The 57,671-nt window shown below is 72.3% G+C and carries 44 protein-coding genes and 1 pseudogene (1 of these 45 running past the window's edge); 35 read left to right on the plus strand and 10 right to left on the minus strand.

Annotation, left to right across the window (positions count from 1 at the left end; translation table 11 throughout):
* From EXU48_RS21395 to EXU48_RS21405, 3 genes and pseudogenes are all read right to left on the minus strand, one after another.
* A pseudogene (locus EXU48_RS21395) lies at window positions 1–845 on the minus strand (hypothetical protein); the annotation flags it as partial.
* A gap of 5 nt (window positions 846–850) precedes the next feature.
* Window positions 851–1,231: a hypothetical protein gene (locus EXU48_RS21400; protein ID WP_133109733.1), complete on the minus strand. Its 381-nt coding sequence runs from the start codon at window positions 1,229–1,231 to the stop codon at window positions 851–853.
* Window positions 1,232–1,260: 29 nt separating this feature from the next.
* Window positions 1,261–2,955: a phage tail sheath C-terminal domain-containing protein gene (locus EXU48_RS21405; protein WP_133109734.1), complete on the minus strand. Its 1,695-nt coding sequence runs from the start codon at window positions 2,953–2,955 to the stop codon at window positions 1,261–1,263.
* A gap of 197 nt (window positions 2,956–3,152) precedes the next feature.
* On the opposite strand from EXU48_RS21405, the gene EXU48_RS21410 reads away from it, so the two are divergent.
* From EXU48_RS21410 to narI, 7 genes are all read left to right on the plus strand, one after another.
* Complete coding sequence (locus tag EXU48_RS21410) at window positions 3,153–3,812, plus strand: Type 1 glutamine amidotransferase-like domain-containing protein (protein WP_133109735.1); 660 nt, start codon at window positions 3,153–3,155, stop codon at window positions 3,810–3,812.
* A 129-nt stretch (window positions 3,813–3,941) separates the two neighbouring features.
* Window positions 3,942–5,555, plus strand: coding sequence for a peptidoglycan-binding protein (locus tag EXU48_RS21415; protein WP_133109736.1), 1,614 nt, complete (start codon window positions 3,942–3,944; stop codon window positions 5,553–5,555).
* Between the two features lie 131 nt (window positions 5,556–5,686).
* Entirely contained in the window at window positions 5,687–6,967 is a 1,281-nt protein-coding gene (locus tag EXU48_RS21420; RefSeq protein WP_133109737.1) for an MFS transporter, read from the plus strand.
* Window positions 6,964–10,707 carry a nitrate reductase subunit alpha gene (locus tag EXU48_RS21425; protein ID WP_133109738.1) on the plus strand — a complete coding sequence of 1,248 codons (3,744 nt, stop codon included), beginning with the start codon at window positions 6,964–6,966 and terminating at the stop codon, window positions 10,705–10,707. Before EXU48_RS21420 ends, EXU48_RS21425 begins: the two co-directional genes overlap by 4 nt.
* Window positions 10,707–12,389, plus strand: a complete 1,683-nt coding sequence (gene narH / locus EXU48_RS21430; protein WP_133109739.1) for a nitrate reductase subunit beta — start codon at window positions 10,707–10,709, stop codon at window positions 12,387–12,389. The genes EXU48_RS21425 and narH overlap by 1 nt, the downstream gene beginning before the upstream one ends.
* Window positions 12,386–13,048: a nitrate reductase molybdenum cofactor assembly chaperone gene (gene narJ, locus EXU48_RS21435; protein ID WP_133109740.1), complete on the plus strand. Its 663-nt coding sequence runs from the start codon at window positions 12,386–12,388 to the stop codon at window positions 13,046–13,048. The genes narH and narJ overlap by 4 nt, the downstream gene beginning before the upstream one ends.
* Complete coding sequence (narI, locus tag EXU48_RS21440; RefSeq protein WP_133109741.1) at window positions 13,045–13,782, plus strand: respiratory nitrate reductase subunit gamma; 738 nt, start codon at window positions 13,045–13,047, stop codon at window positions 13,780–13,782. The genes narJ and narI overlap by 4 nt, the downstream gene beginning before the upstream one ends.
* Window positions 13,783–13,810: 28 nt before the next feature.
* Here narI and EXU48_RS21445 read toward each other — a convergent pair whose 3' ends face one another.
* Both EXU48_RS21445 and EXU48_RS21450 read right to left on the minus strand, forming a co-directional pair.
* Window positions 13,811–14,317 carry an SRPBCC family protein gene (locus EXU48_RS21445; RefSeq protein ID WP_133109742.1) on the minus strand — a complete coding sequence of 169 codons (507 nt, stop codon included), beginning with the start codon at window positions 14,315–14,317 and terminating at the stop codon, window positions 13,811–13,813.
* Window positions 14,314–14,649 carry an ArsR/SmtB family transcription factor gene (locus tag EXU48_RS21450; protein ID WP_133109743.1) on the minus strand — a complete coding sequence of 112 codons (336 nt, stop codon included), beginning with the start codon at window positions 14,647–14,649 and terminating at the stop codon, window positions 14,314–14,316. Before EXU48_RS21450 ends, EXU48_RS21445 begins: the two co-directional genes overlap by 4 nt.
* Before the next feature lie 85 nt (window positions 14,650–14,734).
* Between EXU48_RS21450 and pnuC the strand changes: the two genes are divergently transcribed.
* The 13 genes from pnuC to treZ all read left to right on the plus strand — a co-directional run bounded on the left by pnuC (window position 14,735) and on the right by treZ (window position 35,254).
* Entirely contained in the window at window positions 14,735–15,364 is a 630-nt protein-coding gene (pnuC, locus tag EXU48_RS21455) for a nicotinamide riboside transporter PnuC (RefSeq protein WP_133109744.1), read from the plus strand.
* Window positions 15,361–16,422 carry an AAA family ATPase gene (locus tag EXU48_RS21460; protein WP_133109745.1) on the plus strand — a complete coding sequence of 354 codons (1,062 nt, stop codon included), beginning with the start codon at window positions 15,361–15,363 and terminating at the stop codon, window positions 16,420–16,422. The genes pnuC and EXU48_RS21460 overlap by 4 nt, the downstream gene beginning before the upstream one ends.
* Complete coding sequence (locus tag EXU48_RS21465) at window positions 16,419–18,056, plus strand: MoxR family ATPase (RefSeq protein WP_133109746.1); 1,638 nt, start codon at window positions 16,419–16,421, stop codon at window positions 18,054–18,056. Before EXU48_RS21460 ends, EXU48_RS21465 begins: the two co-directional genes overlap by 4 nt.
* Window positions 18,053–19,150, plus strand: coding sequence for a hypothetical protein (locus tag EXU48_RS21470; protein WP_133109747.1), 1,098 nt, complete (start codon window positions 18,053–18,055; stop codon window positions 19,148–19,150). The genes EXU48_RS21465 and EXU48_RS21470 overlap by 4 nt, the downstream gene beginning before the upstream one ends.
* Window positions 19,147–20,901 carry a VWA domain-containing protein gene (locus EXU48_RS21475; protein WP_133109748.1) on the plus strand — a complete coding sequence of 585 codons (1,755 nt, stop codon included), beginning with the start codon at window positions 19,147–19,149 and terminating at the stop codon, window positions 20,899–20,901. Before EXU48_RS21470 ends, EXU48_RS21475 begins: the two co-directional genes overlap by 4 nt.
* The gene (locus EXU48_RS21480) at window positions 20,898–21,488 is read left to right on the plus strand and encodes a hypothetical protein (RefSeq protein ID WP_133109749.1); all 591 of its coding nucleotides are present in this window, start codon (window positions 20,898–20,900) and stop codon (window positions 21,486–21,488) included. The genes EXU48_RS21475 and EXU48_RS21480 overlap by 4 nt, the downstream gene beginning before the upstream one ends.
* Window positions 21,481–22,881 carry an AMP-binding protein gene (locus EXU48_RS21485; protein WP_133109750.1) on the plus strand — a complete coding sequence of 467 codons (1,401 nt, stop codon included), beginning with the start codon at window positions 21,481–21,483 and terminating at the stop codon, window positions 22,879–22,881. Before EXU48_RS21480 ends, EXU48_RS21485 begins: the two co-directional genes overlap by 8 nt.
* A gap of 50 nt (window positions 22,882–22,931) precedes the next feature.
* The gene (locus EXU48_RS21490; protein WP_133109751.1) at window positions 22,932–24,641 is read left to right on the plus strand and encodes an FAD-dependent oxidoreductase; all 1,710 of its coding nucleotides are present in this window, start codon (window positions 22,932–22,934) and stop codon (window positions 24,639–24,641) included.
* Between the two features lie 225 nt (window positions 24,642–24,866).
* Entirely contained in the window at window positions 24,867–27,014 is a 2,148-nt protein-coding gene (locus tag EXU48_RS21495; protein ID WP_133109752.1) for a DEAD/DEAH box helicase, read from the plus strand.
* 79 nt (window positions 27,015–27,093) lie between these two features.
* Window positions 27,094–28,689 (plus strand): molybdopterin-dependent oxidoreductase, encoded by a 1,596-nt coding sequence (locus EXU48_RS21500; protein ID WP_133109753.1) that lies wholly within the window; start codon window positions 27,094–27,096, stop codon window positions 28,687–28,689.
* Between the two features lie 51 nt (window positions 28,690–28,740).
* Complete coding sequence (glgX, locus tag EXU48_RS21505) at window positions 28,741–30,978, plus strand: glycogen debranching protein GlgX (protein WP_133109754.1); 2,238 nt, start codon at window positions 28,741–28,743, stop codon at window positions 30,976–30,978.
* Window positions 30,975–33,476, plus strand: a complete 2,502-nt coding sequence (gene treY / locus EXU48_RS21510; protein ID WP_133109755.1) for a malto-oligosyltrehalose synthase — start codon at window positions 30,975–30,977, stop codon at window positions 33,474–33,476. Before glgX ends, treY begins: the two co-directional genes overlap by 4 nt.
* Window positions 33,473–35,254, plus strand: coding sequence for a malto-oligosyltrehalose trehalohydrolase (treZ, locus tag EXU48_RS21515; RefSeq protein ID WP_133109756.1), 1,782 nt, complete (start codon window positions 33,473–33,475; stop codon window positions 35,252–35,254). Before treY ends, treZ begins: the two co-directional genes overlap by 4 nt.
* On the opposite strand, the gene EXU48_RS21520 is transcribed toward treZ, so the two are convergent.
* Entirely contained in the window at window positions 35,244–36,146 is a 903-nt protein-coding gene (locus EXU48_RS21520) for an aminodeoxychorismate lyase (protein WP_165962942.1), read from the minus strand. The genes treZ and EXU48_RS21520 overlap by 11 nt on opposite strands.
* 238 nt (window positions 36,147–36,384) lie before the next feature.
* Between EXU48_RS21520 and EXU48_RS21525 the strand changes: the two genes are divergently transcribed.
* From EXU48_RS21525 to EXU48_RS21560, 8 genes are all read left to right on the plus strand, one after another.
* The gene (locus EXU48_RS21525) at window positions 36,385–37,425 is read left to right on the plus strand and encodes a siderophore ABC transporter substrate-binding protein (protein WP_133109758.1); all 1,041 of its coding nucleotides are present in this window, start codon (window positions 36,385–36,387) and stop codon (window positions 37,423–37,425) included.
* Window positions 37,426–37,432: 7 nt separating this feature from the next.
* On the plus strand, window positions 37,433–38,419 hold the full coding sequence (locus EXU48_RS21530; RefSeq protein ID WP_133109759.1) for an ABC transporter permease: 987 nt from the start codon (window positions 37,433–37,435) through the stop codon (window positions 38,417–38,419).
* Window positions 38,412–39,464 (plus strand): iron chelate uptake ABC transporter family permease subunit, encoded by a 1,053-nt coding sequence (locus EXU48_RS21535; RefSeq protein ID WP_133109760.1) that lies wholly within the window; start codon window positions 38,412–38,414, stop codon window positions 39,462–39,464. The genes EXU48_RS21530 and EXU48_RS21535 overlap by 8 nt, the downstream gene beginning before the upstream one ends.
* Complete coding sequence (locus EXU48_RS21540) at window positions 39,461–40,216, plus strand: iron ABC transporter ATP-binding protein (protein ID WP_133109761.1); 756 nt, start codon at window positions 39,461–39,463, stop codon at window positions 40,214–40,216. Before EXU48_RS21535 ends, EXU48_RS21540 begins: the two co-directional genes overlap by 4 nt.
* Window positions 40,217–40,247: 31 nt before the next feature.
* Window positions 40,248–40,676 carry an HIT family protein gene (locus EXU48_RS21545; protein WP_133109762.1) on the plus strand — a complete coding sequence of 143 codons (429 nt, stop codon included), beginning with the start codon at window positions 40,248–40,250 and terminating at the stop codon, window positions 40,674–40,676.
* 192 nt (window positions 40,677–40,868) lie between these two features.
* A complete protein-coding gene (locus EXU48_RS21550; protein WP_133109763.1) occupies window positions 40,869–42,884 on the plus strand; it encodes a DUF222 domain-containing protein in 2,016 nt (671 codons plus the stop codon).
* Window positions 42,885–42,952: 68 nt separating this feature from the next.
* The gene (locus EXU48_RS21555) at window positions 42,953–43,453 is read left to right on the plus strand and encodes an HNH endonuclease signature motif containing protein (protein WP_133109764.1); all 501 of its coding nucleotides are present in this window, start codon (window positions 42,953–42,955) and stop codon (window positions 43,451–43,453) included.
* 62 nt (window positions 43,454–43,515) lie between these two features.
* Window positions 43,516–43,995 carry a hypothetical protein gene (locus tag EXU48_RS21560; RefSeq protein WP_133109765.1) on the plus strand — a complete coding sequence of 160 codons (480 nt, stop codon included), beginning with the start codon at window positions 43,516–43,518 and terminating at the stop codon, window positions 43,993–43,995.
* A 55-nt stretch (window positions 43,996–44,050) separates the two neighbouring features.
* Here EXU48_RS21560 and EXU48_RS21565 read toward each other — a convergent pair whose 3' ends face one another.
* Window positions 44,051–45,292 (minus strand): carboxylate--amine ligase, encoded by a 1,242-nt coding sequence (locus EXU48_RS21565; RefSeq protein WP_133109766.1) that lies wholly within the window; start codon window positions 45,290–45,292, stop codon window positions 44,051–44,053.
* Window positions 45,293–45,485: 193 nt separating this feature from the next.
* Here EXU48_RS21565 and EXU48_RS21570 point away from each other — a divergent pair, with 193 nt between their 5' ends.
* From EXU48_RS21570 to EXU48_RS21585, 4 genes are all read left to right on the plus strand, one after another.
* Window positions 45,486–46,064, plus strand: coding sequence for a DUF3000 domain-containing protein (locus tag EXU48_RS21570; protein ID WP_235857188.1), 579 nt, complete (start codon window positions 45,486–45,488; stop codon window positions 46,062–46,064).
* Window positions 46,061–47,347, plus strand: coding sequence for an HRDC domain-containing protein (locus EXU48_RS21575; RefSeq protein ID WP_133109767.1), 1,287 nt, complete (start codon window positions 46,061–46,063; stop codon window positions 47,345–47,347). Before EXU48_RS21570 ends, EXU48_RS21575 begins: the two co-directional genes overlap by 4 nt.
* A 175-nt stretch (window positions 47,348–47,522) precedes the next feature.
* Complete coding sequence (locus EXU48_RS21580) at window positions 47,523–48,749, plus strand: thiolase family protein (protein WP_133109768.1); 1,227 nt, start codon at window positions 47,523–47,525, stop codon at window positions 48,747–48,749.
* Window positions 48,746–50,806 (plus strand): 3-hydroxyacyl-CoA dehydrogenase NAD-binding domain-containing protein, encoded by a 2,061-nt coding sequence (locus EXU48_RS21585; RefSeq protein WP_133109769.1) that lies wholly within the window; start codon window positions 48,746–48,748, stop codon window positions 50,804–50,806. Before EXU48_RS21580 ends, EXU48_RS21585 begins: the two co-directional genes overlap by 4 nt.
* On the opposite strand, the gene EXU48_RS21590 is transcribed toward EXU48_RS21585, so the two are convergent.
* The 3 genes from EXU48_RS21590 to EXU48_RS21600 all read right to left on the minus strand — a co-directional run bounded on the left by EXU48_RS21590 (window position 50,779) and on the right by EXU48_RS21600 (window position 54,734).
* The gene (locus tag EXU48_RS21590; RefSeq protein ID WP_133109770.1) at window positions 50,779–51,786 is read right to left on the minus strand and encodes a ribose-phosphate diphosphokinase; all 1,008 of its coding nucleotides are present in this window, start codon (window positions 51,784–51,786) and stop codon (window positions 50,779–50,781) included. The two genes, EXU48_RS21585 and EXU48_RS21590, sit on opposite strands and share 28 nt — an antisense overlap.
* Window positions 51,787–51,883: 97 nt before the next feature.
* Window positions 51,884–52,540: a YqaJ viral recombinase family protein gene (locus tag EXU48_RS21595; protein WP_133109771.1), complete on the minus strand. Its 657-nt coding sequence runs from the start codon at window positions 52,538–52,540 to the stop codon at window positions 51,884–51,886.
* Between the two features lie 67 nt (window positions 52,541–52,607).
* The gene (locus EXU48_RS21600) at window positions 52,608–54,734 is read right to left on the minus strand and encodes a glycogen debranching N-terminal domain-containing protein (RefSeq protein ID WP_133109772.1); all 2,127 of its coding nucleotides are present in this window, start codon (window positions 54,732–54,734) and stop codon (window positions 52,608–52,610) included.
* 139 nt (window positions 54,735–54,873) lie between these two features.
* Between EXU48_RS21600 and EXU48_RS21605 the strand changes: the two genes are divergently transcribed.
* The 3 genes from EXU48_RS21605 to EXU48_RS21615 form a co-directional block, all read left to right on the plus strand.
* The gene (locus EXU48_RS21605) at window positions 54,874–55,917 is read left to right on the plus strand and encodes a LacI family DNA-binding transcriptional regulator (protein ID WP_133109773.1); all 1,044 of its coding nucleotides are present in this window, start codon (window positions 54,874–54,876) and stop codon (window positions 55,915–55,917) included.
* Window positions 55,918–55,948: 31 nt separating this feature from the next.
* Complete coding sequence (locus EXU48_RS21610) at window positions 55,949–57,232, plus strand: extracellular solute-binding protein (RefSeq protein ID WP_133109774.1); 1,284 nt, start codon at window positions 55,949–55,951, stop codon at window positions 57,230–57,232.
* A gap of 76 nt (window positions 57,233–57,308) precedes the next feature.
* Window positions 57,309–57,671, plus strand: partial view of a carbohydrate ABC transporter permease gene (locus tag EXU48_RS21615; RefSeq protein WP_133109842.1) — the 5' portion only. 645 nt of this gene lie beyond the right edge of the window; the window shows 363 of its 1,008 coding nt (coding positions 1–363); the start codon lies at window positions 57,309–57,311; its stop codon lies off the right edge, out of view.

Below are 57,671 nucleotides of genomic sequence, written 5' to 3' on the forward strand. Positions count from 1 at the left end.
CACCCCGGCTCCGGCGGCCCGTCGCCGACCGGTGCCGGGCCGGCGGGCTCGGACCGGCCCGCCGGGCCGGCCGTGTCGACACGGCCGGCCGGGTAGACCCGGGACCATGGTGGAGCCGGTGTGCCCGGGGACGTTCCGCCGTCGGGCCCTGCCGCCGCTGCGTCCGGCGGCGCCGACCACGCGCCGAACGGCACCACCACGTCGGGACGTGGGCTCGTCCCGTCGGGTCCGCGCACGCCGGCCGGGGCCTGCGCCACCGCATCGGGTGAGTACGCGCGCGCGGCCCGCGTGAGGAGGTCGCGCGCCAGTGCGTCCCGCACGGCCCCCGCGTCCGTCGGGAGGTCCGGGCCGGCCACGCCGTCGAGCCGGATCCGGGTCCAGCCGGGAGCATCGTCGTCGGTCGCCGGGACCAGGGCATCGACGAGGCGGTCGAGGACATCGGCGTCCGCGCCGAGCACCTGCTCGGCGGCCCAGCCGAAGCCCCGTGCTGCCAGGGCGGCCACCTCCGCGAACCCGGGTGTCCGGCCCACCGTCCGGGCACCCGCCAGGTGCAGGGCGAGCGCCTCGAACACTACGCGCGGGTGCTCGTCCCCCCGCGCGGGTTCCCCGGCGTCCGCGGAGCGGGCGACCGCCAGCACCGCGGCGGCAACGGCGGCGACGTCACCCGGAGCGACGGCGTCGGACTCGGCGACGACGCGCGAGCGTTCGCCGAACCCGAGCGGACGCAGGACCGTGCCACCCACGCGCAGCCCGCCGCCCGATCCCGTCGGGGCCACCTCGATTGTTCGGTCGCCCACCACGGCCCGCCCGGCGCCGAGGTCGAGCACGACTCCAGACGCGGACATGTCGGTCAGTTCTCCTCACGCACCCGGGCGGCGCTGAACGAGTAGACGGCCTCACCTGTGCCCCCGACGGTCAGGTCGAAGGTCTTCGCGGTGAGGAAGCACTCGTCGAACGTCACCGTCGACGTGGTCTCGCCGTGGCGCAGATTGGCCACGATCTGGAACAGCTGCTCCCCGGTGAGGGCGTCCAGCGCGACCGACGCCGACGCGACCCGGAGGCGACCGTCGACGTCGTACGCGCCGGAAGTGACGCCGACCCGTTCCGTGCTGCCGAGGGCGTACACGTTGCTGCGCGCCCGCCGCATCCGGTAGTCGATCCCCTGAACGCCCTCCACCGGCTGGCCGTCGACGAGCACCGAGCTCTCGGTCGCCGCGAATACCGTGGCCATGTCCTGTCACCCTCTCCTGGGTTCCGCGGTCAGTTCTTGACGCGGATGGTGGCGTACACGTAGTCGATGGCCCGGACCGGGCGCACCGCGATGTCCACCCGCACGATGCCCTGTGCGAAGTCGGCCTGGGTGGAGTAGACGTCCACGATGAACGCCGGGTCGGTGCCGTCGGTGCTCGGCACCAGGGCGCCGGCCCGCTCCATCCGGGTGAACACGGCGACGAGCTGCTGCTTCAGTGCCGTACGCGCGTCCGCGGAGTTGAGGCGGCCGATGAAGTTCTCCGCCGTCGCCTTCGTCTCCCGGATGCAACGGTCCGCCACCCGGGTCACCGAGATCTGGTCGCCGCTCGTGTCGATGCCCTTGAGCACGACCACGCCACGGCCGACGCGTTGCTGCACCACGAGCAGGTTCGTGGACGGCCCGAGCAGGCGGTTGAGCTCGCTCTCGCGGTAACGCGCCGGCGCGATCCCGAGCAGCGGAGCGCCCTTGAACGTGGGCGACTCCTGCGGCTCCATCCGCCCGATCAGGCCGGCGACCACGCCGGCGGCGCCGGCGGGTGCCACCAGCACGAACCGCCGGTTGCGGACCGCGGCCGCGTGGTCCCGGATCGCGTCGAGGTCCGCCGCGTCCGCCGGGCGTACCGACCCGAACGCGATCCGCGGTGCCCCGGCATCGGTCATCACGACCGCGTGTGCGAGCAGGGCTTGGTGGATCGACACCACGGCGTCGGTGGCGAGGGTCGGTTCGAAGGAGGCGAGCACGAGGTCGATCCGGGGGTCCTCGGCGAGAAGGTCGATGGCGGCCCGGTAGGCGGCCAGGTTCGGGGAGGCACCGTCGGTGAACGCCACCGGCGCGGAGGTCGCGCGTGGCAGCCGTTCCCCCTCGGCGAGGGAGCTGCGGGCGGTCGCCCGGACGAACCGGCTCTGGGCGGAGAGGACGGCGGGCAGGTGCCGGGCCGAGTCCGGGTCCATGGTCAGGTGCTCGTGCAGCTCCTGCCGGGCGCCGTTGCGGAGCACTTCGACCGAGATCTCGTCGTCGGATCCCTCGATGGTGACGCTGACGCCGTCGGGCTCCGCCCCGCGCGCGAGGTTGACGTCCATGAGGATGGTGCCGGGCGCCCCGTCCTGCGGCACGGCGACCGTGCCCTCCTCGGACAGCGGATAGCTGCCCTCGGCGGGGTCGTCACCCTCGAACCCGGGCTCGACGGCGACCACATGGGCGGACCTCGCGTTGACCACGTCGAACAGGTCGAGCGACTCTCCGGGCTCGACCACCAGGTCGTCGAACCGCTCCACCTCCGCGCCGTCGAGCAGGATCCGCAGGGTCACCCGGACGACGTCGCCGGCCGCGTTGGTGACCGCCCGGACATCCGCGGAGAGCCGGTCCGCCCACGCGCCGCTGGACCGGGCCCGCAGCCGGACCGCCGGATTCCCGGCCGGGTTCACCAACGTCGCGCGGGAGGGAGCGCCCCCCGTGACGGCGGAGACCACGACCTCCCGGGCGCCGCTGAACAGTGCGTGCGCGGCCTCGGGCATCGACGCGACGGTGCCCGGGCCGAGCAGGTCCTGCAGTTCGGCCACCCTGCTCACACCCACCAGCGCGGGCTGCGGTGGCGGTCGGTCGACGATCCCGACGACACCCACGATGCCGGCCGCCGCGGGCAGCGGCGGCAGGACGTCGAAACTGGCTTCGACCGAGACTCCCGGGACGACGAGTACGGGCATGGTCCGCTCCCCACAGTGGAAGCGAGCGGACGTGGGTCAGGTCCACACGAGGCGTGAGCGTCCGCTCAGGGTGACTCCTATGGTCCTCGCGCCCGGGGGGCGTCGCTATGCCCTTTCGGGCATCCGGAAGTGCGATGAGTTCCGGCACCGGCCCGGGTCTGCACCCACGTCCACCCTCCGCGTGCCCTGGAGCCACCATGAAACTCCTGCTCACCTCGGGCGGCGTCACGAACCCGAGCATCCGTTCGGCGCTCGAGAAGCTGCTCGGCAAGCCGATCGGCGAGTGCGCCGCCCTGTGTGTCCCGACGGCGCAGTGGGGCCACCCGATGTGCGGCCCGGCATCGGTTCGGGGTCTGATCGCCGCCGATCACGACTTCCGCCACTTCACCGGCCTGGGCTGGGCCTCGCTGGGTGTCCTCGAGCTTACCGCGCTGCCCAGCATCGGTGCCGACCGCTGGGTGCCGTGGGTCCGGGAGGCGGACGTGCTTCTGGTCGACGGCGGCGACGCCACCTACCTGGCCCACTGGATGCGCGAGTCCGGCCTGGCCGACCTGCTGCCGTCACTGCCGGACACGGTCTGGGTCGGGGTCAGCGCCGGCAGCATGGTGATGACGCCGAGGATCGGGCACTACTTCGTGGAGTGGCCGGGAGCGACGGACGACCGCACGCTCGGGGTCGTCGATTTCTCGATCTTCCCGCACCTCGACGCCTTCCCGACGAACACCATGGCGGCCGCACAGCGCTGGGCTGCCGAGATCGACGGTCCTGCCTACGCCATCGACGAACAGACGGCCATCGCGGTCGTCGACGGCTTCGTCGAGGTGGTCTCCGAGGGGAACTGGACGGCGTTGGCCTGAGCGCCGGGAGCGGCCCCGGTCAATCGGAAAGCGCATACCCAAGTTCGGGACAACATCTGGCAACCGGTACGCCTCCTCCTCCGGGCGGCACCCATCATCGGGGTTCCGCCAGACTTCAAGGAGGAAGTTGTGCAGATCTCACGTCGAGGATTCCTACTGGGTGCGGCCACCGTCGGCGCGGTGGGCGGATCGTCCGTCACCGCCGCCCACGCCGGACCCGGGACCGTCGGTCGGCCCTCCCCGGCACCACGCGCCCCCGGAGCCTGGACCTCGGAACTCGTCCGGGTCACCGGGCGCGGCGGGCTCGTGTATCCCCGCCGCGACGGGCACCGGATCCCGGACTTCGGGCACGCCGGGTACCACCGAGGCGGCCGGGAGCTGCCGGACGTGCCCGTCGCGCACTCGATCGCTCCGTTGCCGGGCGGCGCGGACAACCACGACCACATCGAGGCCGCGATCGCCGTGGTCGGGGCCCTCCCGGTGGGCGCGGACGGCTTCCGCGGGGCCCTGCTCCTCGAGGCGGGCACGTACCCGGTGAGCCGGACCATCGACCAGCCCTACAGCGGCGTGGTCATCCGGGGTGTCGGGGACGGGCCCGACCCGGCGACCAACACGATCATCCGGCCACAGGACGGGGACCCGGAGCGCAGTGCCGTCATCATCGGCGACAACGGGGACTGGGACGGTGCGGTGCCCGGCACCCGCACCGACATCGTCAGCGACCTGGTCAGGGTGGCAGACGCCTCCTTCACCGTCGCGGACGCCTCCGGCCTGGCCGTCGGCGACAACCTCATCATCGTCCACCCGTGCACGCAGGAGTGGATCGACGCCGTGGACGGCGGCGGCACCGGCGCGGACGACCCGTGGACCCCGGGCCAGCTCCCGATCATCTTCAACCGGTACGTCACCGCGATCAGCGGAAACCGGGTGAGCGTCGACGTGCCGCTGTTCACCACCCTTGACCGGTCCCTGTCCCAGAGCTACGTCTACGTGTGGGACCAGGCCGGCCGGGTCACCGAGGTCGGCATCGAGGACGTGCGCGTGGACGTCGCCTACGACGGCCCGACCACCCAGAACGGGTCCCACGCCAAGCACGCGATCCGGATCCGGCAGGCCGAGGACGCCTGGGTGCGGCGGTGCACCGTGCTGCACTTCAGTCAGTCCGGCATCGTCACGGGCACCACCACCCGGGCCACGGTCGTCTCCTGCCACGCCCTGGACCCGGTCTCCGAGATCACCGGGAGCATGCGCTACAACTTCAACCTGGAGCGCAACTCCCAGCAGGTGCTGTTCAGCGACTGCCATGCCAGCGAGGCCCGGCACGCGTTCGTCTCGAACGGGACCAGCTCGGTCTCCGGCGCGGTCTTCCACCGGACCACCGCCACCGGGTCACATACCTCGAGTGAGGGGCACCGGCAGTGGACCCAGGGCCTGCTGTTCGACAACCACACCGAGATCGCACCGAACAGCGAACGCACCATCGGCCTCTACAACCGCGGCGACTACGGCACCGGTCACGGCTGGTCCGCGGTCCACTCCGTCGCCTGGAACACCGACACCGCCGGTACCCAGTTGATCATCCAGCGCCCACCCACCGGCCAGAACTACGCGATCGGGTGCTCCGGGGACGTCAGCGGCGACGGCCCGTTCGCCCATCCCGAGGGATGGATCGAGGGCACCGGCCGGGATCGGCTCGTGCCCGAGTCGCTCTACGAGGCCCAGCTGGCGGACCGGCTCCGGTAGCCCATGCCGGGCGCGCCGGACGTTTTTACACGGCGCGCCCTTGCGGCCCTTGCTAGGTTCGATCCGAGGTTGATCGTGCGGCCAACGAACGGCGGGGATCGATGTCCGGATCGAACACAGCAGATGGGGCAATGACGCCCCTGGAGCGGGGCCAGCGGTCGCGAGCGACCGTCATGCTGGTCCTGGCCACGGTCGGGTTCGGCGTGAACTTCTGGGCCTGGTCGCTGATCTCGCCACTCGGCGGCGACTACGGCGGCCGGCTCGGCCTGACCGGCTTCCAGCAGTCCACCCTCGTGGCCATCCCCGTGCTGGTCGGATCGCTGGGGCGGATCCCGATCGGGGCGCTGACCGACAAACTCGGGGCGAAGTTCATGTTCCCCCTGGTGAGCGTGCTCACCATCGTCCCCGTGCTGTTCATCGCGTTCGTCGCGGACTCCTACGCGATGATGCTGCTCGGCGGCTTCTTCCTGGGCCTGGGTGGCACCACGTTCGCGATCGGGGTGCCGTTCGTCTCCTCCTGGTACCCGGTCTCCAAGCGCGGCGCCGCGCTGGGGATCTTCGGAATGGGCACGGCCGGGACCGCCGTCTCGGCGTTCACCACGGTGCCGCTCGCCGACGCCTTCGGGCGGGAGGCACCGTTCGTCCTGGTCAGCGTGATCCTGGCGATCTACGCCGTCGCGAGTTATCTGCTGCTCCGGGAGTCCCCGGACCGTCCCGAGCCGACCGGCTCCTTCATCGCGAACACGGTCGCAACGATGCGGCTGGGGGTCACCTGGCAGCTCGCGGCGCTGTACGCGCTCGGATTCGGCGGCTTCGTCGCGTTCAGCGTGTACCTGCCGACCTACCTGGTGAACGCGTACGGGCTCACCGGCACGGACGCCTCGTTCCGCACGGCGGTGTTCGTGATCCTGGCCGTGATCGCCCGCCCCGTCGGCGGCGCCCTCTCGGACCGGGTCGGTGCGATCAAGGTGCTGCTCGTGAGCTTCGTGGCCACCGGCGTGTTCGCGGCCATCGACGCCATCGGGCTCCCGCTGGTGCCGATCCCGACGGCCGCGTTCCTGGGCATGGCCGCCACCCTCGGTGCCGCGTCCGGGGCCACGTTCGCGCTCGTCGGGCAGGTGGCCCCGCCCAACAAGGTCGGGTCCGTCACCGGCGTGGTCGGCGCCGCCGGCGGCCTCGGCGGCTTCGTGCCGCCGCTGGTCATGGGCGCCACGTACGACGCCCTCGGCAACTACACGCTCGGCTACGCCCTGCTCGCCCTGGTCGCCTTCGGCATGGCCGCCTTCACCTGGGGTCCGGTGCGCACGGCGGCGCGGCGTCGGGCCGAGGCCGCCGCGGCGTCCGAGAGCAGCGGCCACCCGGCCACGACGGACCCAGGCCCCGCAGCACCGACCGGAAGGAACCCGTCATGACGACGCAGCAGACCCCGCCCGGGCTGGACACCGGGATAGTGGAGGGCCTGCTCAAGGCCCGGCGGTTCTTCCAGCCGAAGGAGGTCTCCCCGGACCTACGCACGCTGCACCAGCAGGGTGGTCGGGACGCGGACACGTTCTACCGGGACCGCTGGTCCCACGACAAGGTGGTCCGCTCCACCCACGGGGTCAACTGCACCGGATCCTGCTCGTGGAAGGTGTACGTCAAGGACGGCATCATCACCTGGGAGGCACAGCAGACCGATTACCCGAGTGCCGGCCCGGACCGCCCCGACTACGAGCCCCGGGGCTGCCCGCGCGGCGCCGCGTTTTCCTGGTACACCTACTCCCCCACCCGGGTCCGCTACCCGTACGTGCGCGGCGTCCTGCTCGAGATGTACCGGGAGGCCAGGGCCCGCCTCGGCGACCCCGTGCTCGCGTGGCGCGACATCACCGGCGACCCGGAGCGGTCCAAGCGGTACAAGTCGGCCCGCGGCAAGGGCGGCCTGGTCCGGGCCGGCTGGGCCGAGGCGATCGAGATGATCGCCGCCGCCCACGTGGCGACCATCAAGGACTACGGGCCCGACCGGATCGCCGGGTTCTCCCCGATCCCGGCGATGTCGATGGTCTCCCACGGCGTCGGATCGCGGTTCTACTCCCTCATCGGTGGCGCGATGTTGTCCTTCTACGACTGGTATGCGGACCTGCCGGTCGCCTCGCCGCAGGTGTTCGGGGACCAGACGGACGTGCCGGAGTCGGGCGACTGGTGGGACGCCGGGTACCTGATCATGTGGGGCTCGAACGTGCCCGTGACTCGCACCCCGGACGCGCACTGGATGGTGGAGGCGCGCTACCGCGGCCAGAAGGTCATCGCGGTCGCACCGGACTACGCGGACAACGTGAAGTTCGCCGACGAGTGGCTCGCGCCCGTCCCCGGCACCGACGGTGCGCTCGCGATGGCGATGGGGCACGTCGTGCTGAAGGAGTTCTTCGTCGACCGGCGTGCCCCGTACTTCGTCGACTACACCCGTTCCTACACCGACCTTCCGTTCCTGATCCGGCTCGATCCCGACGGCGAGGGTTACGTCCCGGGGAAGTTCCTCACCGCCGCGGACCTGCCGGCGGGCACCCCCGGCCGGGGTGAGCACGACGAGTTCAAGACCGTGGTGCTCGACTCCTCCACCGGGGCCCCCGTGGTCCCGAACGGCTCGCTCGGGTTCCGCTTCGGCGACGAGGGCGTGGGCAAGTGGAACCTCGAGCTCGGCGACACGGTCCCGGCGCTCAGCATCGCCGACGCCGCCGCTGCCGGTGCTCCGCCCGGCCCGGACACGGTGCCGGCCGCGGTGCCCGTGAGCCTGCCCCGGTTCGACACCCCCGACGGCGCCGCTGCCGCGATCGTTCGCGGCGTCCCGGTGCGGCGGGTCGGCGGGCACCTGGTCACCACGGTCTTCGACCTGCTGCTCGCGCAGTACGGCGTCGGGCGCCCCGGTCTGCCGGGCCACTGGCCGACCGGCTACGACGACCCCTCCTCTCCGTGCACGCCGGCGTGGCAGGAGGCCATCACCGGCGTGCCGGCGAAGAAGGCCGCGAAGATCGGCCGGGAGTTCGCCGCGAACGCCGAGGAGTCCCAAGGCCGGTCGATGATCCTGATGGGCGCCGGCACGAACCACTGGTTCCACTCCGACGCCATCTACCGGGCGTTCCTCACCCTGACCACGATCACCGGGAGCCAGGGCCGCAACGGTGGCGGCTGGGCGCACTACGTGGGCCAGGAGAAGGTCCGCCCATTGACCGGCTTCACCCAGTACGCGAACGCCCTGGACTGGTCCCGCCCGCCGCGGCACATGATCCAGACGGCGTACTGGTTCCTGCACACCGACCAGTTCCGCTACGACGCGTTCACCGCGGACGAGCTCTCCGGCCGCCCCGGCGGCCGGTGGGCCGGCATGACGACGGCGGACATCCTCGCCCAGTCCGCCCGACTCGGCTGGTCCCCGTCCTACCCGACGTTCGACCGCAGCTCCCTTCAGGTGGTCGACGACGCGGAGGCCGCCGGTCAGGACGTCGCCACCTACGTCCCCGCCCAGCTCAAGAGCGGGGACCTGCGGTTCGCCGCGGAGGACCCGGACGCTCCGGAGAACTTCCCGCGGGTGCTCGGCATCTGGCGCTCGAACCTGCTCGGCAGCTCCGCGAAGGGCGACGAGTACTTCCTGCGGCACCTGCTCGGGACCGACCACGCCGTGAACGCCACCGAGACGCAGGAGGACAAGCGCCCACGGGACGTGGTCTGGCGTGACGACGCGCCCGCCGGGAAGCTCGACCTGCTGTTCACCCTCGACTTCCGGATGACCTCCACCACGGTGTTCTCCGACATCGTCCTGCCGGCGGCCACCTGGTATGAGAAGCACGACCTGTCCAGCACGGACATGCACCCGTACGTGAACTCCTTCAACCCCGCGATCGCGCCGCCGTGGCAGGCGCGCACCGACTTCGAGGCGTTCCACAACCTCGCCGCGGAGTTCTCCCGGCAGGCCGGCGAGCACCTCGGCACCCGCAAGGACCTGGTCGCCGTCCCCCTCACGCACGACACCCCGGACGCGCTCGCCACGCCGTCGGGCATCGTGAAGGACTGGAAGTTCGGCGAGTGCGAGCCGATCCCCGGCAAGACGATGCCGAAGCTCGTCGTCGTCGAACGCGACTACACCGCCGTCGCGGACAAGATGCGCTCGGCCGGCCCGCTGCTGGAGAAACTCGGCGCCACCACGAAGGGGATCACGTTCGACCTGGCCCACGAGGTGGACCTGCTCCGGGACCTGAACGGTCCGGCCCGCGGCGGCGTCGCGGAGGGCCGGCCTGCTCTTGAGCAGGACCGGCAGGTGTGCGAGTTCATCCTGTCCCTGTCCGGTACCACGAACGGGCACCTGGCCACCGCCGGGTTCCACTCCCTCGAACAGCGCACCGGCCAGCAGTTGGCGGACCTGGCCGCCGAACACGAGGGCAAGCGGATCCGGTTCGCCGACACCCAGGCGGCACCGACCCCGGTGATCACCTCACCGGAGTGGTCCGGCTCGGAGAGCGGTGGCCGGCGCTACTCGGCGTTCACGATCAACGTGGAACGGTTGAAGCCGTGGCACACCCTGACCGGGCGTCAGTCGTTCTACCTGGACCACGACTGGATGACCGAGATCGGGGAGAACATGCCGGTCTACCGTCCGCCCCTGAACATGGCGGTGCTGTTCGGGGAGACCGCCATCGGCCAGAGTGCCGACGGTACCGCGGGCGCCACGATCGCAGTTCGCTACCTCACTCCGCACAACAAGTGGTCGATCCACTCCGAGTACCAGGACAACCTGCTCATGCTGAGCCTGTCCCGCGGCGGGCCGGCGGTGTGGATGTCCAACCTGGACGCCGAGAAGATCGGGGTCGCGGACAACGACTGGATCGAGTGCGTGAACCGCAACGGGGTGGTCGTGGCCCGGGCGATCGTCTCGCACCGGATGCCCGAGGGCACCGTGTACATGCACCACGCGCAGGACCGGCTCATCGACGTGCCGCTGTCGGAGAAGTCCGGCAAGCGCGGCGGCATCCACAACTCGCTGACCCGGATCATGATGAAACCCACGCACCTGGTGGGCGGGTACGCGCAGTTGTCCTATGCGTTCAACTACATCGGTCCCACCGGCAACCAGCGCGACGAGGTCACGCTGATCCGCCGCCGTTCCCAGGAGGTGCAGTACTGATGCGCGTCATGGCACAGATGGCCATGGTGATGAACCTGGACAAGTGCATCGGATGTCACACGTGCTCGGTCACGTGCAAGCAGGCGTGGACGAACCGGTCCGGCACCGAGTACGTCTGGTTCAACAACGTGGAGACCCGCCCCGGGCAGGGCTATCCGCGCACGTACCAGGACCAGGACACCTGGCAGGGCGGCTGGACCCTGACCAAGCGCGGCCGGCTCAAGCTCAAGGCCGGCGGCCGGCTGAAGAACCTCGCCACGATCTTCGCCAGCCCCAAGATGCCCTCGATGAGCGACTACTACGAGCCGTGGACCTACGACTACGAGTCCCTGACCACCGCCCCGGCCCAGGGGCACACCCCGGTGGCCCGGCCCAAGTCGCTGCTGTCCGGCAAGGACATGAACATCAGCTGGAGCGCGAACTGGGACGACAACCTGGCCGGCTCCACCGAGATCGTGCCCGGTGACCCGGTGCTGGCGAAGGTCTCGAGCAAGGTGAAGCTCGAGTTCGAGCAGACGTTCATGTTCTACCTGCCGCGGATCTGCGAGCACTGCCTGAACCCCGCGTGTGCGGCGTCCTGCCCGTCCGGCGCGATCTACAAGCGCGAGGAGGACGGGATCGTCCTGGTCGACCAGGACACCTGCCGCGGCTGGCGCAAGTGCGTCACCGGGTGCCCCTACAAGAAGGTCTACTTCAACCACCGCACCGGCAAGGCGGAGAAGTGCACGTTCTGCTTCCCGCGCATCGAGGTGGGTCTGCCGACGGTGTGCGCAGAGACCTGTGTGGGTCGGCTGCGCTACATCGGGCTGGTCCTCTACGACGCCGACCGGGTGCTCGCGGCCGCCTCGGTGCAGGACGAGAAGGACCTGCTCCGCGCCCAGCGGGACTGCTTCCTCGACCCGCACGACTCGGCGGTGATACGCGCCGCGGAGGAGGCCGGGATCGCCCACGACTGGGTGCTCGCGGCCCAGCGCTCCCCGATCTGGAAGCTGATCAACGACTTCGAGGTGGCGCTGCCGCTGCACCCGGAGTACCGGACCATGCCGATGGTCTGGTACATCCCGCCGCTGTCGCCCGTGGTCGACGTGGTCGCCGAGACCGGCGAGGACGCCGAGGACGAGGGCAACCTGTTCGCCGCGATCGACACGCTGCGGATCCCGGTGGAGTATCTCGCCGAGCTGTTCACGGCCGGCGACCCGGTGCCGGTCACGGGCGTGCTGCGGCGTCTGGCCGCGATGCGCTCCTACATGCGTGAGATCAACATGGGCCGCGAACCGCAGGAGTCCATCGCGTCCGCGGTCGGGATGACCGGGGCGGAGATCCAGGCCATGTACCGGCTGTTGGCCCTGGCCAAGTACGACGAGCGGTATGTCATCCCGCCCACGCACGCCGAGCAGGCACACGGGCTCGAGGAGCTGGCCACCGAATGCTCACTGGACTACGACGGCGGACCGGGCATGGTCGATTCCGGCCCGTTCGGTGAGGGTTCGGGTTCGCAGACGCCCCTCGCGGTCGAGAACTTCGCCGCCCTGCAGCGGCGCCAGACCTCCGACTTCGGCACCGACCCGTCCGACAAGGCCGCCCGGGTGAACCTGCTCAACTGGGACGGCAACGGCAGCCCGTCGGGACTCTTCCCACGGCGGCGCAGCGAAGATCGAGCCGACGAGGCGGACCGTTCATGAGGCAACTGCTGACCCTGCGCCGTGACCGGCCCCGCGCCGGTGAGGGCACCGACGCGCTCATCTACCGGGTGGCCGCGTTCCTGCTCGAGTACCCCTACGGAAGCGTGACCGACCGGCTCCCAGCGCTCGCGACCGCCGTCGGGACCTTGCCCGAGCCGGCCCGCAGCGACCTCGGCGGCCTCGTCGACCACCTGGCCGCGGGCGACGACCAGGCGATCGGCGCCGAGTACGTGCGCACCTTCGACCTGGACCGGCGCCGGGCCCTCTACCTGACCTACTACGCGTTCGGGGACACCCGCAAACGCGGCATGGCGATGCTCGACTTCAAGTCCGCCTACCGGCAGAGCGGCCTCGAGCTTTCCGACGACGAGCTGCCCGACCATCTGTGCGTGGTGCTGGAGTTCGCGGCCACCACCGATCTCGCCTGGGGCCGGGAGCTCCTGATCAAGCACCGGGCCGGCCTCGAGGTCCTGCGGGTCGCGCTACGGGACGTCGGCTCGCCGTACGCCGGCGCGCTCGCCGCCGTCTGCGCCACCCTCCCGCCGCTCGCCGGCGAGGAGGAGAAGGCCATCGCCACCCTCATCGCCGCCGGGCCGCCGGAGGAGGAGGTCGGCCTCGAACCGTTCGCCCCGCCGTCCTACATGGGAGACAGACGATGAGCACGCTGCTCTGGGTGATCGTGCCGTACGTGGTCCTCGCGATCTTCATCGTCGGGCACGTCTGGCGCTACCGCTACGACAAGTTCGGATGGACCACCCGGTCCTCCCAGCTGTACGAGGACCGGTTGTTGCGGTGGGCCAGCCCGCTGTTCCACTTCGGGATCCTGTTCGTGTTCCTCGGCCACGTGATGGGCCTGGTGATCCCGAAGAACTGGACCGACGCGATCGGGATGTCGGAGGAGCTGTACCACTTCCTCGCGATCTCGGTCGGCGGTATCGCCGGGTTCTGCACCCTCGTCGGCCTGACCCTCCTGATCTACCGCCGCCGCACCACCGGGCCGGTGTTCCGGGCGACCACCCGGATGGACAAGGCGATGTACGCCGCGCTCGCCCTGGTGATCCTCCTCGGCCTGTGGAACACCGTCGCCGGCGGGGTGCTCAACCTCGGTGGCCACTACAACTACCGCACCGGGGTCTCGGAGTGGTGGCGCAGCATCTTCTACTTCCAGCCGAAGCCGGACCTGATGGCGCAGGCGCCGCTGGGCTTCCAGCTGCACGCGATGACCGCGATGGCGCTCTTCGCCATGTGGCCGTTCACCCGGCTCGTCCACGTGTTCAGCGTGCCGCTGTTCTACCTCTGGCGGCCGTACGTGGTGTACCGCTCCCGCAGCGACCGCCTCGGCTCACGCAACCAGCCGCGCGGGTGGGACCGGGTGGACACCCCGCGCCGCTGACCCACGCGCCGCGGCGGTGCCACGCGTCTCAGCCGTCCAGTTCGACGGCGAGCTCCTCGACGAGGTCGTAGCCCTCCTGCATCCCGACCTCCATCCCCGAGGAGATGATGACGTCCCTGGTCTCCTTGGAGTTGCAGGCGGTCAGCACCTCGAGCGTGGTCCGACCGTCGGTCTCGGCGAACGTGTAGGTGATCAGCGTCGCCTCGCCCGCCCCCTCGCCGCCGGGCATGCCCTCGAATATCTCGGTGCACACGATCCGTTCGTCGGGCACGATCTCGTGGTACTCACCGTGGAAGCCGACCTCGAAGCCGCCCTCGGCCACCAGGGCATACCGCCACGCCCCACCGACCCTCAGGTCCACCTCGGCGACGGTCACGTTGCCGCGCTGGCCGGCCCACCACCGCCTGATCAGGTCCGGCTCGGTGAACACCCGGTAGACGAGGTGCCGCGGCGCGTTGAACTCACGCGTCACGAGGATCTCGGTGTCGCTCGGCAGCGTCAGCACCGCCGTGCCCTTCGTCGTCGTCTGGCTCATGACTCCCTCTCCTTCAGTTCCTCGAGCACGGCGTCCACCGCGTCGAACCGTTCGTTCCACTGTTGCTCGTAGCGACTGACCCACTCGTGGATCGGCCGCAGAGCCTGCGCGTTCGTGCGGTACAACCGCCGACGCCCCACCTCTCGCACCTCCACCAACCCCACCTCCCGCAGGACCCGCAGGTGTTTGGAGGCCTGCGGTTGGCCGAGCCCGAGCACCTCGACGAGGTCCCCCACCGACCGTTCGGAGTCGGCGAGGGCGTCGAGGATGTCGCGCCGCAGCGGCTCGGCCACCGCGTTGAACGCGTCCGCCGTGGTCGCTGCTCGAGCCATGGGTCAAACATATACCCATATCGGCATACGTCAAGCTCGAGATCACCGAACGGGTGCGAGCGCCCGGTCGGCTAGTCTCGCGGGCGTGGACCTCGCGGAGATCGTCGGCTTCGTCACCGGCGCGGTCTGCGTCTGGCTCGCGGTCCGCCAGAACGTGTGGACCTTCCCGGTCGGGCTCGCGAACAATGCCGCGTTCGGGGTGCTGTTCGCCGGCGCCGGCCTGTACGCGAACGCGGCCCTGCAGGTTCTGTTCGCCGTGGTCGGCGCCCTCGGCTGGTACTGGTGGACCAGGCGCGGGCCCGACGGCGCCGGTCTCGTCGTGCGGCGCACGCCGCGGTGGGCCTGGGGCGCCGCGGCCGGGGCGACGGCGGTGCTCACCGCCGCGGGCGTGGTCGCCCTGGCCGCCTGGACCGACTCGGGCGTGCCGTTCTGGGACTCGCTGACGACGGCGACGTCGGTGGTCGCGCAGGTGATGCTCGGACGCAAGTGGCTGGGCAACTGGTTCGTGTGGGCGGCCACGGACGTGGTCCTGATCGGGCTGTATGCCTCGCAGGGCCTGTGGCTGACCGCCGTGCTCTACCTGGGCTACCTCGGTCTCTGCGTCGCCGGGGTGCGCCGGTGGCGGCGGGCGCTGCGCGACGCCGGGGCGCACGGCCCCGCGGCCACCCGGCCCGGTGCCGCCTCAGCCGATCCCGAGCCGGCGGCGCACCGATGACGTCGCCCTTCCGCCACGGCCTGGTGCTGGGCAAGTTCTACCCGCTGCACGCGGGTCACCTGAACCTGATCCGCACCGGCCTGCGCTCCTGCGACACCCTCACGGTCCAGGTGCTCGCCTCCTCCGTCGAGTCGGTCCCGGCGTCCGTCCGGGCGGACTGGATCCGAACCGAGGTGCCCGGGGCCCGGGTGGTCCACGCCGTGGACGACGCCCCCGTGGACTACGGCTCGGACGCCGCCTGGGACGCGCACCTGGCGGTCATCACCTCGCTCCTGGACGCCCCGGTGGACGCGGTGTTCACCTCGGACGCCTACGGGGCGGAACTGGCCGACCGCCTGGACGCCCGGTGGGTGCGGGTGGATCCGGCCCGCCACGACGTGCCGGTCTCCGCCACGGCGGTGCGCGCGGACCCGGCAGCGTACTGGTGGGCGCTGCCGGCGCCGGTGCGCGCACACCTGACCACCCGGGTGGTCGTCCTCGGCGCGGAGTCCACCGGCACCACCACCCTGGCCCGGGACCTCAGCGCCCACTACGGAACGCCCGAGGTCGCCGAGTTCGGCCGCACCTGGAGCCGGATCCGGCCCGGCGGGCTGAGCGCGCCGTGGCACTCGAGCGAGTTCGACCTGATCGCCGCCGAGCAGGCCCGGCTCGAGGACGCGGCCGCCGCCCGCACCCCGCGGCCGCTCCTGGTCGCGGACACCGACGTGCTCGCCACCCGTGTGTGGCACGAGCGCTACGTCGGCGCGCCGTCGGCCTCGGTGGCCGACCTGGCCCGGAGCCGCCGGCCGGACCTGTACCTGCTCACCGGCGACGAGATCGGCTTCGTCCAGGACGGTCTCCGGGACGGCGCGCACCTGCGCCACGCGATGACGGCCCGGTTCCGCGAGGTGCTGAACGCCTCCGGGGTGCCCTGGCGCGAGCTGCACGGCTCCCCCACCGAACGGCTCACCGCCGCCGTCGACCTCGTCGACGCCCTCGACCACGGCCGCCCGCTCACCGACCCGCTGCCCCAGGCCGGCACCGACGCGCACCGCGCAGGAAGCAGGACCAGCCGATGACGCCCGACGTCCCCCGATCCCACGGAGAGGGCACCCACGGCGGCCGACCCTCCGCCGTCGGGCAGGGCCCGCGCAGCGGCGTCTCCGCCGCCCCCACCCTGCCCGGCGCCGGCACGTCGGGCACCCACGACCTCACCGTCGACGACCTGTTCGCCCCGCTCGCGCCGGAGGCGGCCGCCCCGACCGGACTCGACGAGAAGCTCCGGCAGGCCTACTTCTGGATCGTCAACCACGCGATCATCTCCCCGCACTACGACATCGAGTTCGAACGCCCCGGCGCCGCCGGCCGGTCCTTCGCGCTCGGCGACAGCGCCGCCGAACTGCGGCTGCCGTCGGCCCAGTCCTACTCGAGCTTCGTGCTGCTGCCGCTGCTCACGTTCGCGGTGCGGGGCCGGTGCCTGCTGCTCGGTGGACCGGGCCGCGGCAAGACCGCGTCCGCGGTGCTGATGGGGATCCTCGCCGGGTACCCGATCCGGGACGTCCGCCGGGCCATGCAGCACGGCCACCCGCAGCTGACCGTGACCGACATGTTCGGCACCCCGCTGCCCAAGGACCTGATCTCGGCCGACTCCCTCGGCGAGGTCGACGTCGCCTGGCGCACCTGGCTCGGCATGCGGGTCAAGATCGTGGACGAGTACAACCGGATCCCGACCCGGACCCAGTCGGCGCTGCTGACCGTGCTCGCGGACGGTTACGTCGAGGTGTACGACCAGATCTACTCCACCGGGGCCTCCGCCTGGTACCTGACCGCCAACGACGACGCCGGCGGCGGCACCTACCAGGTGGTGGAGGCGCTCAAGGACCGCATCGACGTGGTCGCCCACGCACTGCCGTTCAACACCCGGTTCCTCGACCAGCTCGTGGACCGGGCGGCGCGCCGGCTCCGCCCGGAGGAGTCGGTGCCGCCCGGGATCGTCTTCACCGAGGCCGAGCACGACGCCCTCGACAGCGCGATCCGGGCCCTGCCGCTGCCCGCCGCCGTGCGCCGCCGGATCGAGTTCTTCGCCGCCCAGCTCGAGTTCCTGGAGCGGGCCGGCGCCCAGTTCGAGTACCGCACCAAGGACACCGCCCGCCTCGCCGGGGCGGACGTGCACCAGATCGCCGCGCAGGACACCGGCCGGGACCGGCTCTCCGACGTCGGCACCTCCACCCTGAACGGCCTCTCGGTCCGGTCCCTGCAGTCATTGATCTCGTACGCGAAGGCGATGGCCTTCTTCCGGGGCCGCCCCGAGGTCGGCATCGACGACGTCCGCGCGGTGCTGCCGTTCGTGCTGCACGACAAGATCAACCCGGACCTGCGTGCCGGCGCCTTCGACGGCGAGGAGGGCGCCCCCCTGCGCACCGACCGGATCTCCTGGCTGCGGGGCATCTTCGACGACGCCTGCGCCCAGTACGACACGATGGACCGGGATTCGTCCGACGACGTCGGGGCGATTCTCGACGAGCTGCACGCCGGCCTGGACGGGGTCGACGCGGCCACCGTGCGGGTCCGCCTGGCCAGGATCGAGCGGGTGCTCGACTCCTGGTCGATGGCCCGCAAGCTCTACGGCCACCTCTACGACGACGCGCTCGCGCTCAAGTACGCGCACCAGAGGTACACGAACTACCTGACCTGGCTGTCCTCGGCCCCATGAGCGCAGCCGGATCGAACCCCGCGAGCACGAACGGCGGCGCCGCTGCCGGGTGGCGCTCCTGGGCGCTGGGCCGGCGCGCCCGGGTCGACGACGTGCTCGCCCGCGCCCTTGCGGCCGGCGCCGGGCGCGCCGACCTGCACGGGGCGCTCACCGACGTCGGGGTGATGCTCGACGGCGTCGCCGCGGCCGGTCTTCCCGCGCAGCGTTTCGACGCCCTCGCCGGCGCGTGCCTCGAGCGCGCCGTCGCGCGGGTCGTCGCCGACCGCTGGCACGCCCGCGACCCGGCGACCACGGTCCTGCTCGACTGGGTGCCCCGGCTCGCGCCCGCCCTGGGCGCGGACCCGGCGCCCGCCCTGACCGACCTCACCACGGCCGTGACCCGGCTGCGCGGCACCGTCGACCAGGCCGGATGGCGGGAACTGGCCGGGGCCGCCCTGGCGTACGAGTCCGACCCGACCCACCTGCGGGCCGCGTTGACCGTCGCCGCCTGGCGGTGTGGCGCCGTGCGCTGGCGGGGCGCCGCGTTGGCCGCGGCCGGCCACCTGCCCGAGCCGGTCCTGGCCGGGGCGCTCCGGCTCGGGAGCGCATCGCCCGGGGGCGCCGCGTCCGGCGCACCGTGGGAGGCGCCGCCGCCCGCCGCCGACCCCCGGGCCGTGCTCGCCCGGAACGCGAGGGACCCGTGGTGGTGGCCGGGGCGGCCGGGCCCGTGGCGGATCGGCGGCTTCCGCGGCTTCGGTGGCCCGTGGATCCGGATCCCGGAACTGCTCGGCGGCGACGGCCTGCGCTGGTGGGTGCGCACCGAGGCAACACCGACCGATGGTGCTGCCGGCGCCGACGACATCGGCCCGGACGGGTACACCGGGCACACAGGGCACACGGGGCACACGGGGGCCGGCGCTGCCCCGCCGGCCCACCGGTACTGGGTGGTGCACGCCGACGTGCACGGCTCGCACACCGCGCCGGCCGCACCACCGGCGCACGGCGACCGGCCCGACTGGGCCGGTTCGAGCCGACAGGGCCCGAACACCCGACCCGGCGCCGCGACCGTGTCCGCGCGGGACCACTCCTACTACCTGCACGTGCGCCACCGATGAGCCGCGGGGCGCGTGATCGCGCGGCCACGGCGCGTCGCTGGGACGAAGCGTGGCCGGACGCGCTCGCCGCGTGGGGCAGCCACCTGCGCCTGGCCGGTCCGAACCTGATCGGCAAGGTGAACCGGCCGTCCGGGATCCGCTCGTTCGCCTGGTTCGACCTGCGGGCCGTCCGGGTCTCGATCGCCCTCGACCTCGCCACGAATCTGGGCCTGGCCGAGCTGCCCACGGAGATCCTGGCGCACGAGATCGGCCATCACGTGCTCTCGCCGGGCGACCTCGGCACCGCCGCGCGCGTCCTGGCCCGGATGCAGATGGGCCTCGTGGACCGTGACGACCTCGCCCCGGTGATGGCGAACCTCTGGTCGGACCTGCTCATCAACGACCGCCTGCAGCGCCGCGCCGGGCTGCGCATGGACGAGGTGTGGCGGCGCATCGGACCGCCGCACCGGGACGACACCGTCATGCGCCTGGTGATGCGGGCCGACGAGCTGCTCTGGTCGCTGCCCACGGGTTCGCTCGCCGGCCCGGACGTGCCGGGCCGGCCGGTCGAGCGCGAGGCCCAGCTGCTGGCCCGTGCGGTCCGGGCCTACGCCGACGACCCGGTGGGCGGGGCGGCCGGGTTCGGTGCCCTGGTCCGCCAGCTCGTGGGCGACCCGGAGGACATGCGGCTCGACGCGATCCGGCTCCTCGTGTGCCACCAGGAGCAGGGGGGCGGCGCGGTCCCGGCCGGGCTGGCCACCGATCCCTCGCTGGCGGCCCCGGCCGTCCACCCGAGCCTCGACCCCCGGGTGCTGCCGGGAGCCCGTGCCGCCGACGACCCGGAGCACGCAGGCACGGCCGCGACGCCCACCCAGGCCGGTGTGCGCACCCTCGACCGACCGCACGGACTCGAGCCGGCCGCCTACGCCGCCCTGCTGGGCCGGCTCGGCCTGGTGTCCGACCCGGCCCGCGCCGCGGCCTCCTGGTACCGCGAGAACGCCGGCCCGCACCTGGTTCCGTTCCCGAGCACGCTGCGGCCCGTCCACCCCGACCCGCTGCTCGGTGGGTTGACGGACTGGGACGTCGGGGAGGACCTCGGGCAGATCGACTGGCCGGGGTCGCTGGTCCGCAGCCCGGTCCCGATCCCGGGCGTCACCCTGCAGCAGCGGGAGCACCTCACCGACGTCGGCATCGAACCGGACCGGGAACCGGTCGACCTCGACCTGTACCTGGACTCCTCCGGGTCGATCCCGGACCCTCGGCGGACCCGTTCGCCGCTCGCCCTGGCCGGGGCGATCATGGCCCTCTCGGCGCTGCGGGCCGGCGCCCGGGTGCAGGCGACCACCTGGTCCGGTCCGGATCAGGTCGCGGGCACCGACGGCTTCACCGAGAACGCCGACGAGGTCCTGGCCGCCGTGGTCGCCTACTTCGGTGGCAGCACGGCGTTCCCCCTGGAGCGCCTGGTCGCCACCCACCTCGACTCCACCGGCGAACCACGGCGCCGCCACATCGCCGTCGTCTCGGACTCGGGCATCAACTCGATGTTCCTCGAACGCGGCACACCGACGCCCGGGGCGGCCCAGTGCCTCGCCGCCGCCGGCGCCGGCGGCTCCCTGATCCTGAACGTCCCGGTGAACACCCGCGGGCGGTACGCCGAGATGGCCGGCGACTACGACGTGTACACCGTCGCCACCTGGGAGGATCTGGTGCCGTTCGCCCGGGCCTTCGCCGCCCGGGTCTGGGACCTCGACCGAACGGAGCACGACCGGTGACGCATTCGACGTGGCAGCGTCCGGACCCGGCGAGCACCGTGCCAGGTCCGTCCCTGCCGGACCTCATGCACGATCTGGCCGCCACCCCGCCGGACGTGTGGGACCCCGACATCGACACCCTCGCCCTGTGGGCGGACACCGTGTCGGACGTCGCCCACGGCGAGTTCGACGTCGAGGCCGTCCTCGAACTCGCCACCGGGCCGCGGTCCGCCGGCCTCGGCGTGATCGCGGCCCTGCTGCACGGGCCGGCGCTACGCCCGTGGACCGGCTGGTGGGAGGCGGCCCGGCTGACGAGCGTGGCCCAACGGATGGTCGGCACGCTCGCGGCGCACGTACCGCCGTCGGCCTGGGTGGCGGACGCCCGCTCCCGGGAGGAGGCCGCCCGGCTGTTCCTCGACCTCCTCGGCCTGCGCCCGGCCGGGGAGAGCGCGACGGTCGCGGCGGACCGGCTCACCGCGATGAGCAGCCCCGCCCTGGCCGCCGCGCTGGCGGAGCTCGCGCAGGAGCAGCGGCGGGCCGCCGAGCTCGCCGCCCGGCTCGCCGAGAAGCGGGCCCGCGAGGCCGCGGCGAGGACCACCTATGTCTGAGGCGCCGCACCACGACCACGACCCGGTGCTCGGCGAGTACGAACCGTTCGCGGACACCGCCCTCACCGATGCCGAGCGGTGGCCGACCCTGACCGGCGCCGGCGCCGGCCGCCTGTCCGCGCTGCGCGGCCACCCGCGCGCACCCGCCTGGGTGCACGAGTGCGGCGACCGCCTCGACGCCGGCGACCTCGTCGCGCTCGCGGACCTGCACACCCGGATCCATCACGCGGAACCACCCGAGGCCGGCTCCGCCACGCCGTCGTGGGCCGCGGACCTGCTCCAGCGCGCGGCCACCGCGGTGCCCCACTACCGGCGTGCCTGGCGCCAGGGCCCGCCGCCGTTCCCGGACGTGCCGACGATCACCCGCGCGGACCTGGCCGCCGACCTCGCCTCCTTCGTCCCGGTGGACGTGCCACTGGACGACGTCCTCGTCGGCACCAGCAGCGGCAGCACCGGCGCCGCCCTGGTCCTGCCCCAGCACGCCCGCACGATCGGCTCCGACCTGGTCCAGCTCCGCCGGCTGGTCGCGCTCACGGGGACGCACTGGGCCCCGGAACCCGAGCGGCTCGCCGTGCTCAGCGTCGTCTCCCAGGAGACCGCGTTCACCTACGCCAGCCTGCTGTCGGCCTTCGACCTCGCGGGCCTCGCCCGGATCAACCTGCACCCGTCGGCGTGGCGCCGGCCCGGTGACCGGGAGGCGTTCCTGACCGCCATGAACCCGCAGGTCCTCACCTCGACGCCGTCGGCACTCGTGGATCTGGCCGACCTCGACGTCACGCTGCACCCGCTCGCCGTGATCAGTGGCGCCACCTCCCTGTCGAGGGCCGCGCGGGACCTGCTCCGGGCCCGCTGGGCGGCACCGGTCATCGACGTGTACGGACTGATCGAGACCGGGCCGGTCGCCGCCTCGGTCGACGGCGGCCCGCACCGGCTGCTGCCACGTCGCCAGCACGTCGAGGTACTCGACGCGAAGGGGCGACCGGTCGGCGTCGGGCAGACCGGAGAGGTCGTGGTCACCTCGGCCGAGAACCCGTACCTCCCGCTGCTGCGCTACCGCACCGGCGACCACGCGCGCCTCACCGCGGACGGCGCCCTCGCCGACCTCGAGGGTCGCGTCCCGGTCCGGTTCGCCACCCCGGACGGCACCTGGGTGGACGCGGTCGGCCTCACCCAGGTGCTCCAGGCCCACGGCACCCTCGCCTGGCACCTGCACCAGGACCCCGGTGGCGACCTCACCCTGCGTGCCGTCGGCGGCACCGAGGAACCCCTGCTGCGCAGCATCGAGCGGCTCCTCGGACGCCGCCCGAGGAGCATCCGGCTCCCCCGCCCGGCCGACCTCGGCCCCGGGAAGGCCCGGCGCTTCAGCAGCGCCTTGCCGGGCGCCACCCCCTAGCTGCCCGGCGGTGGCGACAAGCGACCTGCCGCGGGCGTACCTTCTCACGCATGACCTCCGAGCCCGCCGCCGCGGCCGAGTCCCCCGTCATCGTCATCGTCACCACCGCCGACCGGCAGCCCGTCCTCGACTCGGAGTTCTCCAGCCGATACGCCCGGGACTACGACGTGCACACGGTCGTCGAGGGGCCTGCGGCGAAGGCCGTGCTCGTGGACCTGGTCACCGGTGGCCGGGACGTGGCGCTGGTAGCCGTCGACTTGGACGTCGCCGGGGACGCCCAGGTCCTGATGGACGCGCTCCGGCTCAAGACACCGCGCAGCCGCCGGATCATCCTGGCCGCGCCGAGCGCATTCTTCACCGGGCTGCAGACCTTGCGGACGGCACTGGCCCAGGGGCGCATCGACAGCTACCTGATGATCCCGCAGGGCCCGCGCGACGAGGAGTTCCACGGCGCCGTCTCCGACTTCCTCTCGGACTGGGCCTGGTCCTCCCGGGCACCCGAGGTCACCCAGGTCTCGATCGTCGAGGACGGCACCCAGGCGGAGGTTCCCGGAATCCGCGACTTCCTCGACCGGATGGGCCTGGCCTACGCCCGGTTCGCCCCGGACAGCGAGACCGGTCGCCGGCTGCGCGCGGCCGTCGGCGAGGACGCCCCGTTGCCGATCCTCGAGAGCCTGGGCCGCCCACCGCTGGCCGGCGCGACCCAGCGGTCGGTGGCCAGCGCGTTCTACGGCACCCCGGACGACCTCGGCCCCGATCACCTCGCCGACCTGCTGATCGTCGGAGCCGGCCCGGCCGGTCTCGCGGCCGCCGTGTACGGCGCGTCCGAGGCGTTGAACACCGTGGTGCTGGAGGCGGACGCCGTCGGCGGGCAGGCCGGCACCAGCTCGATGATCCGCAACTACCTCGGCTTCCCCCGAGGGGTCTCCGGGATGCGGCTGGCCCTGCGGGCCCGGATCCAGGCGACCCGGTTCGGAGCGCGGATCTTCACCGGCCGCGACGCCACCGGTCTGCGACCGGGGTCGGCACCGGGTGAACCGCACGTGGTGTTCCACGAGGACGGTGAGCTGCGGGCCCGGGCGGTCCTGCTCGCCTGCGGGGTCAGCTACCGCCGCCTCGGTGTGCCCGGCGTGGAGGAACTGATCGGCCGGGGCGTCTACTACGGGGCCGCAGCGAGCGTGGCCCGGGACATGGCGGGCAAGGACGTGTTCGTGGTGGGCGGCGGCAACTCCGCCGGACAGGCCGCGCTGCACCTGGCCCGGTTCGCGCGCAGTGTCACCATCGTGGTGCGCCGGGACGGGCTCGCCACCACCATGTCCGCCTACCTGATCAAGGAGATCGGGACCCACCGCCGGATCACGGTGCGCACCGGGGCCCGCGTGGTCGGGGGTGGCGGGCAGGGCTACCTCGAGTGGCTGGAGCTCGCCGACGCCACGGGCCCGTTCGAGGTGGCCGGCACCGACGACACGGGGCGCGAGCGGGTGCCCGCGGACGGCCTGTTCCTGCTGCTCGGCGCGGATCCCGGTTGCGGCTGGCTGCCCGGTGCGGTCGCCCGGGACGCGCGGGGCTTCGTGCTCACCGGCCGCGACGTGCCGGCCGAGCACTGGGTCGACGGCCGGCCGCCGGCGCCGTTGGAGACCACGGTCCCGGGCGTGTTCGCCGCCGGTGACGTGCGCGACGGTTCGATGAAGCGGGTCGCCGCCGCGAGCGGCGAGGGCGCCTCCGCGGTGGCTCAGGTGCACGCCTACCTGACCCCCTGAGCCGCGCTCCCGGCCGGGTGTGAGGCGGGCCACACCGGCGGTCGTCGCGTGGGTATGCACGAAGAGGCCGTTTTCCCGTACCATCGGCGGTAGCGCAGGTCCCCAAAGCGCGTCGGCCCGACCGTCGATCATGACGTCGGCTCTGAAGTCCGTCGCCGCATCCGGGACGCCACGCCTCACGAGGATCGGACCCGTCGTCCGGTGCTCGTCCATTCCAGGAGGAATATGCCGTCGAACGGCCGTCGCCGTACCTCGGGTCGCAATGGGACCCGTTCTGCCCGCCAGAACGACCCCGCGCCCCTGCTTCCGATCCTCGCGCGCCGGGTGCGCGAGGTGGAGGCGAAGTCCGCCAACGGCAAGGTGGGGCCCACGAACCGCACCAAGTTCCAGGTCATCGCGCTCCTGGTCCGCTCCGAGCGGGCCAGGATCAAGGCGGACGAGTCGCTGTCCGGCGGCACCCGCACCGAGCTGATGAAGCGCCTCGACGGCGTCGCCACGATCCTCGCGCGCACCGCCGCCCAGGACACGTCCCTGCTGTCCCTGCTCGAACCGAACGGGACGCCGTCGGCCGCCACCCAGCGGATGCGCCTGGACTGGCTGATCGAGTCCGGTGCCGAACTCAGCGACGAGGAACGCCAGATCAAGGCCCCGGTGCAGCGCCGTGAGGAGGTCGTCCCCGAGCAGCTCGCCGCGAAGCAGGTGGTGCCCGTGGCCGTGCGGGCCCGGGTCCGGGCGAACCCGTTCCTCGAACCGGACCTGTCCATCTCCGCCGACTCCGAGCCGGTGGGCTACCTGTCCGGCTGGGACCTGATCGACCCGCTCTACCGCGCCTTCGAGCAGGGCGCCGGTGGTGGCGCCGCGACCATGACCCTGCCCCCGGTCCCGAAGATCGACCGGTTCTCCCCGCCCGGGCTCGAACTGATGCCCCACCAGATCCAGCTCCTGGAGAGCGTGCGACGCGGCCATCGCTCGTTCCTGCTCGCCGACGAGCCGGGCCTCGGCAAGACCGCCCAGGCGGTCATCGCGGCCTCGGTCGCGGACGCCTTCCCGATGCTGGCCGTGGTGCCGAACGTGGTGAAGATCAACTGGTCCCGCGAGGTGCAGCGGTGGACCCCGCAGCGCCGGGTGACCGTGATCCACGGCGACGGCCGGGACATGGACGCGTTCGCCGACGTGTTCGTCGTGAACTACGCGATCCTGGACCGGCACCTGTCCTGGTTGTCCACCCTCGGCTTCCGTTCGATGGTCGTGGACGAGGCGCACTTCATCAAGAACCTCGCCTCACAGCGCTCCCAGCACGTCCTGTCCCTTGCCAAGCGGATCCGCGAACGCGAACCGAGCCACAGCCCGCTGCTGATGGCCCTGACCGGCACGCCACTGATCAACGACGTCGAAGACTTCAACGCCATCTGGCAGTTCCTCGGCTGGACCGACGGCCAGCAGCCCTCGCCGCGGCTCACCCGACGGCTGGAGGCGACCGGCTTGACCCCCGCGGACCGCGGCTTCTACCCGCAGGCGCGAGCCGCCGTCATCGACCTGGGCATCGTGCGTCGGACGAAGTTCGCCGTGGCCAAGGACCTGCCCGCCAAGCGGGTCGCGGACCTGCCGGTGGAGCTCGACGGCGACATCGGCCGCTCGATCCGCGCCGCCGAGCACGAGCTCGGCCAGCGGCTCGTGAACCGGTACCTACGCATGCTCGAGGCCCGCGAGGGGGGCATCCCCAACCACCACGAGCCGGACCTCGACCTCATGCGCCGGGTCGCGCAGGCCGAGCTCGACTCGACCGCCCCGACCGCCGACGGCGACAACGTCTTCACGATGGTCCGCCGCATCGGTCAGGCCAAGGCGACCCTCGCCGCGGACTACGCCGCCCAGCTCGTGCACTCGGTGGGCAAGGTGGTCTTCTTCGCCAAGCACATCGACGTGATGGACACCGCGGAGCGGATGCTCGCCGACGCGGGCCTGCGGACGGTCTCGATCCGCGGTGACCAGACCACGGCGCAGCGTCAGGCCGCGATCGACGCGTTCCAGAAGGACGAGGAGGTGTCCGTGGCTGTGTGTTCCCTGCTCGCGGCGGGCGTCGGCCTGAACCTGCACGCGTCCTCCAACGTGGTCCTCGCGGAACTGTCCTGGACGGCCGCCGAGCAGGACCAGGCCATCGACCGGGTGCACCGGATCGGTCAGGAGGAGCCGGTCACCGCGTGGCGGATCCTCGCCGCGCACACGATCGACACCAAGATCGCCGAGCTCATCGACGCGAAGCAGTCCCTGGCCGCTCGCGCCCTGGACGGCAGCGACGAGGAGATCGTCAGCAGCGACTCGGTGCAGCTCGACGCCCTCGTGCACCTGATGCTGCAGGCCCTCGAGGGCTGAGCGGGCTCGAGCAGAGCCGGGCAGACCTGCCCATCGGTCCTGGCGGCTGCGCGCCACGCCGGAGCGTACCCTCGGGTGCATGGGCGTCACCACGATCTCGCCGACTGCCCCCGCCACCGCCCGCCGGAGCGCGGGGGTCGCGGGCGTGCTGGCGGCGGCGCTCACCCTGACCGTCGGCCACCTGGTCGCCGCGATCGTCGATCCGGACGCCTCGCCGTTCATCGCCCTCGGGGGCGCCGTCGTGGACGCCACCCCGGCCTGGCTCAAGGACTTCGCGGCCTCCACCTTCGGCACCGCGGACAAGACCGTGCTGTTCGTCTGCATGGCCGCGGTCGTCCTCGGGCTCGCCTACGGCGTCGGTAGGCTCGCGCTCACCCGCCCGACGGCGGCCGCGGTCTGCGTGGTCGTCCTCGCCGGGATCTGCGGTGTGGCCGCCATGGGCCGGGCCGGCACCGGGATGCTCGCCTGGCTGCCGTCGCTGGTCGGTGCCGGGGCCGGGGTGATCGCGCTGCGCGCGATGGTCGAGACGCTGCGAACGCCCGCGGCCCTGCCCGACGCCGACGAGGACTCGACCGGTGCCGCACCGGCGCAGCACGGGTACGCCACGCCGGACCGGCGCGAGTTCATGCGTTCGGCCACCATCGTCGGCGTCGTCGCGGCGGCCTCGGCGATCGCCGGGGCCATCATCGGCGCCGCGCGGTCGACCGCCCAGATGGCCCGGGACCTGCTCGACCTGCCCGCCCCGGCGACGCCGGCCCCGCCGCTGCCGGAGGGGGTGCAGTCGGCCACGGCGGGTGTCGGCCCGTTCGTCACCCCGAACGAGGACTTCTACCGGATCGACACCGCCCTGATCGTCCCCGACGTCGACCCCGCGACCTGGACGCTCCGGGTGCACGGACTCGTCGAGAACGAGATCGAGCTGAACCTGGACGACATCCTCGCCCGGGACCTCGTCGAGACCCGGGTGACCCTCACCTGCGTGTCCAACCCGGTGGGCGGTGACCTGGTCGGCAACGCGCTCTGGCTCGGGCTGCCGATCCGGGAGGTCCTCGCCGAGGCGGTCCCGACCGCGGACGCGGACATGGTCCTGTCCCGCAGCGTCGACGGCTTCACCGCATCCACCCCCATCGAGGCGCTCACCGACGACCGGGACGCGATCTTCGCGGTCGCGATGAACGGCGAGCCGCTGCCCGTCGAGCACGGGTTCCCGGTCCGGATGGTGGTGCCGGGCCTGTACGGCTACGTCTCGGCGACGAAGTGGGTCGTCGACCTCGAGGTCACCCGGTTCGCCGACGCGAGCGCCTACTGGACCGAGCGCGGCTGGTCCGAGCGAGGACCGATCAAGACCGCGTCCCGGATCGAGGTCCCCCGGGCGAGCGCCCACGTGCCCGCCGGGGAGGTCGCCGTCGGCGGCACCGCGTGGGCGCAGCACCGGGGCATCACCAAGGTCGAGGTGCAGGTCGACGACGGACCGTGGGAGGAGGCCACCCTCGCCGACGAGGCGACCGTGGACACCTGGCGACAGTGGTCGTGGACCTGGGGCGACGCCGAGCCGGGCCAGCACACCCTCCGGTGCCGCGCCTCGGACCCCGACGGTGTGCAGACCGCCACGGTCGCTCCCGTGGTGCCGGACGGGGCGAGCGGCTGGCACACGATCTACGTGTACGTGGACTGAGCACGGCCGCCCGTCACGCGCGGACGGAGCCGAGATGGCACTCTTGGGCTTATGCAACAGACCTGGCCCGGCCACCCCTACCCGCTGGGCGCCACCTACGACGGCACCGGAACGAACTTCGCGCTGTACTCCTCCGTCGCGGAGCGCGTCGAACTGTGCCTGATCGACGACGACGGCATCGAGACCCGGTGTGAGGTCACCGAGGTCGACGCGTTCGTGTGGCACGTCTACCTGCCCACGGTCCAGCCCGGTCAGCGGTACGGCTACCGGGTGCACGGCCCCTACGACCCCGACCGGGGGCACCGGTGCAACCCGTTCAAGCTGCTGTTGGACCCGTACGCCAAGGCCATCGACGGTCAGATCGACGGGGACGAGGCCCTCTTCGCGTACCGGTTCGAGGACGCCGACTTCCAGACGATCGTCAACGACGACGACTCCCTGCCGCACACGATGACGTCGGTGGTGACGAACCCGTTCTTCGACTGGGGCCACGACCGGCCACCGGACCGGGAGTACCACGACTCGGTCATCTACGAGGCCCACGTCAAGGGCATGACGATGCTGCACCCGGACGTGCCCGAGGAGATCCGCGGCACCTACGCCGGGCTCGCGCACCCGTCGGTGATCGGCCACCTGGTCGACCTCGGGGTGACCGCGATCGAACTCATGCCCGTGCACCAGTTCGTCCAGGACCCGCCCCTGGTGGAGCAGGGTCTGAGCAACTACTGGGGCTACAACACGATCGGGTACTTCGCCCCCCACAACGGCTACTCCGCGTTCGGCACCCGTGGCGAGCAGGTGCTCGAGTTCAAGAGCCTGGTCAAGGCCATGCACGCGGCCGGCATCGAGGTCATCCTCGACGTGGTCTACAACCACACCGCGGAGGGCAACCACCTCGGCCCGACGCTGTCCTTCCGCGGCATCGACAACGCCTCCTACTACCGTCTCGTCGACGAGGACAAGCGGCACTACTTCGACACCACCGGCACCGGCAACTCGCTGTTGATGCGGTCCCCGCACGTGCTGCAGATGATCATGGACTCGCTGCGGTACTGGATCACCGAGATGCACGTCGACGGGTTCCGGTTCGATCTGGCGGCGACCCTGGCCCGACAGTTCCACGAGGTCGACCGGCTGTCCTCGTTCTTCGACATCATCCAGCAGGACCCGGTGATCTCCCAGGTCAAGCTCATCGCCGAGCCGTGGGACCTCGGCACCGGCGGATACCAGGTGGGCGGGTTCCCGCCACTGTGGACGGAGTGGAACGGCAAGTACCGGGACACGGTCCGCGACTTCTGGCGCGGCGAGCCGTCCACGCTCGGTGAGTTCGCGAGCCGGATCACCGGATCCTCGGACCTGTACGAGCAGACCGGGCGCACGCCGATCGCGTCGATCAACTTCGTCACCGCACATGACGGCTTCACATTGGCGGACCTGGTCTCCTACAACGAGAAGCACAACGAGGCCAACGGCGAGGACGGTCAGGACGGCGAGAACCACAACCGCTCCTGGAACTGCGGCGTCGAGGGCCCCACCGACGACCCCGAGATCAGGGCACTCCGGGCCCGGCAGCAGCGCAACTTCCTGACCACCCTGCTGCTGTCCCAGGGCGTGCCGATGATCGCCCACGGCGACGAGCTGGGCCGAACCCAGCAGGGCAACAACAACACCTACGCCCAGGACAACGAACTGAGTTGGGTGCACTGGGACACCGACGCCGAACAGAACGCGCTGCTCGCGTTCACCCAGTTCCTGATCAGGTTCCGTGCGGACCATCCCGTGATCCGCCGTCGCCGGTTCTTCAACGGCTCCACCTCGCCGGCGAACGGCCTCCCGGAACTGCCCGACCTGGTCTGGTTCGAGCCGAACGGTGCCGTGATGGGCCAGGACGCGTGGAACACCGCGTTCGCGCGCTCCGTCGCGGTGTTCGTCAACGGTGAAGCCATCGACGAGCCGGACGCACGCGGCCGCCGGATCACCGACGACTCGCTCTACCTCCTCGTGAACGCCGACGCCGACGACATCGACTTCACCCTGCCGGACGCCGACTTCGGAGCCACCTGGAGCCCGGCGCTGACCACGGATGCCGACCAGGACCTCGGGTCCTCCTTCGAGGCCGGCAGCCAGGTCCCGGTCACCGCCCGCAGCATCGTCGTCCTGGCCCGCGGCCTGAGCGACTCCGGTGACGACACCGCTGTCTCGGCCCCGTCGCCGGTGGCCGCCGAGGCGACTGTGCCCACCCCGACCACGACCACGACGAGACGCCCGCCCGGAGGACGCCAGCAGTGACCGACCGCGCGAACGGATCGACCCGCCGCACCCCGATCTCGACCTACCGGCTGCAACTCGGCCCCGACCTGGGATTCGACGAGGCCGCCACCAAGGTCGGCTACCTGAGCGATCTCGGCGTCACCGACCTGTACCTGTCCCCCGTGCTCGCCGCCGCTCCCGGCTCCACCCACGGCTACGACGTCATCGACCACGGCCGGCTCTCCGAGGTGATGGGTGGGCGGCCGGCTTTCGAACGACTGGTCGCCGCCGCCCGGGCCCACGACCTGGGCATCGTGATCGATGTGGTCCCGAACCACATGGCCGTGCCCACGCCGGCGAGCCTGAACCGGGTGCTCTGGTCGGTACTCGCCGAGGGCCCCGAGTCGCCCTACGCGTCCTGGTTCGACGTGGACTGGGGCGAGGGTGCCCAGGTGCTGATGCCGGTCCTCGGCCGTCGGCTCGGCGCGGCAATGGCCGACGGCGAGATCACGGTCTCCCGGTTGGACGAGCCGGAGGTCGGGATCAGTGCCGACCAGCCCGTGCTGTGCTACTTCGAGCACCGGTTCCCGATCCGGCCCGGCACCGAGCACCTGCCGTTGGCCGAGCTTCTGGAGCGCCAGCACTACCGGCTCGCGTACTGGCGGGTCGCGGACGAGGAGCTCAACTACCGGCGCTTCTTCGACGTCGGCTCGCTGGTGGCGGTCAGGGTCGAGCGCCCGGAGGTGTTCGACGCCACCCACGCCCTGCTCCTGGACCTGTTCGACGCCGGCCTGGTCGACGGGTTCCGGATCGACCATCCGGACGGCCTGGCCGACCCGCGCGGATACTTCCGGCGCCTGGACGAGCGGACCGGCGGGGCGTGGACGGTCGCGGAGAAGATCCTCGAGGCGGACGAGACGCTGCCCGCGGACTGGCCGACGGCCGGCACCACCGGCTACGACGCCGCCTGGCGGATCGGGCAGGTCCTCATCGACCCCGCCGGCGCCGGCCCGCTCGGGACCGTGCTGACCGAACTCACCGGGGACACCGTGGGCTCCCTGCCGCGGCTCACCGAGGTGTCCAAGCGGGAGATCGCCACCGGCCCGCTCTACGCCGAGGTGCACCGGCTCTCCTCGCTGATCGCGGACCTGTGCCACGACGACGTCCGGCTGCGCGACCACACCCTGCGCGCGATCACCGACTGCGTCACCGAGCTCGTGGTCGCCTGCGACCGGTACCGGGCGTATGTGGTCCCGGGTGAGGTCGCCTCCGGCGCGAGCGAGGCGCTCGTGCGGGAGTGGGCGCACCTCGCCGCGACGCGGCTGGAACCGGACCGCGCGGAGACCCTGGAGGTCGTGGTCGACCTGGTGCTCGGACGCGAGGTGGGCAGCGCGGGCCGCCACCACGAGTCGCGCCGCAACGAGGTGATCATCCGGTTCCAGCAGGTCTGCGGCGCGGTTGTCGCCAAGGGCGTCGAGGACACCACGTTCTACCGCTGGACGCACCTGAGCGCCCTCTGCGAGGTGGGCGGCGCCCCGCAGGCGTTCGCCATCGGCGGTGACGAACTGCACGCGTGGGCCGCCACCACGCAACTGCAGCGCCCGGCCGGCATGACCGCCGGGTCCACGCACGACAACAAGCGCGGCGAGGACGTGCGCGCCCGGATCGGCGTGCTGTCCGAGCTTTCCGGTCCGTGGCAGCAAGCGGTCGCCGCGCTGCGGGCAGCGACGGCCCCGTACCGGCCGACAGACCTGGACGGGCGCACCGAGAACCTGCTCTGGCAGACCCTCGCGGGCACCTGGACCGACGACGGCCCGATCGCCGCGGCCCGGCTGACCGGGTACCTGATCAAGGCGGCCCGGGAAGCGAAGACCTGGACCACCTGGACGACGCCCGATGCGCCCGGCGAAGAGGCCCTGACGACGTTCGTCACGTCGCTCCTCGAGGATCCCGCGGTGCGGCAGGTGCTCACCGAGTGGGTCCGGCTGTCCGCCGAGCCGGTACGGTCGGCGGTGCTGGCCACGAAGGCGCTGCAGCTCACGCTTCCCGGGGTGGCTGACACCTACCAGGGCACCGAGTCAACTCGGGTTGCCCTCGTGGATCCGGACAACCGTGGTCCGGTGGACCATGACCCGCTCGCCCGTGAACTGAAGCGGCTCGACGGCGGCGCCTCGCCGCGGGACCTGGCCGCCGAGAAGCTGCGGCTCACTGCATCGACGCTGCGACTGCGGCGGCGCGTCCCGGAGGCATTCGTCGGTGCGGCGGCCGGGTACGAGCCGCTGCCGACGTCCACCGGGCACGCGGTCGCGTTCGCGCGCACGGTCGACGGCGTCCCCGCCGTGGTCACGGTCGTCACCCGGCTCTCGGTCGCCCTGTCCGCAGGCGGCGGTTGGGGCGGGCGGTCCGTGGTGCTTCCCGAGGGACGCTGGCGCGACGTGCTCACCGGCGCGGAACACGACGGCGGCCCGGTGGACCTGGCGCGCCTGCTCACCGAGTCGCCGGTCGCGGTGCTGGAGACGGCGGGGGCCGCCACATGAGCGGCAGGACCGACATCGTTGGCGCCCCCCTGCGGGTCTGGGCCCCGCACGCCCAGGTGGTCGCCGCCGACCTCGGCGACCGGCTCCTGACCATGCGACCCGACGGCGACGGCTGGTGGGAGAGCGACGGGCCGGTGCCCACCGGGACCGACTACGCGTTCCGGCTCGACGGTGGCGACCCCCTGCCCGACCCGCGCAGCCCGTGGCAACCGGACGGGGTGCACGCCGCCTCGCGCACGTTCGACACCGGCGCGCACCGATGGGCCGACGCCGGCTGGTCCGGCATCGACGTGCGCGGGGCGGTCCTCTACGAGCTGCACATCGGCACGTTCACCACCCAGGGCACCCTCGACGCCGCGCTGGCCCGGCTCCCCCACCTCGTCGACCTCGGTGTGCAGGTCGTCCAGCTGATGCCGGTCGCCGCGTTCCCCGGCCGCGCCGGCTGGGGCTACGACGGCGTCGACCTGTACGCCGTGCACGAGCCCTACGGCGGCCCCGCCGCGCTGCAGCGGTTCGTCGACGGCGCGCACCAGCTCGGCCTGGGCGTCAGCCTCGACGTCGTCTACAACCACCTCGGTCCGTCCGGGAACTACCTGAGCCGCTACGGCCCGTACTTCACCGACCGGCACCGGACGCCGTGGGGCGAGGCCGTCAATCTCGACGGTCCCGGCTCGCCCGGAGTCCGGGCGTTCGTCCTCGAGAACGCCGTGCGCTGGCTCCGCGACTTCCACCTCGACGCCCTCCGGCTCGATGCCGTCCATGCCCTCGCCGACGACTCCCCGGTGCACCTGCTCGCCGAACTCGCCACCGCCGTCGAGCAGCTTGCCGACGAGCTCGGCCGGCCGCTCGGACTGATCGCCGAGTCGGACCTCAACGATGTCGCGATGGTCACCCCGGTGGCCGAGGGCGGGCTGGGCATGACGGCCCAGTGGGACGACGACGTGCACCACGCCATCCACGCCTTCCTCACCGGGGAACGGCACGGTTACTACGCCGACTTCGGGTCCTACAACACCCTCGCGAAGGCACTCGCCGAGGTGTTCGTCCACAACGGCGGGTTCTCCTCCTTCCGCGGCCGAGCCTGGGGCGCGCCGGTGCCCGCCGAGGTCAGCGGTCACCGGTTCGTGGTGTCCACCACCACCCACGACCAGGTGGGCAACCGAGGCCGCGGGGACCGGCCGGCGGCCCGCCTCAGCGAGGGTCGGCAGGCGATCTCCGCCGCCCTCCTGCTAACCACCGGCTTCACCCCGATGCTGTTCATGGGCGAGGAGTGGTCGGCGTCGACCCCGTGGATGTTCTTCACCGACCACGCCGACCCGGACCTGGCCCGCTCGATCCGGGAGGGCCGGGCCAGGGAGTTCGGCGACCACGGTTGGGCCGACCTGTACGGGGACGACGCCGAGCCACCGGACCCGCAGGACCCGGCCACCGTGGCGGCCTCGACCCTCGACTGGGCCGAGAGCGGACGCGGTCACCACGCACGGATCCGCGCGTTCTACCGCGACCTGATCGCCCTGCGGGCCCGGATCCCGGACCTGCGCAGCGGCGACCGGCGGGCGACATCCATCGAGCACGACGCCGCCGCCGGATGGCTGCGGATCCGGCGCCGGTCGGTGCTGACCGTGATGAACCTCGCGGCGGACGAGCGGGTGGTGCCGCTGGCCGACGCCGACGCTTGGTCGGTGGCGCTCGCCTGGGACTCGCCGGCCGAGGACGCGCTCACCGACACCGGGCTGCGCCTGCCCGCGGACGGCGTAGCGGTGCTCGTCAGTCGGTGACGGCGCGCAGGTGCGCAAGCAGTCCCCGGGTGAGCTCGACGTCCACGGCGCACGCGACGCCGTCGAGTATGCGCACCGGAACCACCAGCCGCACGCTCGAGGTGAGCCACAGCCCGTCCGCGCCGGCGAGTTCGGCCGCCTCGAGCCGACGCTCCACGGTCCGCAGCCCCCGCCCGGCGAAGAAGTCGAAGGCCCGCGCCTGCGTGGTGCCGGGCAGGATCGCCTGGTCGGTCGGCGGGGTGACCACCTCGTCGCCGATCCGCGCCAGGACGTTCGCGGTGGGCCCCTCGAGGACGGCGCCGTCCGCGCTGACGAAGATGACGTCGTCCGCGTCGTGGCCGTGGGCGTACCGAAGGGCGGCCATGTTGACGGCGTAGGAGAGCGTCTTGGCGCCCTGCAGCAGCCATGGCGCGCGCTGGGCGACATCGGCCGGGAAGCCCCGATCGAGCGTGAGGACCCGGACGCCGTCGCGCCGGGACGCGTCCAGGTCGGGGGCCGGGGCGAGCCGCACCCAACCGGTCGCCACGCCGGTGCCCTCGACGCCCCGGGTGAGCACGGTCTTGACGCCGACCTCCGGGCCCAGCGTGCCGGCGGTCCGTGCGGTCTCGATGGCGGCCAGGACGGCCGCGCGCCAGACGTCCAGGCGCGGAGCGGGCAGGTCGAGCTGGGCTGCGGACCGGGCGAACCTGAGCAGGTGCGCGTCGAGCGCCTGCGGGCGGCCGTCCATCACTCCGATCGTCTCGAAGATCCCGTCCCCGCGGACCGCGCCGAGGTCGTTGACGTCCAGGTGCGGCACCGTCGGGTCCGCCGGCGCGAAACCCGTGCCATCGAGCGGTTCGTTCTCGGTGGGAGCACTGAGCAGGACGAGGACCGGTGCGGGAACTGTCGACACACCCGCGAGCATAGGCGCGCGACCTGCGAACGGACGCCGACGCCGTCGGGGCGTGTGCGACGCGAACGCGAGCGACGCCGTCGTGCCGCTCCACGCTCGCAGCCATCTTTTTACGACACGCTGTTGTGATCAATTTCATCGCGCCGTTGGTTAGGTAAGGCTTTGCTCACCAATATGGTGAGGGGGTCCACGCCGGGTCCGCTCGGCATCCTGACCTCACGTGTCGAAGGGTCGATCCATGTCATCCCGCCCCCGCCCGTCCGCCGTCTCGACCGCACCACGGCGGGCCGCTCGACGCGGCTACGTCGCGGCGCTCGCCGCCGCGTCCGTACTCGCCCTGGGCGCCTGCGCCGGCGAGGCCACCGCCGACGACGAGGCGGGCGACGACCCGACGACCGCCCAGGCCACGTCCGTCGAGGTCGAGGACAACAACGGCACCCAGACGATCCGGCTGCCGCTCGAGTCGGTCGTCGCGACCGACAACCGCACCTTCGAGACGCTCTCGGACTGGGGCATCGAGCTGACCGCCGCCGCGGTCTCCCTGATGCCGGACACGATCGCCTACACCGACGACGACACGATCATCGACCTCGGCAACCACCGCGAGCCCGACCTCGAGGCGATCGTCGCCGTCGAACCGGACCTGATCGTCAACGGCCAGCGCTTCACCCAGTACCACGACGACTTCGCCGGGCTGGCGCCGGACGCCGTCGTGCTCGAACTGGACCCGCGCGAGGGCGAACCGTTCGACGACGAACTGCGCCGGCAGATCACCGTGCTCGGTGAGGTCTTCGGCCACCAGGACGACGCCGCACAACTGATCGCCGACTTCGACGCCGCGATCGACCGGGTGGCCGCCGCCTACGACCCGGCCACGACGGTCATGGCCGTGAACACCTCCGGCGGTGAGATCGGCTACATCGCCCCGTCCGTGGGCCGCACGATCGGGCCGATGTTCGACATCTTCGGCCTCACGCCGGCCCTGGAGGTGCCCGACGGCAGCGACGACCACGAGGGCGACGACATCTCGGTCGAGGCCATCGCGGACTCCGACCCGGACCTGATCCTGGTGATGGACCGCGACGCGGCCATCTCCGCGGACGACCCCGCCTACGTACCCGGCGCGGACATCATCGAGGACTCCGAGGCCCTGGCGAACGTGACCGCGGTGGCCGACGGCAACATCGTCTACATGCCGGCGGACACCTACACGAACGAGGGCATCCAGACCTACACGGAGTTCTTCAACACCCTGGCGGACGCGCTCGAGCAGGGCTGATCCCGGCGTGACGACCACCCCCACCGCACCACGACGCCCGCCCACCCGAGGCCTGCTCGACCCGCGCCTGCTGATCGGCGTCGGCGTCGTCGGCGCGCTCCTGGTGGTCTCGCTGCTGACCGGCGAGTACGACGTCGTCGGGGCCTCCGACGGTGGCGAGATGTTCGCCATCACCCGGGTCCCGCGGACCATCGCCCTGGTCCTCGCCGGTGCGGCGATGTCGATGTGCGGCCTCGTGATGCAGCTGCTCACGCAGAACCGGTTCGTCGAGCCGACCACCACCGGCACCACCGAGTGGGCCGGCCTCGGCCTCCTCGGCGTGATGGTGGTGTTCCCCGGCGCCGGCATCGCGGCCCGGATGGGCGGCGCGGTGCTCGCGGCGTTCATCGGCACGATGGTGTTCTTCGCGTTCCTGCGCCGCGTCTCGCTGAAGTCGTCGCTGATCGTGCCGATCGTGGGGATCATGTTCGGCGCCGTCGTCGGGTCCGTGTCCACGTTCGTCGCCCTGCAGACCGACATGCTCCAGAACCTCGGGATCTGGTTCGCCGGGAGCTTCACCTCGGTCCTGCGCGGGCAGTACGAGGCGCTCTGGATCGTGGCCGCCATCGTGGTCGTGGTCTTCATCGTCGCGGACCGGTTCACCGTGGCCGGCCTCGGCGAGGAGATCGCCACGAACGTCGGCCTGAACTACGACCGGGTCATCCTGCTCGGCACCGGCCTGATCGCGATCGCGACCGGCGTGGTCACGGTGGTGGTGGGCAACCTGCCGTTCCTCGGCCTGATCGTGCCGAACGTCGTCTCGATGTTCCGTGGCGACGACCTGCGCAGCAACCTGCCCTGGGTATGTCTGCTCGGCATCGCGATCGTGACCCTGTGCGACCTGATCGGGAGGACGATCATCGCGCCCTTCGAGGTGCCGGTCTCCCTGATCCTCGGGGTCGTCGGCGCCGTCGTGTTCATCGCCCTGTTGTTGCGGCAGCGTCGTCATGGCTGAGGCGACGATCACGCGGCCGGACCGGCGCACTCCGCCGGCCTCCGGCCGGACCACCAGCGCGTTCGGCACCCCGCGGGCCCACCGCCGCTACCGGATCACGCTCGCCGTCCTGATCGTGCTCGCGGTCGGGTTCGGGTTCGGGCTGCTCGCCTGGGACAACCCGATGCCGGTCGGCTCCGACGGGTTCTGGCGGATCGCCAGGATGCGCGCGACCAGCGTCCTCGTGATGGCGATCGTCGCGATCTGCCAGGCCACGGCGACCGTCAGCTTCCAGACGGCAACGAACAACAGGATCATCACGCCGTCGATCATGGGGTTCGAGTCGCTGTACGTGGCGATCCAGACGGCCGCGATCTACTTCCTCGGCGTGAGTGGGCTGGTCGCCCTGACCGGGCTCCCCCAGTTCGTGATGCAGGTCGCGGTGATGGTCGGACTGTCCCTGCTGCTGTACGGCTGGCTCCTGTCCGGACGGTACGCGAACCTGCAGGTCATGCTGCTGGTCGGGATCATCATCGGCGGAGGGCTCGGCTCGGTCTCGACCTTTATGCAGCGCCTGCTGACCCCGAGCGACTTCGACATCCTCACTGCTCGGCTGTTCGGCTCGGTCTCGAACGCCGACCCCGACTACTTCCCCGTGGCGATCCCGCTCTGCGTCGCCGCCGCGGTCGCGCTCTGGCTGCGTGCGCGGCGCCTGAACGTGCTCACCCTCGGCCGCGACGCCACGAACAACCTCGGGCTGGACCACCGGTCCGAGATCATGAAGGTGCTGTTCGGAGTCTCACTCCTGATGGCCACGTCCACGGCCCTGGTGGGTCCGATGACGTTCCTCGGCTTCCTGGTCGCGACCCTGGCCTACCAGATCTCGGGCTCCGCCGACCACCGTCACATCTTCCCGGTCGCGATCCTCACCTGCTTCGTGGTGCTGTCCGGGGCCTACTTCATCATGCGGAACGTCTTCTACGCCCAGGGCGTCGTCTCGATCATCATCGAGCTCGTCGGCGGGTCGGTGTTCCTCGTCGTGCTGCTCCGGAAGGGCCGCCTGTGATCACCCTGAGAGACGTCCGCAAGAGCTACGAAGACGAGGTGACGATCGGTCCGGTCGACCTGCAGATCCCGACCGGCGGGATCACCGCGCTCGTGGGACCCAACGGCGCGGGCAAGTCGACCCTGCTGACCATGATCGGGCGGCTCCTCGGGATGGACGACGGCGCGATCGAGATCGCGGGGTACGACGTCGCATCCACGGCGTCCAAGGACCTCGCCAGGATCGTGTCGATCCTGCGGCAGGAGAACCACTTCATCACCCGACTCACGGTGCGGCAGCTGGTCGGCTTCGGACGGTTCCCGTACTCGAAGGGCCGGCTCACCCAGCACTGCGAGGACACGATCAGCAAGGCGATCGACTTCCTCGAGCTCACGGAGCTGGAGCACCGATACCTGGACCAGCTCTCCGGCGGACAGCGTCAGCGTGCCTACGTGGCGATGGTGCTGTGCCAGGAGACCGACCACGTGCTCCTCGACGAACCGCTGAACAACCTCGACATGAAGCACTCCGTGCAGATGATGCGGCACCTGAAGCGAGCCGCGACCGAACTGGACCGGACGATCATCGTGGTGCTGCACGACATCAACTTCGCCGGCCGGTACGCCGACCACATCTGTGCGGTCAAGGACGGCCGGGTGGTCGAGTTCGGCACGCCGGCCACGATCATGACAGACGAGGTGCTGACCCGCGTGTTCGACACCGAGGTGCAGGTCATCGACGGGCCGAACGGGGCGCTGGCGGTCTACTACTGACTCAGGTCGTCGGAACGCTACCGTTGCGGGTATGGCGACCCTGTTCACGCGCATCATCGACGGCGAGATCCCCGGCCGGTTCGTCTGGTCCGATGAGGTCTGCGTCGCGTTCCTGACCATCGAGCCGCTGCAGCTCGGGCACGTCATGGTCGTGCCCCGCGCGGAGGTCGACCAGTGGGTCGACCTGCCCGCGGGCGTGGCCGCGCATGTGTTCGCGGTCGCCCAGGCCATCGGCACCGCCCAGCGGAGCGCGTTCGACGCCGCGCGGATCGGCATGCTGATCCAGGGGTACGAGATCCCGCACACCCACGTGCACGTGTGGCCGAGCCGGTCCCCCGCCGACTTCGACCTGGGCAGCGCCATGCGCGACGTTCCCGACGCGCACGCCGATCACGCCGCGGCCACGCTGCGGGCGCAGCTGCGCGCGGACGGGCACGCGGCGTTCGTACCGGGGGACTGAGCCCGAGCGGGGCTGGAGTCGCGCCGAGTCTGATCCGGGGCCGCCGTCACGAGGCGAAGGTGGCGCTGGAGCGAGCCGGAGATTGCCGCCGTTCGCCGGTCGTGACCGTCCCGACTGCGCCGCGGGCGCGCGAAATCTCGGGCCATCCACACCCTTCGCACGAATGTCGTACGTCTGTTCTAGTGTTGCTGCATGGGGACAAGCACTGCCGACGAGCGGCTCACGGACGCCGAGGCTGCCGCACTCACGGCTGCCGATCGTGCCGCTGCCGCGGCGGAGTACGCCTCCTGGCTGGGGGCCGACGGTGAGCTGACCGTCCCGGCCGAGTGGCTGGCGGAGGTGCCCGAGGAGTTTCTCACCGAGATCTTCGAGACACCCCTTCGCGAACCCGGTGAGTCCGATCCCGAGGTGGCCACCCGCCACGTCGAAGCCGGCGATCTCGCCGGTGTGGCCCCCGGGCGTGAACTCGTGGACCTCCTGCTGGAGGCGGACCGCTGGCGCGCGGACGCCTACACCACACTGGAGGAGCTCGCCGCGTGGGATCGGGTCAATTCCTGGGCCGCGGGCCGTGTTCGGGAACTCGCCTCGCTCGTCGGTCAGGATGCACGGCTGGAACTGGGGCCGGTGGCGCCTCGTGCGGCAGGCACAAGGAACACGAACTTCGCGGGCGAGGAGGTCGCGATGCGGCTGGGGTGCTCGAAGCAGCGGGGCCGCAACCTGATCCGCAGCGGGGACGCGCTGCGGAACGAGTGCATCCCCACGGCAGACGCCCTCGCAGCCGGTGAGATCGACGCCGCGAAGGCCGAGATCATCGTGGCCGGAGTCGAACACCTCTCACCGGACCAGGCGCTCGAGGTCCAGGACATCGTGCTCCCCCGGGCGGCGCACCAGCCGCACCACCAGGTCCGTCAGGACGTCGCGCGGGCGGTCGCCGAGGTGGACCAGGCGAACTTCACGCAGCGGCCGCAGGCGGCCGCGAAGAAGCGCCGCGTCGACCGTCCGCGGCCGCTCGGCGACGGCATGAGCTCCCTGTACGCCGTGTTGCCGACGCTCGACGCCGCCGCGATGGACGCCGCTCTCGACGGTGCCGCGCGCGCCGCCCGGGCGGCCGGGGACCCGAACACCATCGAGGCGTTGCGGGCCGACTTCCTGGGTCTGTTCGGGCACACCGCGCTCGCCACCGGGGCCGTCGAGGTGCGCCTGCCCCTCGACACGGACGGCCCCATCGTCGGCGCCACGGTGACGACCTCGGCACCCGTGCCGGGCCCCACTCCCGGGACCCAGGAAGCCGGCGGCACGCGCTCCGGCGGCACCGCGACCGACGCGACCACGGGCACGAGCCCCTCGGAGCCCGCAGCGCCGGTGGCACGGCCGGATCGGGCCGCCGTCGGGACGGCACCCGTGGGCGGCCCCTGCAGGTTGCCGCCGGCCGTCCTCGGCCTCGTGGCGCCGTTCGACGCATCCGCTCTGATGGCGGACGGCATCGTGCCCACGGCGGCCGCGACCGCCCGCTACCGCGCGATCGCCGAGCGCACCGGCATGGACCGGGAGGTGGTCGTCAACGCCATGAGTCCCGCCGGGATCGCGTGGTACCGGGACCGGATCCGCGCGGAGGAGTACCGTCGGGCGCACGATCCTGCGCACGGCCCCGTGGTCCCGGTCGCGGGCGCACTCCCCGGGATGCCCATGCCGCCCGCTCCTGCGCCGTCACCAGCTCCGACGGCGGACTCCACCGCGACGAGCCACTCCCCCGGTGTCCGGGCCGGAACCGACCCCGGCGGCGCAGCCCTGCCGACCGGCGCCCAACCGGCCACACCCGCCCCCGGCGAAGCCCTGCCCAGCGAGACTTCACCAGCCATACCCACCCCCGGCGCAGCCCTACCCACCGGCGCCCAACTGACCACACCCACCCCCGGCGCGGCCCTGCCCAGCGGGACCTCACCGTCCACACCCACCACCGGCGCAGCGCTGCCCGCACAGCCTCCGACGTCGAGACATCAGCGGGTGGATCCGCTGATGGTCGAGATTCGCGGCCCGTCCCGGTCCGCGTCCCGGCCCGAGTCTGCGTTCGGCGGGCCGATCCCCGGCGTCGATGGCGACCACCGGACGACCAGCGGGTCGGCCGTGTCACCGGAGCATGGCCCGCGCAGATGCCGCCGTCGGCGCCCGCGGGGCCCTCCCCAGCGGCGGCGCAGGCGCCGCCGCTGACGGGCACGGTGTTGCACCGGTACCCGCTCAGTTCCACCGCCGGGCGTCGGGCCCGGGTGGACGTCACGGTGCCGATCACGACCCTCCTCGGTGGTGATGCCCCGGCCTACGTCACCTCGCTCGGTCCGATCCCGGCCCACGACGCCCGGGCCCACGCCGCGCATTCGAGCATCCGCCGGTTGCTCACCGATCCGGCGTCCGGCACCGTCCTGGACGTCGGCACCAGCACCTACCGGCCCCCGGCCCCGCTTGCCGAGCACGTCCGCCACCGCAACCCGGTCTGCGTCGCCCCGGGGTGCACGCAGCCGGCCATCGACTCCGAGCTGGACCACACCGTCCCGTACCCGGCCGGACCGACGGCCGCGCACAACCTGGGCCCGCTCTGCAAGCGCCACCACCTGCTGAAGACGCACGCCGGCTACCGCCTGGTCCAGCCGACGCCGGGCGTCTTCGAGTGGACCACGCCGACCGGGCAGCGCTACCGCAAACTCGCGGACGGCGACACGTTCCATCTCGAGCGCGAGCCGGAGCCGACGCTCGCCGACCGGGATGAGCCGCCACCGTTCTGACCGGCCGCGATCGCGCCCCGGCGCCGCGATCGGCGCGGCTCCCGCCACACTATGCTCGGCTCATGCCGACCATCCTCGTCCTCACCGAAGAAGCGCTCCGTGAGAGCGACGTGAAGAAGATCCTCCACCTCCACGACGATCCCGAGGCCAGGTTCGAGGTGCTCGTCCCGGCGGACACCGAGCGCAACGTCATCACCGACATCATCGACCACCTGAGCCTGTTCGAGATGCATAAGGCCTGGGACAGCCTCACCCACCGCACTGACGCCCAGACCGCCCGCAGCGAGGCCGACACCGCCCTGAACACCTCGCTGGACCGCTTCTCGGCCGTCGGCGCGGAGGCCTCCGGATCGGTCATCGCGGACGACCCGCTCCCCGCCCTCACCCAGGCGGTCAACAACCTGCGCGCCGACGAGCTGATCGTGGTCACCCGGCCGCACGCCGTCGAGGACACGTTCCACCAGGACTGGGCCTCGCGCGCCCGGGAGGAACTCGGCGTGCCGGTGCTGCACTTCTACTCGGGCACCGACTTCGTCGGCTGACGCAGAGCCCGATCAGGCCCGGTCCGAGGGCAGATCGGGGCCGGGTCAGGACCGGTCAGAAGCCGCTGTCCGTGGGCCTCGGGTAATAGGTTCGCAGCGCCCGAAGCTGGTTCACCTGCGCCAGGATCCGGTACAGCCATCGCTTCGGGCTCCGGTCCCCGCGGTACTTCAACGGGTGCACGGCCCGCCGACGCCGCAGGACACCACGCGCACGCCCGAGCAGTTCCCGGTCCCGCACGTACCGGCCCAGCACGAAGGTGGGGATGTAGGCGTAGATGCCCTGCGCCGTCGCCCGCTGCGGCTCCACCCGTCGCCCACGCACCAGATCCTCGACCAGGACCTGCGCGGTGCTGACCCCACCGACGTTCGCGTAGTAGTGCGAGCGCCCCAGCCGGGGGTTGATGTCCAGCAGCCGGGCCCGGCCGTCCCGAGGGTCGATCTTGAAGTCGACGCTCGCGAACCCACGGAACCCGACCTCGGCGAGCACGGCGCGAACGGACTCCACCAGGTCCGCGTCGTACTCGACCATGATGATCGCCGAGTTCCCGATGAACGTCGGCTGATGCATCGCCAACAACACCCGGCCGGACGCGGCCATCGTCAGGTCACCATGGGAGTCGACGTAGCAGTTGACGACCCGGTTCCAGGTGTCGTCACCCGGCACGAGTTCCTGCAGCAGCATCGTCCCGCCATACTCCGCGGCGGCGATCCGCTCCAGCTCGCGCACCAGGGTGTCGGCGTCGTCGAGGGCGTAGACCTTCCGCCGGCCGGCGAACGTCAGCTCCTCGAACTCGGCCCCGGCGAACGGCTTCATCACGACCGGGAACGTCAGCTCCCCCGCCGCGGCACGCCAGGCCTGCTCGTCCCTCGGCAGCGCCGCCACCGCCACGGTGGCCGGCGCGAGGATCCCGAGCCGCTCCAGCACGGCATACATCGAGGTCTTGTCCGCGAGGGCGGTCACGATCGACTCTGCGGCGAACGGGATCACGTAGTTCGCCTCGAGGCGCTCCCGGTACCGCAGCACGAACGCGAGCTGGTGATCGGAGTTGACCACCAGGATCCGGTCGGTGTCGGGATGCGCCGCGGCCACGGTGTCGAGCGCGGCGAGGATCCGCTCGTCATCGGCGTCGTCCCCGACGAACACGTTCTCCAGGATCGCCGAGTCGTTGATCGGGCCGCGCGGCAGCTCGCTGATCACCACCGAGCGCACCCCGTACGCCTCGTGGAACGAACGCGCCATCGCGTAGATGCCGAGGTCGGTGCCGAGCAGCACCGGGCACAGGGTCCGGTCGGTCATGGGCGCAGCATCCTCCGTGCGGTCCGGGCGTGGCGGGGGCGGTTCGGCGCCGCGGGACCGGCGGCGCAACCGGTGCGGGTGTCTCCCCGCGGCGCGCCGCAGGCACGGCCCGACGGCGAAACCTGGGCGAGTCTACCGGCCCGCCTTCGGCGCGCCTCTCGAAGGTTGGCCCGGCGCCGCCTAGCCTGAACTGGTGAACGTGCAGCAGACGCCCGTCGCGCCACCGGACTTCGAGGCGGCTCTGTTGAGCCTGCGTGGGCATCGGATGCGCCCGGAGTTCCACCTCGAGGAGGTGCCGGCGCCGACCCGGATCGCGCCCTACGCTCTCGCGCTCACCGGCGAGGTCAACCCCACCCGGGACCCGGACGACATGCTCGGCAACGGGCGGTTCGTGGTGCTCTACGACCCCGAGGGTCAGGAGGCCTGGAACGGGGAGTTCCGAGTGATCATCATGGCCCGCGCCGAGCTCGAGCCGGAGTTCTCCGGTGACCCGCTGCTCGGCGAGGTCGGCTGGTCCTGGCTCACCGACGCCCTCGAGGCCTCCGGCGCCGACTACCACTCCCTCTCCGGCACCGTCACCCGCGTCCTCTCGGAGACCTTCGGTGGTCTGCATCTGCGTTCCGGCGAGGTCGAGATCGAGATCAGGGCGTCCTGGACGCCGGGGAGCACCGACCTGGCCCCGCACCTGCGCGCCTGGGCACTGTTGACCTGCCAGACGGCGGGCCTGCCGCCGATCCCTGACAACGTGAGCCCACTGAACAGGAAGCGATGACCGACGTCGAACCCGACGCCCCGGCGGAACTGATCCCCCTGCTCGAACCGGCGGAGGGGGTCCCCGAGGTCACCGCGACCGCGGCCGGCCTGGACGAGGTGGTGGCTCGGATGGCTGCCGGCAGCGGCCCCGTCGCCGTCGACGCGGAACGAGCCTCCGGCTACCGGTACGGCCAGCACGCCTACCTCGTCCAGCTGCGTCGCGCCGGCGCCGGCACCGCGCTCATCGACCCGCGGGAGCTTCCCGACCTCAGCGAGCTGAGCGCCGCGCTCGACGGCGTCGAGTGGGTGCTGCACGCCGCGAACCAGGATCTGCCGTGCCTCGCGGAACTGAGGTTCACGCCGTCGCGGCTGTTCGACACCGAGCTCGCCGGGCGTCTCCTCGGACGCGACCGGGTCGGGCTCGGGCCCATGGTGGCGGCGGAGCTCGGGTTCGCCCTCGCAAAGGAGCACTCGGCCGCCGACTGGTCCGAGCGTCCGCTGCCGCAGAGCTGGCTGCGGTACGCGGCCCTGGACGTCGAGGTGCTCGTCGAACTGCGGGACGCGCTCGCCGCCGACCTCACCCGGACCGGGAAGGTCGAGTGGGCGGAACAGGAGTTCGAGGCGGTCCGCACCGCGCCACCACCACCCCCGCGCACCGACCCCTGGCGCCGCACGTCCGGCACCCACCTGGTCCGGGACGCCCGCGGCCTGGCGATCGTCCGGGAGCTCTGGCACGCCCGCGAGATCGCGGCCGAACGGGCTGACATCTCACCCGGTCGGATCCTGCCCGACGCCGCGATCGTCGCGGCCGCTCAGGCCAAGCCACGCGACCGCGCCGCCCTCGCCGAACTGCGCCCGTTCAAGAGCCGGGGGGCGGCCCGCCGCCTGTCCATCTGGGCGGACGCCGTCGCACGGGCGCTCGCGCTGGAGCCCGGGGAACTCCCGGCCAAGCGCACCCCGCTCGGCGACACCCTGCCCCCGCCCCGGGCCTGGCGCGATCGCAACCCCGAGGGCGCCGTCCGCCTCGAGAACGTGCGCCAGGACGTGCGCGCTCTCGCCGAGGAGCTCCAGCTGCCTCAGGAGAACCTGCTCACCCCGGAGTTCCAGCGCCGGATCTCGTGGGCACCACCCCGTCGGGTCACGGTGGAGACGGTCGCCGACGCGCTCACCGACCTCGGTGCCCGACGCTGGCAGGTCGACCTCGTCGCCGAGCCGATCGCCCGCGCCCTGGTCGCGCCGCCGCGCCCCCGCGAGCCCACGGCGACCTCGCAGCCCTCGGAGCCGGCCGGCCCCGGCACCTGACCGGCTCTCACCACGACCGCGCGCCCGGGAACCACCGCGGGCGCGATTCCCGCGACCCCGGGCCACCCGGCCCGCCGTGCCGCACGCCACCAGCGGCGTATAGAGTGGCCTCGGAGTTACCTAGTACTCGCAGTCCCAGATCAAGTCCCGCAGATGTGACCCGGAGGTCGCCACCATGCCCCTGCTCGGTCGAGACGTCGTCCTCGTGGACGCGGTCCGCTCCCCGTTCGGACGCGCCAAGCCCGACGGCCTGTACGCCCACACCCGCGCGGACGACATCGCCGTCGCCGTGGTCCGGGACCTGCTCCGGCGCAACCCGGGCGTCCCCGTCGAGGCCATCGGGGACGTCGCCATCGCTGCGACCACGCAGTCGGGCGACCAGGGCCTGACCCTCGGTCGCACGGTCGCGCTGCTCGCCGGACTGCCCACCACCGTCCCGGGATTCGCGATCGACCGCATGTGCGCGGGCGCGATGACCGCCGTCACCACGCTCGCGTCCGGCATCGCGGTCGGTGCCGTCGACGCCGCCCTGGCCGGTGGGGTCGAGCACATGGGCCGGCACCCGCTCGGCCGGGACGCCGAACCGAACCCCCGGTTCGTCGCGGAGCGGATCGTCTCCGCGGACGCCCTGGTGATGGGCGCCACCGCGGAGAACCTGCACGACCGGTTCCCGGCCCTGACGAAGGACCGCGCGGACACATTCGGAGCCGCGTCCCAGGCCAAGTACGCGGCCGCGCTGGCGGCCGGTGACATCACGCCGGACCTGGTCCCGGTCGGGGTCCCCGACCCCGACCGCGGCTGGGGCCTGGCCACCGCGGACGAGCCACCCCGGCCCGGCACCACCGTGGCAGGCATGGCCGGCCTGCCGACCCCGTTCCGGCCGGGGGGCCGGGTCACCGCGGCGACGTCGTCGCCGTTGACCGACGGGGCGACGGCGGCCCTGCTGGTCGCCGGTGACGTCGCCTCCGCGTGGGGTCTGGCCCCGAAGCTTCGCCTGGTCTCCTACGCGTACGCGGGCGTACAGCCCGAGGTGATGGGCCTCGGCCCGGTGCCCGCGACCGAGCGCGCGCTCGAGCTCGCCGGCCTGTCCGTCGCCGACATCGGACTGTTCGAACTGAACGAGGCGTTCGCCGTGCAGGTGCTCTCCTTCCTGGACGCGTTCGGCATCGCCGACGACGACCCGCGGGTGAACCCGTACGGCGGCGCGATCGCCGTCGGGCACCCGCTCGCCGCCTCCGGCGTGCGCCTCATGTCCCAGCTCGCCCGCCAGTTCGCCGCCCGTCCTGAGGTGCGCTACGGCCTCACCGCGATGTGCGTCGGGCTGGGCCAGGGTGGCGCCGTCATCTGGGAGAACCCGCACCACCCCGACTACTCCGCCGCCAGCGAGGAGAGCAACCGATGAGCGAGCGCATCACCCGCGCCCTGGTCCGCGACGTCCAGCTCGAGGACCTGGGCACACTGGCCCTGGTCACCCTCGACAACGGACTCGACTTCACCAAGCCCAACACGCTCGGCGCCGGCGGCATGGCCGCACTGCGGGAGGCGTTCGAGGCCGTGTCGGCACGCGCCGACGCCGGGGAGATCGTCGCGGCCGCCGTCACCGGCAAGCCGTTCCACTTCGCCGCCGGTGCGGACCTGCACGCCGCGGCCGGGATCACCACGACCGAGCAGGCCCGCGAGATCGCCGAGGCCGGCCACGACACGTACCGGATCCTCAGCGACATGGCCGTGCCGACGTTCGCCTACGTCGGCGGGGTCGCCCTCGGGGGCGGCATGGAGCTGGCGCTCTCGGCCACCTACCGCACGGTCGCGGCCTCGGTGCGCAACCTCGGCCTGCCCGAGGTCTTCCTCGGGCTGATCCCCGGGTGGGGTGGCACCTTCCTGATGCCGCACCTGATCGGCATCGAGAAGGCTCTCGGTGTCGTGGTCGAGAACCCGTTGCGCAACAACCGCCAGCTCAAGGCCGGCGAGGCCGTGGCGCTCGGCGTCATGGACGTCGCCCTCGAACCGGCCGACTTCCTCGCCGAGTCGCTGCGCTGGAGTGCCCGGGTACTGCGCGGCGAGGTCACCCCGGACCGGCCGGAGCCGCTCGACGAGGCCGGCCGCGCCCGCTGGCTCGCCGGAGTCGACGCCGCCCGGGCGAAGGTCGACGGCCGTCTGCACGGCGCCGCACCGGCCCCGTACGTCGCCCTGGATCTGCTCGCACTGGCGGCGGACGGTGACAGGGACGCGTCCTTCGCGGCCGAGAACGACGCGCTCGCCGACCTGATCGTGTCGCCGGAGTTCAAGGCCGGCGTGTACGCCTTCGACCTCACCTCCAGCCGGGCGAAGCGGCCGGTCGGGGCCCCGTCCGCGAACCTGGCCCGGCCGGTGCGCTCGGTCGGCGTGGTCGGGGCCGGCCTGATGGCCTCCCAGCTGGCGCTGCTGTTCGCGCGGCGGATGCGCGTTCCGGTGATCATGCGGGACCTGGACGCGGAGCGGGCCGAGAAGGGCCTGGGCTTCGTCCGCGCGGAGGTGGCCAAGCTCGCCGAGCAGGGACGCATCGGCGCCGACGAGGCGAACCGGATCACCTCCCTGGTCAGCGCTAGCACGGACCTCGCCGATCTTGCCGTCTCTGATCTGGTCATCGAGGCGGTGTTCGAGGAGCTGGACGTCAAGAAGAAGGTGTTCGCCGAGCTCGAGACCGTGATCGGCTCCGGCACCATCCTCGCCACCAACACCTCGGCACTGTCGATCACGGCGATGGCTGCGGACCTGCAGCACCCGGAGCGGGTCGTCGGCCTGCACTTCTTCAACCCGGTCGCGCAGATGCCCCTCGTCGAGGTCATCCGCGCGGAGCGGACCGACGACGCCACCTACGCCACCGCGTTCGCCGTCGCCAAGGCGTCCGGCAAGTCCGCGATCGCCGTGGCCGACGCGCCCGGCTTCGTCGTCAACCGACTCCTCGTGCGCCTGCTCGGCGAGGTTCTCGGCGCCCTCGAGGACGGCACCGACGTCCCCACCGCGGACGCCGCACTGCGGCCGCTCGGCCTGCCCATGGGCCCGTTCCAGCTCCTGCAGCTGGTGGGCCCCGCCGTCGCCATGCATGTCCTGGACACCCTGCGTGAGCACCTCGGTGACCGGTACCCGACGTCGCCCGGGCTGGCCCGGATGGTCACCGACGGCACGCCCTTCGTCACCTACGAAGGTCGTCCCACAGCCGCCTCACCCGTCGACCCGGGCATCGAGCGCTACTTCGGTTCCCGGGCCGGCCGGGCCTACACGGCGCCGGAGCTGCTCGACCGGGTCGGTGGCGCGCTCGCCGAGGAGGTCACCCTGATGCTCGACGAACAGGTGGTCTCGGAGGCGGCCGACATCGACCTCGGCATGATCCTCGGCGCCGGCTGGCCGTTCCACCTGGGTGGGATCACGCCGTACCTGCGCCGGACCGGTCACCTGGACCGCGACGCCGCGAGCTGAGCCCGCTCGAACAGGGACGGCTGCGGCGGGGCGTGGGTCGGGTCGACGCCGTCGAAGAGGCTGCTGACCGACTCCCCCTCGTGGATGCGTCGGATCGCCTCGGCGAACAGCTGGGACACCGACCGCACCACGAGGGAGTGCCAGTCGCCCGGTGCGGGCACCGTGTCCGTGGTCACCACCTCGGTGATCATCGGGTGCTCGCTCAACCGGGCGACGGCGCTACCCGTGAACAGTCCGTGGGTGCACGCGACGGACGCCTCGTGGCAGCCCTCCTCGTCGAGTTTGGCCATCAGCTGCACGATCGAGCCACCGGTGGCGATCTCGTCGTCGAGCACGATGGCCCGCTTCCCGGCGACGTCGCCCACGATCGCGTCGATGACCACCCGGTCGTCGGCGAGCCGCTGCTTGCTCCCGGCCGCGACCGGGAGGCCGAGCAGCCGTGCGAACTGGGTCGCGGTCTTCGCGTTCCCCAGGTCCGGTGACACCACGATCGCGTCGGACAGGTCGCGCCCACGGTAGTGGTCGGCGAGCACCCCGAGCGCGGTCAGGTGGTCCACCGGGACCGAGAAGAAGCCGTGCACCTGTGGCGAGTGCAGCGTCATCGTGAGGATCCGGTCCGCACCGGCCGCGACCAGCATGTCCGCGACCAGACGCCCGCCCAGGGAGATCCGGGAGGCGTCCTTCTTGTCCGACCTGGCGTAGGCGAAATGCGGGATCACGGCCGTGATCTGCGCGGCCGAGGCGCCCTTGGCTGCGTCGATCATGAGGAGCAGCTCCATCAGGTGCTCCTGGGTGGGCGGCACGAGCGGCTGCACGATGTACACGTCGCGCTGGCGGCAGTTCGCTCCGAGCTGTGCCTGCAGACAGTCGTTGCTGAACCGGGTGGTCTCCGATGGTGACACCTCGATCCCGAGCTCGTCGCAGATCAGCCGCGCCAGCGCGGGGTGTGCGCTGCCGGTGAACACCACGATGTCGCGCATGCGCCTGCCTCTCTCCGGGGTCTGGTGGCGATGCTAGGGGATCCGATCGACGTCGCGCGACGGCCCCTGCTGCGGACCACGTCCCCGTGGTCGCCGCTCAGGCGATGCGCGTGCCCGACGGCGACAGTGCGGCCGGTCGGTAGTCCTCGCCTCGTCGCTCGGCCTCGATGGCGAGCGCGCGGTGCTCGTCCAGGTCGACGAGGAAGGCGTCCGCGTGTTCGGCGAGCAGCCGGATCCGGGCCTCGTCCCGGCCGACCCAGCGGAAATCGCGCCGGTAGGTGTGCCGGTTCTCGACGACGAACAGCACCTGCTCACAGCCGGTCACGTGCAACTGCCACTGGAGCTGGTCCCGGTACACCCCCGCCGCCTCGTCGAGATCGGCGACCGCGGTCTTGATCTCGCAGATCGAGTGCGCCCCGACCCCGTCCGGGGTGGCCAGATGGCGCGGGTTCTCGCCCGCACACAGGTGAGAGTTCGGATGGATCCCGAACCGTTGGTGCACCCACGCCGCGATCACCGGCTCCCGCACGATCCCGTGTTCGAACTGGGGCAGCCGGGGGCCCTCCCAACCGCTGAGCTTGGCCTCGAGGAGCCGCTTGCGCTGCTTGCTCACCTGCCCGCGGGAGGTGACCAGGCGCCGCGCGTCCGTGGCCGTGACGCCCCACAGCCGGGCCCGGAGCCAGGCGACGCGTTGCCGGGAGGTGACCGGATCGCCGCCAGGGCCCTGCACATAGCGATACCGGTTCTGCTCCACCCGCACGAGATTACGTGACACCTGCGCCACGCCGGACCTCGGCACGCGGGCAGCGCGCAGATCCACGTCAGCGGACCCGCTCGTTCCCCACTCCGGCCGGCTTCCGGGTGGCCAGCCCGGCGACTGCCGGGGCGTCCACCCGGAAGCCGGACGGCGCCTCCACGGTGACGCCCGCCTGTGCGTCGACCGCGACGGCCAGGTGCTGTCCGCCCACCCGCAACCCGGACACCGAGAGGGCGTCGGTGCTGGCCGGGCTGACCCGGATCCACCCGTTCGGGACGTCGACCGAGAGACCGAGCCGGGCGGTGACGATGGCCATCGCAGCGGCCGCGGACCAGGCCTGCGGCCGGCAGGACGCCGGGTACGGCACCGGCCTGCTCACCTCGGACGGGCCGTCGCCGGAGAACAGTTCGGGCAGCCGGAAGCCGAAGTCCGGCGCGGCCCGCACCAACCCGTCGCCCAGGCGTGCGGCGACCTCCCCGTATCCGGCCCGGGCGAGCCCGCGGATCGCGATCGCGGTGTCATGCGGCCAGACCGCACCGCCGTGGTAGCTCAGGGGCCAGTACCCGCCGGAGCCGGCGGCCAGGGTACGCAGGCCGTACCCGGAGTCGAGCGCGGGCCCGGCGACCCGGGCGGCCACCGCGCGCTCCTCGCCCGGGTCCAGCAGTCCGGTGCCGAGCAGGTGCGCCATGTTCGAGGCCACCGAGTCGACCGGGCGCTTGCCGGCGTCGAGGGCGATCGCGGGGTACGGGCCGTCGGCGTCCGCCACCCAGTACGCGGAGCGGAACCGGGTGGCCAGACGTCCCGCCCAGTCCCGCCACCGGTGTGCCCCGGGCCGGCCGAACGCGCAGAGCAGGTCCGCCCCGGCCAGTGCCGCCTCGTGGGCGTAACCCTGGACCTCCACGAGCGCGATCGCCGGCGTCGCGAGGGCGCCGTCGCGCCAGCGGACCGAGTCCCCGGAGTCCTTCCATCCCTGGTTCGCCAGGCCCCCACCGCTGCTGTCGTACTCGAGGAAGCCGTCGCCGTCGGCATCCCCGTACGTGACCATCCAGTCCAGGGCGCGCTCGGCCGCCGGGAGCAGCGCCGCCACCTCGGCCTCCGGCAAGCCCCAACGCCAGGCGTCGGCGAGCAGGCACACCCACAGCGGGGTCGCGTCGATGCTGCCGTAGTACAGCGGCGGCAGCATCCCGGCGGTCCCCGATCCGATCGGGGCGCGCCGCAGCTCGTGCAGGATCTTGCCGGGCTCCTCACCGGTGGTGCGGTCGACGACGCTGCCCTGCGCGGCGGCCAGCGTGCGCAGTGTCCCGCCGGCGAGCTCCGTCCCCAGCGGCAGCATCATCCGCGCCGCCCAGATCGAATCCCGGCCGAACAGGGTGAAGAACCACGGCGCTCCGGCGGCGACGAAGGCTTCGTCCGGGGTCCGCACGGTGGACATCAGGAGCCCGCCCAGATCGTCCAGGCTCCGCTCCAGCAGCACCGGCAGGCGTCGGTCCCAGGCCTGCACGCTCGGCGTCGACCAGGGTCGGCCGCCTCGACGTGCGCCCGGCGCGGCTCGGACCGCACCGGTCGGGTCCACGCAGTCGATCTGCCAGGTGAGTTCGGCGGGCCGGTCCGGCTCGGCGCGCACCGTCCAGACAAGCGTCGGGGCGGTGGGCTCGTCGAGGTCGATCCGGGCTCCGGGAGCCCGCACCTGCACCTCGACCCCGCCCGCGGCCGCCTCGGACCCCACCCAGCGCAGGCCGTCCGCCATCCGGGTGGGCACCACCGGAGTGGCCGCCTCACCGGCCTTCACGCGGTCCATGGGAAGCAGGTCCGCACCGAGCCGGATCCGGACCGTCGCCTCGACGGCCCCCACCGAGGTCGCGCTGGAGAGGGTCAGGCGTTCGCGCATCCGCCCGGGGGTCACCGTGCGCTCGACGTCGATCCGGGTGGTCGGGTCCGCGCCTGGGCCGTCGAGGTCGCGGGCGAGCGCGACCAGGCGCACGCACCCCGACCCCGCGTTCGCGCCGGCGATGCCCTCGGGCACGACGCCGTCGACGGTCAGAAGTGCCTCACTGAGCACCCGCACGTCCGCGTGGAACACCCCGTTGAGGTCCGCCCGCCCCGCCCGGATCTGCCCGTCCGCACCCGACCAGGCCTGGGTCGGCGCAGCGAGTGCGACCAGCTGATCGTGCAGCAGCGGTTGCCGAACCATTCCCACGCCTTCCACGCTTGACAGCCCCGGTGGTTCCAGACCACTCTAGGACAACTGTTTGAACGATCCAATCCGACGACGATGCCGATGGCCGATGATTGATCCATCAATGGGTCACGAACTGGCGAGGAGGCGGAAGATGAGCGCGCGGCAACGCGTCACCCTGGAGTCGGTTGCCGCGCACGCCAAGGTGTCCCGCCAGACCGTCTCGAACGCCATCAACGCGCCCGACGTGGTCAAACCCGAGACCCTGACCCGCGTGCTCGAATCGATCGCGGAACTCGGCTACCAACCGTCCCGGGCGGCCCGGCAGTTGCGGACCCGGCGTTCCCAGATCCTCGGCTACTCCCTCAGGCCGGTCCCGGCAGATGCGCACGGCACGATCGGCGACCGGTTCGTGCACGGCCTCGCCAGGGCCGCGCAACAGCGCGGGTACCGGATCATGCTGTTCGCGTCCGGGAACGACGAGGAGGAGATCCTCCAGTACGACGAACTGCTGTCCGGTGCCGACCTGGACGGCTTCGTCCTGACGAACACCCATCACGGCGACCCGCGTATCGCCTGGCTCGCGGAGCGGGACGTGCCGTTCGTGACCTTCGGTCGCCCGTGGGGCAACGCGGACGCCACCCATCCCTGGGTGGACGTCGACGGGGCAGCCGGCACGGCGGCCGCGACCCGCCACCTGCACGAGCTCGGGCACACCCGGATCGCCTACCTCGGTTGGCCGCACGGCTCCGGGGTCGGTGACGACCGCCGGACCGGATGGTCGGACGTGATGGCCGAACTCGGCCTGCCCGCCGATGGGCGCTGGCAGGAGACCACCGAGAACGCCACCGAGCCTGCCCGCGATGCGGCTGCGACGCTCCTGCGTCGGGTCAGCCCGGGCGCGGTGGTGTGCGTCAGCGACTCGGTCGCCCTCGGGGTCATCCGCGCCGCCGAGGCGCAGGGTCGCCGGCTGGCCGTGACCGGTTTCGACGACTCGGCGGTGGCGCTGCTGGCGGGGATGACCACCCTGGCGCAACCGGTCACCGAGTCCGCCCAGCGCGCGCTCGCGCTGGTGCTCCGCGATATCGGCGTCGACACCGTGGGGCCCGCCTCCCGGCACGAGATCCTCGCTCCGCAGCTCGTCGTCCGGGACACCAGCATCCCGCCGGACCCACTGCCCCGAACCGTGGGATCCTGACCGGGTCCGATCACCGAGCCAGGAGGATCCGATGCCGCAACCCCCGCTCCTACGCTTGCCGGTCGGTGGACGGCGTCGTCGGACGGCACGGGTGGGTGGCGTCGCCGTCGTGCTCGTCCTCGCCGCCGCGGCGTGCTCGGGCGGCACCGGCTTCACCGACGAGACCCCGACCGGGGCGGACGACGGCGTGGACGACGGCACCGTCACCGTGCTGATCGGCTCCAGCGGTGCCGCCGAGACCGAGGCCGTCGAGGCGGCGGTGTCGGCCTGGTCCTCCGAGTCCGGCATCCGGGCCGAGGTCATCGTCGCGGCCGACCTGAACCAGCAGCTGAGCCAGGGGTTCGCGGCCGCCGAGCCGCCGGATGTGTTCTACCTGGGCACCGACCAGTTCGCCGCGCACGCGGACAACGGGTCACTGCACCCGTATCTGGACGCCCTGCCCCAGGCCGCCGACTTCTACCCGAGCCTGCTCCGCTCGTTCACCTACGCGGGCACCACCTACTGTGCCCCGAAGGACTTCTCCACCCTCGCCCTGATCATCAACACCGACTACTGGGCGGCCGCCGGCCTCACCGATGCGGACCTCCCGACCACCTGGGCGCAACTGCGTGAGGTGGCGACGGCCCTGACCACGGACACCCACGTCGGCCTCAGTTTCGCCCCGGAGTGGCAGCGCATCGGTGCGTTCCTGGCCGAGGCCGGAGGGTCGCTCACGTCACCGGACAACGACCGGGCCACCGTGGACTCGCCCGAGAACCTCGAGGCCCTGGAGTACGTGCAGGACCTGATCGGCTCCGGGGTGGCGGCCTTCCCGTCGACGCTGAACACCGGTTGGGGCGGCGAGGCCCTCGGCAGCGGTAGCGCGGCCATGGTCGTCGAGGGCAACTGGATCGTCGGAGCCATGGCCGCCGACTTCCCCGATGTCCGGTACCGCGTCGTCGAGTTGCCCGAAGGGCCGGGCGGCCGGGGGACGCTGCAGTTCACCAACTGCTGGGGCGTCGCCGCCGGCACGGACACCGAGGCCGCCGTCGAGCTCGTCGCCGACCTCACCTCGCCGCAGGCGCAACTCGCCTTCGCGGACGCGTATGGCGTGATGCCGTCGGTGGCCACCGCCGCCCAGCAGTGGTCCGGCGACCACCCGGACCAGGCGGCGTTCCTGGCCGGGGCCGACTACGCGCACGGGTTCCCGTCCGCACCGGGGGCCGCGGCGGTCCTCGCCGACTTCAACGCACAACTCGAGGGCCTCCCGGACGCCGACCCCGCGGACATCCTCGCGTCGGTCCACGTGGACCTGCAGGCCGTCCTCGGAGGCTGACGGGGAGGTGAGGAAGCGGGCTGGCAGGCGGTCGGCGACGCGGCAGGGCGTGGCCGGGTGGGCGTTCGTCGCTCCGATGGTCGTGATCCTGGGTCTGTTCCTCGTGGTGCCGATCGCGATGGCGTTCTGGGTCAGCGTCTCCGACTGGCGGGGCGTCGGGAACCCGATGACCGGCGCGGCCCGGTTCGTGGGAGCCGCCAACTACTCCGACGTCCTCCTCGGTGACGGCCTCGCGACGAAGGACCTCGGCCGCGCCATGCGCAACAACCTCTACTACGTCCTCGCCGTCGTCCCGCTGCAGACCATCCTCGCGCTGACGCTCGCGGTGCTCGTGCACCGCCGGGTGGTCGCGGGTCGCGGGTTCTTCCGGAGCGCGTTCTACTTCCCGTCGGTGACGTCCTCGGTGGCGATCACCGTGGTGTTCCTGTTCCTGTTCTCC

Source organism: Occultella glacieicola, from assembly GCF_004353825.1.
GTDB classification, from domain to species: Bacteria; Actinomycetota; Actinomycetes; order Actinomycetales; family Beutenbergiaceae; genus Occultella; species Occultella glacieicola.

Bases quoted from the DNA above. Each gene is read 5' to 3' on its own strand.
- EXU48_RS21605 (WP_133109773.1), top strand. From the start codon at position 54,874: ATGAGCGCGCGGCAACGCGTCACCCTGGAGTCGGTTGCCGCGCACGCC.
- EXU48_RS21470 (WP_133109747.1), top strand. From the start codon at position 18,053: ATGAGCGCAGCCGGATCGAACCCCGCGAGCACGAACGGCGGCGCCGCT.
- narH (WP_133109739.1), top strand. From the start codon at position 10,707: ATGCGCGTCATGGCACAGATGGCCATGGTGATGAACCTGGACAAGTGC.
- EXU48_RS21585 (WP_133109769.1), top strand. From the start codon at position 48,746: ATGAGCGAGCGCATCACCCGCGCCCTGGTCCGCGACGTCCAGCTCGAG.
- glgX (WP_133109754.1), top strand. From the start codon at position 28,741: ATGCAACAGACCTGGCCCGGCCACCCCTACCCGCTGGGCGCCACCTAC.
- EXU48_RS21445 (WP_133109742.1), bottom strand. From the start codon at position 14,317: ATGAGCCAGACGACGACGAAGGGCACGGCGGTGCTGACGCTGCCGAGC.
- EXU48_RS21580 (WP_133109768.1), top strand. From the start codon at position 47,523: ATGCCCCTGCTCGGTCGAGACGTCGTCCTCGTGGACGCGGTCCGCTCC.
- EXU48_RS21450 (WP_133109743.1), bottom strand. From the start codon at position 14,649: ATGGCTCGAGCAGCGACCACGGCGGACGCGTTCAACGCGGTGGCCGAG.
- EXU48_RS21560 (WP_133109765.1), top strand. From the start codon at position 43,516: ATGCCGACCATCCTCGTCCTCACCGAAGAAGCGCTCCGTGAGAGCGAC.
- treZ (WP_133109756.1), top strand. From the start codon at position 33,473: ATGAGCGGCAGGACCGACATCGTTGGCGCCCCCCTGCGGGTCTGGGCC.
- EXU48_RS21485 (WP_133109750.1), top strand. From the start codon at position 21,481: ATGTCTGAGGCGCCGCACCACGACCACGACCCGGTGCTCGGCGAGTAC.
- EXU48_RS21565 (WP_133109766.1), bottom strand. From the start codon at position 45,292: ATGACCGACCGGACCCTGTGCCCGGTGCTGCTCGGCACCGACCTCGGC.
- EXU48_RS21405 (WP_133109734.1), bottom strand. From the start codon at position 2,955: ATGCCCGTACTCGTCGTCCCGGGAGTCTCGGTCGAAGCCAGTTTCGAC.
- narJ (WP_133109740.1), top strand. From the start codon at position 12,386: ATGAGGCAACTGCTGACCCTGCGCCGTGACCGGCCCCGCGCCGGTGAG.
- EXU48_RS21575 (WP_133109767.1), top strand. From the start codon at position 46,061: ATGACCGACGTCGAACCCGACGCCCCGGCGGAACTGATCCCCCTGCTC.
- EXU48_RS21525 (WP_133109758.1), top strand. From the start codon at position 36,385: ATGTCATCCCGCCCCCGCCCGTCCGCCGTCTCGACCGCACCACGGCGG.
- EXU48_RS21545 (WP_133109762.1), top strand. From the start codon at position 40,248: ATGGCGACCCTGTTCACGCGCATCATCGACGGCGAGATCCCCGGCCGG.
- narI (WP_133109741.1), top strand. From the start codon at position 13,045: ATGAGCACGCTGCTCTGGGTGATCGTGCCGTACGTGGTCCTCGCGATC.
- EXU48_RS21590 (WP_133109770.1), bottom strand. From the start codon at position 51,786: ATGCGCGACATCGTGGTGTTCACCGGCAGCGCACACCCCGCGCTGGCG.
- EXU48_RS21475 (WP_133109748.1), top strand. From the start codon at position 19,147: ATGAGCCGCGGGGCGCGTGATCGCGCGGCCACGGCGCGTCGCTGGGAC.
- EXU48_RS21400 (WP_133109733.1), bottom strand. From the start codon at position 1,231: ATGGCCACGGTATTCGCGGCGACCGAGAGCTCGGTGCTCGTCGACGGC.
- EXU48_RS21610 (WP_133109774.1), top strand. From the start codon at position 55,949: ATGCCGCAACCCCCGCTCCTACGCTTGCCGGTCGGTGGACGGCGTCGT.
- EXU48_RS21495 (WP_133109752.1), top strand. From the start codon at position 24,867: ATGCCGTCGAACGGCCGTCGCCGTACCTCGGGTCGCAATGGGACCCGT.
- EXU48_RS21425 (WP_133109738.1), top strand. From the start codon at position 6,964: ATGACGACGCAGCAGACCCCGCCCGGGCTGGACACCGGGATAGTGGAG.
- EXU48_RS21500 (WP_133109753.1), top strand. From the start codon at position 27,094: ATGGGCGTCACCACGATCTCGCCGACTGCCCCCGCCACCGCCCGCCGG.
- EXU48_RS21410 (WP_133109735.1), top strand. From the start codon at position 3,153: ATGAAACTCCTGCTCACCTCGGGCGGCGTCACGAACCCGAGCATCCGT.
- EXU48_RS21490 (WP_133109751.1), top strand. From the start codon at position 22,932: ATGACCTCCGAGCCCGCCGCCGCGGCCGAGTCCCCCGTCATCGTCATC.
- EXU48_RS21420 (WP_133109737.1), top strand. From the start codon at position 5,687: ATGACGCCCCTGGAGCGGGGCCAGCGGTCGCGAGCGACCGTCATGCTG.
- EXU48_RS21460 (WP_133109745.1), top strand. From the start codon at position 15,361: ATGACGTCGCCCTTCCGCCACGGCCTGGTGCTGGGCAAGTTCTACCCG.
- EXU48_RS21550 (WP_133109763.1), top strand. From the start codon at position 40,869: ATGGGGACAAGCACTGCCGACGAGCGGCTCACGGACGCCGAGGCTGCC.
- EXU48_RS21600 (WP_133109772.1), bottom strand. From the start codon at position 54,734: ATGGTTCGGCAACCGCTGCTGCACGATCAGCTGGTCGCACTCGCTGCG.
- EXU48_RS21465 (WP_133109746.1), top strand. From the start codon at position 16,419: ATGACGCCCGACGTCCCCCGATCCCACGGAGAGGGCACCCACGGCGGC.
- EXU48_RS21535 (WP_133109760.1), top strand. From the start codon at position 38,412: ATGGCTGAGGCGACGATCACGCGGCCGGACCGGCGCACTCCGCCGGCC.